This is a genomic window from Luteolibacter arcticus, assembly GCF_025950235.1.
Classification (GTDB): Bacteria; Verrucomicrobiota; Verrucomicrobiia; order Verrucomicrobiales; family Akkermansiaceae; genus Haloferula; species Haloferula arctica.
This window is the reverse complement of record NZ_JAPDDT010000006.1, coordinates 173,015-230,685: the sequence shown is the minus strand read 5'-3', so window position 1 is coordinate 230,685 and position 57,671 is coordinate 173,015. Positions and strand designations below refer to the sequence as shown.

The window sequence follows — 57,671 nt, the reverse complement described above, 5'->3', positions numbered from 1 at the left end:
GCTTCTCGACGTTCTTGAGCGACGAGCCCCAGGGATGGAATTCGATCGCGCTGAATTGAGCCAACGAGACCAACCCTTTGACGTCCTTCACGAAAAAGATGTCGTCGCCATCCGGCAGCTTCGCCTGATGGACACCCTCCGGCACGTGGGTTGTGAACGATTTCTGAAAGAACAACTCTCCTGTGATCCCTGACGGTGCTCGAAGCAAAGCCAGCGGTCGATTGGCAACGAACGGCAGCATTAGCTCCCCTACCCGCTCGTAATACTTGGCGACCTCAAGCTTCGCGACCCCGTCCCCAGGGAAGACCATGCGGTCGGGATTGCTGATCGTGATGCCCGCCACTTTCGCCCCCTTGCCGTCCGGGGTCGCGGTCTGGACTGCATCCAAGTGGACTTGATCGGGACTCTTATCCTCGCGCATGGCCACGAAGGAGGCCTGGCGCACGGACCCATCGCGTGTGATCTCGGCGAACTCCACCTCCGCGACAAGGGTCGGTTTCACCCATACGACTTCCTCATCGATTTCGAAAGCCGGTTTACTCGTCTTTAGCGGCCTGAACCTTGCCAGATACTCACGCCGGTCATCCTCACTAAACCCGGTTCCAACCTTGCCTCGCGGGATGAGCTTCCCGTTCTCATACGTGCCCAGAACCAATGATGAAAACGCCGGCAGCGAACTCTTCGGAGGGGTGTAGCCGCATACCACAAATTCCTGACGCGGGCGGCACTTGGATTTCGTCCAGTCCCGCCGGTCACCGGGCTTGTAGGTGCAGCTTAGTTTCTTGCTGATGATTCCCTCCAGCCCGAGCTGGCAGGCCTGCTTGTAGAGGTCGCCACCCATGTCCGAAGACCAGACCGTGGACCGCCTCACCACACCTTGTTCCTCGGTTACCAGCTTGGCCAACCGCTTGTGACGCTCGCCAAGCGGCAGGTCGCGCAGGTTCAGCCCATCGAAGTGGAGAAGGTCGAAAGCGACAAATGACACGTCCCCCGGACGGCCTTTCAGCGCTGCTTGGAGATCTCCGAAATTGCTGCGGCCCTTCTCGTCCCACACCACCGCTTCACCATCGAGGATGAAGTCCTTCTTGGAAATCGCCGTGAGGTGTTTGGCAAGGGGTGCGAACTTGTGCGTCCAGTCGTGGCCGTTGCGGGTGTAGACCGTCAGCTTGCCGCGGTGCTTCACGATGATCAGCCGGTAGCCGTCGAACTTCAGCTCGTGGATGATGTCGCGTCCCGCCGGCACGGTAGAGACCACCTGGGCCAACTGGGGAGCCACATACTGCGGTGTCTCCGGCTCCGCCTCGAAACTCGCCTGTGGATGAGTCGATGGCTCCAGCATCTTCAGCATCCAGTTGGGTTCCTCCTTCATGCGGGCCAGCAAATACGGGCCGTTCAGCCGGTCGCCCTTAAGGTAAAATTTCAGGGTGCCCTTCGCGAAATCCTTTCTCCATCCCGTTCCCATCGGCTCCCACGTGCCCTTGTCCCAAATGGCCACCGTGCCCGCACCATAGTTGCCCTCCGGGATCGTGCCCTCGAACTTGCCGTATTCCAACGGATGGTCCTCAACGTGAACCGCAAGACGCTTCGCCACCACATCTTCCGGGATGCCCTTCGGCACCGCCCAGCTTACAAGCACCCCATCGATCTCGAGCCGGAAGTCGAAATGGTGGCTTCGCGCGTGATGCTCCTGAATCACAAAGGAGCGCCCCGATCGATCTCCGACCTGAGGCCCCGGCTCCGGCGTCTTCTCGAAGTTCCGCTTCGCCTTATATTTTCCGAGAGGGGCGTCCGGCGCAGGCGATTCTGCGGCCTTCTTTTTCGTTGTCTTCACCGACGCTCGCTTCGAGGCCCGAGCGCGCTTCGTCGCACTCCCCAGTTCGATCCACGTCGGAGCATGGTCACTTGCCTTTTCCCAGCCACGCACTTCCACATCGACCTCTGCCTTCACCAGCCGGCCCGCTAGCGTGGGGCTCAGCAGCAGGTGATCCAGCCTCAGCCCCCCATTGCGGCCATAGGCGTTCCGGAGATAGTCCCAGAAGGTGTAGATTCGTTCGCTCGGGTGAAGATTACGGATCGAGTCGGTCCACCCTTGATCAACCAGCCTGCGGAAACACTCGCGCACCTCCGGCCGGAACAACGCGTCATCCACCCACTTCTCCGGCTTATAGACGTCCAGTTCGGTCGGCATGACGTTGTAGTCTCCCGCCAGCACCACCGGGATCTTCTGGCGGAGAAGCCCTTCGGCGTGATCCAGGAACCGCTCGAACCACCGGAGCTTGTATTCGAATTTCGGCCCCGGTGCCGGGTTACCATTTGGCAGGTAGAGGCAACCGACAAGGATACCCTCGACTGCCGCCTCCAAATAACGGCTGTGGGTGTCGTCCGGATCGTCTGGCAGACCGCGCCGTGTCTCAAGAGGATCCGCACCACGAGCGAGGATCGCCACCCCATTCCAACTCTTCTGGCCGTGCCAGACGGCCCCGTATCCCGCTTCCTGGAGGGCGGACAGAGGGAACTTGTCGTTGGACGCCTTCAGTTCCTGCAAGCACACCACGTCCGGCTTGGCTTCTCCCAGCCACCGCAACAGAACAGGCAGCCGTCCGTTGATCCCGTTGACGTTGTAGGTGGCGATCTTCATTGGGCTTACGGCTTCGCGCCCGGTGGCGTGACAAGGGTGACTGGCGGAGAATCTAGCAGACTTCGAACCGTCTTCCACGGGCTTGGCAGATCCCTGGCCAAACTGGAGCATCCGCCCGGTCACTTCCTGTGGCAGACCTGGCGAAGACCCGAGTCCCCTAGCGGCAGGAGTTTCGAACATTGGTACGCCGACCGCAGGGAATTCCGGATGACGGATCGCCCCGGGAATTCTGAACAAGGGATTGCCCTTGCAACGTCCCGCATCGTGACATGGCTGCGCGCGCTGCGACTGCCTTTCTATCCGATGTCCTGGCTGGGTTACACGACAGGGGCCGCACTGGTCGTTCCCTTATCGGACATCTGGAGACTGCCGGCCTACTGGTGGGGATTCGTGGTCGTTTTCCTGATTGAGGCTCTCACCGTGTTCGTGAACGACCTTTACGACTTCGAAAGCGATCGACGGAATCAGAACCATGGCAATTTCACGGGTGGTTCGCGGGTGTTGGTAGAGGGCCTTTTGACACCCGACGCCTTGAGATCGGCTTGCAAGGTAGTGGCAGTTGGAGCCGCGCTAGGAAGCTTCATTCTCCAGGCATATTCGCCGGCACCGCTTGCAGTGAACCTCGCATGCCTGGGAACCGCAGTGCTATTGGGCGTTGGCTACACGGCTCCACCGCTGAAGCTGAGCCATCGAGGTTGGGGCGAGGTGGTGGTGGCTTTTGCCCACAGCTTGCTGGTCGTACAATGCGGAGCCTTGGTGGTGGGCGGACAGTTCGGTGACCCTGCCGTCTTCAAAGTAGCTCTACCTCTGTTCTTCGCCATATTTCCCTCCATCAGTCTATCGGGCCTTCCTGACCATGATGCAGACATACACGCGGGTAAGCGCACCTTGGCGGTGAAGCTTGGACCACGTCCGGTTCTGGTGCTAGCGAGCGTCTCGGCGCTTGCGGCGTGCGTCCTCGTAATCTGGTGGTCCGCCCAGTGGCCTTCGTGGACCAGGGTCGGGGTCGTACTACACGCGCTGTTAGTTGTCGCCTCCGCGATGTCGCAATGGTCGAAATCCCAAAGCCGCCGCATCGATGGAGTGATGGTCAGCAGCCTCTCCTTTGTTCTGTGGTTCACGTTGGTTCCCCTTCTTGCTGGATTGGAATAGGACCGGGAGTGTCCGGGCTGCTGGTGGAGCGCTACGTCGCCAGGCCCCAGAAAAAAGTGGCTCGCCTTAAGGAAAAACAGAGGGTCACCAAACATTCTCGACCCGAGCGACCATTTCCCCGCGGATTTGTGCGATCACACCGGCCGCCATAACAGCGGCGGAGCGGTCAAGGTTAGCAGCCGACCGGCTTCCATCGTGCTAGTAGACTGCCGCCATGAATTCCCTAGAAAATCTCTCTGAAGTCCGGGTCGAGTTTTACGATCATTCCGAGCAGCCCTTGTTCGACGGCTACACTTCTCAAGGCATCGCGCCGATCCCGGCAGTAGGCGATACCTTTCAAGCGGGCACCCCGGATTCGGGGGACAAAGACCCGACTTACGTCGTCGAAAGGCGGCACTTTCACCTCACTCCGGGATCTCTCACTGCCCGCATCTACGGTCGAGATGTCCAGGTTACCGGGGGCCTATAGCCCTACGTTTTACGGAGCACCCCCGCGCAATCTGCAAGGCATGTCATGCCCCGTGCAATGGCTGTTGATTGATCAGCACCCTACTTTCCATGCGACGTGTGTTCGGGGAACCGGAAAACAGCAGCTGAAGCGGCTCAAGAGACGCGGGTCTCCGGTCTGCTAAGTCCACGGGATGGCGCGAACCCTCCCACCCGGAACCTCCTCCATCCTGAGACGACGCCGAATGATGCCCGCTCGTCGGACATGGGACCATTGGAGATACCCCGTGGCCTCTCCCTCCATGAACTCCGGCTAACGGTCAATGGCAGCAAGAAAGAACGGGAGGTGGAGTGTTGGACCAAGTTACTCGATCTCTTGCGTGAGCGTCTCCAACTCTTCGGGACGAAGAAGGGCTGCGATCATGGGCAGTGCGGAGCATGCACCGTGCTCGTGAATGGCGATCGGGTGAATTCCTGCCTGCTCCTCGCGGTGACGCTCAATGGATTAACGCTGCATCGCCCGGAACAGGTGCTTGCGGATGTCGCGCGCTGACCGGACGAGGCCCCCTAACATTCCCTCAGCCCCGCCGACGAGGTATACAGCCGGATGCCGTAGCGCCCTTCCATCTCACCCTTGCCATCCGGTGCGTAGATCATCTCTCTCTCTGAGGGACGACAGCGGGTAGCCACACTCCAGCGAGATCGCGCTGATCAGCATGTGGGAGAGCGAGTGGAGGATGATGTAGGTGGCGCCCGGAAAGTCGGCCTAGCTGCTGGGGCGGAGTTTCTTCCAGGCCCCCAGCGACTGTTCGAGTTCAGCGGCTCGCCGAATGACCGCATCATCCGGGCGGCCTGCACTTTCCGGCGCGGGCGAAACGCGTGGTGCATCTCTGCATGGCCGGGGGACCATCACACCTTGAGTCCTTCGATCCGAAGCCGCAGCTTGATGCGCTCAATGGCAAGGAGTTCCCCGCATCCTTCACCGCGGGGCAGCAGCTAGCGCAGTTGCAGGGTGCCAAGCTGATTGCCCGTGGATCGTTCACGAAGTTCAAGCGATACGGGCAAAGTGGCATCGAGATCTCCGACCTGTTCCCGCACATCGGCTCGATCGCAGACGACATCTGCGTGGTCCGCTCGATGGTCACCGAGCAGATCAACCACGACCCGGCCCACGCGTTCATGAACAGCGGCTCGATCCTGAAAGGCCGCCCCAGCATGGGCTCGTGGCTACTCTACGGGCTCGGCGCGGAGTCGCAGAATCTACCCGGCTACGTCGTCATGATCTCGCGCGGCTCGGACCCGGACCAACCGGTCTCGGCTCGCCAATGGAGCGCCGGCTTCCTGCCGAGCAAGTTCCAAGGCGTGCAGTTCCAAAGCAAAGGCAGCGCGGTCCATTACGTGGGCAGTCCCGATGGCGTCTGCCAATCCACCCAGAGGCAGGTCATCGACGAGATCCGCCGGCTCAATGGCATGCTTGCCGAGGACCGTTTCGATCCCGAGATCGAAACGCGGATGAGCCAGTACGAAATGGCCTTCCGCATGCAGACCTCCGTGCCGGACCTGACCGACATGCGCGACGAGCCGAAGCACATCCTCGACATGTATGGCGTGAAGACGCCGGGCGATGGCTCCTTCGCCAGCAACTGCCTGCTCGCGCGGCGCATGCTCGAGCGCGGCGTCCGCTTCGTGCAGCTCTATCACCGCGGCTGGGACCATCACGGCGAGATCGTGGCGAAGATGACCGAGTCGGCCAAACGCACCGACCAGGCCTCCGCGGCACTGGTCAAGGACCTGAAACAGCGCGGCCTGCTCGAAGACACGCTCGTCATCTGGGGCGGTGAATTCGGCCGCACCCCGATGGGGCAGGGAAGTGGCCGCGATCACCACATCAAGGGCTTCAGCCTGTGGATGGCCGGTGCGGGAATCAAACCGGGCATCGTCCATGGGGCCACCGACGAACTCGGCTACGCCTCGGTCCAGGACATCGTCCACGTCCGCGATCTCCATGCCACGCTGCTCCAGCAGTTCGGCATCGATCATGCCCGCTTCACCCACAAGTTCCAAGGGCTCGATCTCAAGCTCACCGGCGTGGAGGAGGCGAAGGTGGTGAAGGCGATTTTGGCGTAAGATAACTTCTGATTCTTTCAATGGATCAGCAGATTTCCATTCCAGCAGCTGCGATGAAGCCGTCTTGACCGGTAAGATCGTCCATGTATTCCCCACGATCATCCATGGGCACGGCGGGTCGGATTTTGATTTGATCCCCAGATGGATTTGCCCCGTCTGACCGCCCCCGTGCTGGCCTTGAATGCCCTTGCCCTATTCACTCCTTTGGCCGTGGGGCAGGAGAGCGATCAATCCGGCGCTGCAGGAAACCACGCTACCGTCAACCCGCTGCCCGAACTTTCCGCGAAATTTGAAAGCGCTTATGCCAGGGTGGAGGAAAACCAACTGGTCGTGGGAACTGGGACTTTGGAACGACGCTGGAAATTCACGGAGCAAGGCCTCGCCACTGTCAGCCTCAAGAGCGGCGGCGAAAAAACGGGGCGCGAATGGGCCGATCGTGCTCCCTCGGCGGCTGCGGATTGGGCGCACCCGCTCCTGATGCCGGAAGGCAGCGCTGGGAAGCTCGTGGCTTTGACCGCCGTGGAAGACGATGACGAAGACTTCATGGCAAAGAACCTCAAGCTGACGGCTGAGATTTTCTATCCGACGACGAATCTGACCCTGCGCTACGAGGTCCGCGCCTTCCCGGGAGTTGCCGGCCTCATGACGCAGCTTTGGATCAAGGGCGCGCCCTTACCGGGGCAAAACGCCGAAACCCTAGCCGCAGGCGTGGCCGGGGCGCGGGTGGACTACCTCCCCGTCACGGCCAAGGATCTGAGCCGCACCGCGTGGGGATTTTACAACGATCCCAACCAGCGCTACCGCGCCGAAACGCACCTGCGCCGCGAGGAGGCCCTGCCGCCGACTGCATCGGCGAACTGGGCCAGCGGTGTCCACTTCAGCGACGGCAAGGGCGGCGTGGTGATGCTCAAGGAATCCAACGTCTCCACCAAACACGGCACAAAAGACGGAGTCGGCACCAACACCGGCAAGTTCATCCTGGACGAGAATGGCCTTCAAAACACCGGCTGGGCCTTGACCGAAAGGGATCTCAAACCGGACAAGTTCCAGTGGTGCTGGGCAAGCTGGACTCTCGCCTACGACGGCGGTGAGGACGAAATGGAACTGGCTCTCAAACGGTTCGATCGCGCCCGCTTCCCTAGCGATTTCGAGTACAGCACCTGGAGTTTCCTCTGCGGTTGGGGCCACCAGCGCACCGCTGCGGAAGGCCGCAGTTATGCCGAGCAGTGGCCGGTCCTGAAAATGATCGAGGAATGCAAGGCCACCGGCATCGACATGCTGCTGATCGACGACGGCTGGCAAGCCGATGGCCGGCACACCATGGACCCGCAGGATGGCAAGTGGGAGCCCAAGATTGCGGACTACCCCCAAGGCTGGGCACCGGTGGCGAAGGCGGCGAAAGAAGCCAAAGTCAAACTCGGCCTGTGGGGGTTGTCGGATTCCATCAAGGCGGAGGAGATGATCTGGAATACCCAACAGCTTGATCTCAACCAGTTCAAACTGGATTTCGCAACCTTGCACACCTACCCCCGCCTCCACGCCGCGCGGGAAAAGTCCCGGACCTTCCTCAAGGCCACCGAGCACAAGTCCCCGATCACCTGGGACATCACCGACAACCGCATCGCCTACGGCTATTACTGGAACCGGGAATACGCGTCCATGCACGTCTTCAACCGCTCGTACTGGGGCGAGATCCCGGGAAAAAACAACGTCTATATCCCGAGCACTTCCCTGCGTGATTACTGGCAACTGGCCAAATACCACAATCTCAACAAGTGGCAGCTCATGATGAACAATCCTGAGATCATCGCGACCGCCCAGTCCGACGCCAAGAAGCACAGCATGGGCTACTGCCTGGCAACCACCCTCATGGGTGTGCCGGAGATCTGGTCAATGCCGCACATGATGGCGGCCGACACCAAGAAGGAGTTCACCAAGACGCTGGCGATGTACAAGCCGCACCAGAAGAACATCTTCCAAGGTTACGTGTTCCCCATCGGGGATTGCCCGAACAACGCCTCTTGGACCGGCTTCCAATCCATCGACGACACCTCCGCCGAGAGCGGCTACCTGATGGTGTTCCGTGAGATCAACAATCCGGACAACACTCACACATTCAAATTGCGCATGACGAGCGCCTTCGCTGGCAAAACCCTGCAGGTTGAGGACCTGCGCCGGTCGAGCAAGTCGGTGGTCCCCGTCGGTGCCGATGGCACCGTGACGCTGAAGATCGAGGCTCCCGCCGACTACCTCTTCCTGCGTTATCAACCTACCTCCTGAGAATTCCCGTTGGCGCGGCGACCGCCGGTTGAATTCCCGCCCCTCCCCTTCACCTCTTCATTTGCAACAGGCATCCCGTGCCCGGCCGCCGATTTTCACATCGCGCCTACTGGCATGGACAGCAACCCAGGCACGCAGTCCAAGCCCTTCGCCAGCTTGGAATGAGCGCGGACGGCTGCCCGCGCTAGCAAAGGCTCCACCGTCTGGCTGCATAACGGCAGCTATGTGTTGGACAAGACTTTCGTGCTCACCCCGGAGGACTCCGGCACGGCCTACCGTGCCGCGAAGGGCGAGACCCCGAAACTCACCGGCGGCCGCCCGATCACGGGTTGAAAGAAACTCGATGAGGAACCCGCGGGCGTGACGGTGCAGGCCAAGGGCAAGCTCTGGGTCGCCGATGTGCCCAAGGGCTGGCGCTTCCATTACCTGTATGTTGACGGCCAACCCGTCACCCGCGCCCGGTTGCACGACACCCACTGGCGCAAGTGGTCGTGCGGCATCACCTTCACCAAGCCCTCCCACGATGGCCAGGCGGTGACCTTCCAAGGCATCAACAAGGCGCAACTCGCGAACGTGCCCTCCAACGGCGATCTCGAGATGACCCTCGTCATGGCCCAGTACGGGGTCATGGGCAATGGCGTGTGTGGCTACGGCCCCGGCACGCTGGACGGGAACAAAAACAACACCATCACCCGCAACTGGATCCACGACATCGGCCTGGGCAAATACCAGTTCAAGCTGTGGGAAATGTTCCGCATCCGTTCCGAGGATTTCACTCAGGAAATGCGGGATGGCGTGCGCATGACGGGTGGCTTCAAGAAGGGCATGTTCCGCTTCAACCGCGAAAACATGAAACCCTATATGCACAGACGCAATAACCTGATTGAAAACAACATCGTCGTCGAGCCGGAGCAACTGCTCGACGAGGGCGGCGCGATCTACGCTTGGGCTACCGGGAAGGGCAACATCTGGAAGGACTACCTCATATTCAAGGCCTCCGGCATGCCCGGCTCCTCCATCCTCGCGCTGGATAACAACTCGGAATACTTCACCATCACCGGCAACGTGATCTGGATGGAAGGCCGGGCCGCCTGCGGCACCATTGGCGTGCGTCCTGACGAGCGTGGCAATGTCATCAAGGACAACATCCGGGCTGCTTCAAACCCGAATACGCGGACGGTGGCGCCGGCAACCGCAACGGCCTCAAGGACGGCTTCTACGCGACCGATGAGACCCGCGAGCCGGTGGACCGCATCCTCAAAACCATCACTGCCAAGGTCAGCGCGGCCGGCGGCTGGCTCGGCAATCCCAAGACCGGCATCCCCGGCCCGGGCGAACCCGTGAAGGTCAGCCCGCAGCGCGTGCTTCCGCCCGGGTCTCGCGTGACCATCCAGTGATCGGCGACACGGCGCATGGCATGACCCGAGTGGGGAAGCGCGGAGTTTACCCCTTGGCGTCGCCCCGGTAGGCGGACGGCGATACTCCCATGATCTTCACGAACAGGCGCGAGAAATAGAAGGGGTCTTCATGGCCGATCGCATAGGAAACCTCCTTCACACTCCAGTTGGTGGTGATCAGCAGCCGGCAGGCCGCCTGGATCCGAAGGGCGATATGGTGTTCGACCGGGGAGACTCCGGTCCGCGCCTTGAACAAGGCGGAGTAACGCGAAGGTGAAAGGCCCGCTTGCTGCGCCAGTTCCTGAAGACTCAACGAGCGGGAAATGTTGTCCCGCATGAACTGGATATTCCCGGTGAAATCGCGCATCGGCATCGCTGTCGCTTCCGCATGAAAGGACACGTTTTCGAACAGAAGCACCCCGAGCAAATGACGGAAAATGTGCGCGACCTGCAACAAGCCAGCCAAGGTGTGGCCGTCCCCCAGCGCGTGGAAGCACTCCTTGAAGAGGCGTTCGACTTGTTTGCCCGCCGTCGGCAAGACCGGAACCACGTATCCTTGGGGGATGAAGTGACTGGCGTAAACCGCCGCCGCCTGACCGGAAAAATGCGCCCAATAAATGGACCAAGGCTGTGCCTCATCGGCACCGTACCGGTGTGGCTTGCCGCTCGGCACGAGGAGGGCTTGTCCCGCTGAGACCTCCCGCCTTTGCCCGTCTATCTCAAACCACCCGCCCCCGGCGTGGCAGTAGATCAAGATATGCTCATCGGCTCCTTGAGGACGCTCGCGATAGTGACCGAGCGCCTTCGGAAACCAACCAATGTCCGGCACACACAAGCCGCCGCCCAGCGGGTGCCGGGCGATTTGCCTTCGCAAATCTGCCGGCCCAAAGTGCAGTACCTGCCCGCGGAATCCTTCTCCCCGGAGATTGGCTCTCGTTGCGATCCTTTTCATGATGCGGGCAGAAATGCACTCCGGACCTTGTTGCGCTCCCGTTGCGGACTGCGGCGCATTCATTATCCTAGTCACCCGGACTCACGGGGTCAAGCGACGAGCCCGGGAAAAAAGGAGAATAGTCCATGGATTCCAGGCTTCCGTCCACTGGTCAAAGGGAACGTGGCTCCTCCGCCGGCAAGACCATGGAGATGGAGAACTTGCACAAGAACACCAAGTCGGTGGCCCTCGATGCCCGGTGCCGCCCCCCTCGCACACCCGGCCACCGCGGATCTCGGTGCCCTTGCCCCAGAGCCGTTATTTCTTCGGCTCAATATACGACGGATTGGTCATCGCTTCCGGTGCGACATCCTTCAGGTTGGGCGGGACAGCGGCGTCCACGTCGCGAGTGGCCCAGCGGATCGCGCCGACGAGGATGTCTTGAAAAACCGGATTGGTCCAGACGTCGTTGCGGTGGCCCATGGCGGTGTAAAAGACCCGGCCTTTTCCTTCCTCCCGGGCCCAGGTGGTCGGGTATGCGGGACGCTGGTACATCGCCCCCTTCATGGCGGGAGCATCAATCACCGTGAGAACATGAATGTCCGGGTTGAAATCCTTGAGCGAATACCATTCCTCCTTGAACGCGAAGCTGTCCCCGGCTCCGGAAAAGCCAGGAAACCGTTTGTTGATGACCTTGTTGGTCGCGACCTGTTGATCCCCGTGGATGATGAACTCGCCGCCGAGAAAACAGACGTAGGGATCGGCTTCCTTACCGTGGTTGACGTAGCGATCCGGGCCCTTTTTTGATTCGTTCGCAGTGTGGAAGGTGTCACTGGCGGAGTGCAGGCCGATGAAGCCCTTACCGCTTTTCACGTAGTCGAAGAGCGCCTGCTTGCCGGCCGGGGTCATGGCCGGTTGATTGTCGGTGCCCATGCTAGTGAGGTCGCCGGTGGTGTAAAAGATGACCGCATCGAATCCGGCGAGGTACTCCGAGGAGAATTTCGAGCCGTCTTTGGAGAACTCGAATTGCCAGCCGTGCTTGGCACCGAGCGAGGTGAAGATCTTCTCCGCGAAACTGGGTCTGCCTTTCTTCCAGGAGATCACATCGTGCTCGAAACCGCTGGACTTGGTGAAGAATAACAACCGGCGGGTTGGCTCAGCGTGGAGCGATATGGAGCCGAGACCGAGAGTTAGAAACAGCAGCGTGGTGACTTTGGACATGACGCAAGCCTAGGAAGGCACGGCCGGATGACAATGCAGCAAATCGAGGGTAGAGGGACATCTAACAACCAATCAGGCTTCTGATACTCTCTCGACGATGTCGGCGGAAATCGAAGAGGAGCTGATGAGCAGCGCGGGTTCCGGTTCGGGCCGGAATGTCCTTGGATGAGGCTTAGGGGATCAAGTCGAGAATCTCTTATGGAAGGAGAATAGTCCATGGATTCGAGACTTCCGTCCATTGCTCAAAGCGATGCAGTTTGGATACGGTCGACGGCCTGAGCAACACAGCTCGGGAACACCCATGAATCCCACCGTGACTACGGAAATCGATCTCCCCCCAACGGTTGACCTGGAAGAGATGAAGGCTTCGTTTCGCCGCCACGGCTACGCGGTGGCGCGTGGCCTTTTCTCAGCAGAAGCCGTTGCCGAAATTGGACAGGCCTTCGAAAAGATCGCCGGAAGCGGGCCGATTCCCGGCTACTTCGAGCCCGTTTCCGCAGAGGAGGCGGAGGGGGATCCGCTCAAGACCCATCCACGCGTTCATCATCCGCACCGCTTCGATGCCGTCTCGCGCAAGCATCTGGTGCACGCGGGTGTGTTGAGATGCTTGCGCGAACTGATGGACGACGACGTTCTGGCCGCACAGAGCATGTTCTATTTCAAACCGCCGGGGGCGCGAGGCCAGGCGATGCACCAGGACAACTTCTACCTGATGGTAGAGCCGCAGACCTGTGTGGCCGCATGGACGGCGATCGATGATGCCGATCCGCAGAACGGCGGGATGTACCTCGTGGAGGACACCGCCGACGAACCCATCATGTGCCCCGGCTGGGCCGATCCAGAAAAATCATTCACGACTCACTTCGTCCCTGCACCGCCCGGAAAGAAGGCGGTGCCTTGCGTGATGAAAGCCGGAGATACCCTGTTCTTCAACGGAAACACGATCCACGGTTCAGGACCGAATCGCTCTAAGGAGCGCTTCCGTCGCTCGTTCATCTGTCACTATGTGCCGCGCTCGACCCGCCGCATCAGCAAGTTCTACCTCCCTCTTCTCACCCCGACCGGCGAGGACCTGATGATCGAGGCCTCCGAAGCCGGCGGACCTTGCGGCCAGGATCAAGCCAAGGGACTGCTGTGGGAAGGAGGGACGCATTGATCCCCGTGGTGGCTCCGGCCCGCCTCAAACACTTTGCCAGCCTCTGGACGCTGCTTCACTATCCGAACGGCAGCGAGTCGGAAGAATGGAGCCTCGACCGGAAGCTCGGCACAATCAAGGAGGCCGGTTTCGACGGCTTCCAATGGTTCGCGCAGCCTGAGTTCGCGGAAGCAAGCTCGCGTCACGGATTGGCTTTCCTGGGCGGCTGTGACGCCAACGCGGCAAACCATGTCCAACGGCTCGAGGACTTCGCCCCACTGAAACCTGAGCGAATCAACATCCAACTGGGCGATCATTCGATGGAACCGGCGGAAGCTGCGGCCCTGTGGATCCGGATGAACGACGTGGCAGATGACCTCGGCTTGATTCTCGATCTCGAAACCCACCGTGGCACCTGCACGGAGACCCCGGAGAAAACCTGGCGAATCGCGGAGATCTATGAGCAGAAGCGTTCCATGCCCATCCGGCTGACCTTCGACTTCTCGCATTTCGCGACGGTCAAACACTTGGTGCCGCCCTACGCCGAGCGCCTCTTGGAGAGGCCTGATCTGCTGCAGGCATCCCGGCAAATCCACCTCCGACCTTTCAACGGGCACCACTGCGAGATCCCCGCGACGAACCCCGATGGAGGCATGACGGAATGGGCGAAGCACTGGTTCGACCTCCTGGAGGCCGCCTTCCACTGCTGGCTCCAAGAGGAAGCGAACCAAGGCGTGACGCTCTGGGCCTGTCCCGAATTCGGAGCGATGAGTTCGGGCTATTGGCTGCCTTCATTTCCTGATCCATGGGAGGACGCGACCTTCGTGAAGCAGGAATCCGACCGCCTCTGGCAATCGATGATTTCCTGAATCTGCATTCCAACCCAAGATCCCGGAATGATACTCGCACCCGCAGACTCGTCGTCCGACACGGATAACTCTACCCCGTTCAACTACGGCTTCATTTGGCGTATTTCGCTCGTCGCCGCCATGGGGGGATTGCTCTTCGGCTATGACTGGGTGGTGATCGGCGGAGCGAAACCATTCTTCGAAAAATACTTTCAGCTCACGAATGCGGAGATGGTGGGCTGGGCCAATAGTTGTGCCCTACTCGGTTGTCTTCTGGGGTCTCTCATTTCCGGGGGGCTCAGCGACAAGTTCGGGCGCAAGAAGCTGTTGATCCTCGCGGCCGTGTTATTCGCCGTGTCCTCGGTCTTCACGGGATGGGCGTTCAGCTTCAATGCATTCGTTTTCTGGCGGATCATTGGGGGCGTGGCCATCGGCATGGCGTCGAACCTTTCGCCCATGTACATCGCCGAGGTCGCGCCGGCCAGAATGCGCGGCCAACTGGTGTCGATCAATCAATTGACCATCGTGATCGGAATCCTGATCGCTCAGGTGGCCAACCTGTTGATCGCGGAGCGGGTGGAAGACACGGCGACCGCGGAGGCCATTCGCCTCTCGTGGAACGGACAATTCGGCTGGCGATGGATGTTCACGGCAGTGACCCTTCCCTCCCTGGTCTTCCTCGTTGGCGCGATCTGCATTCCTGAAAGCCCGCGGTGGCTGATCAAGAATGGGATGGCGGACAAGGCTCGGGACATCCTCAAGCGCATTGGCGGTGAAGACTACGCGAACCGGGAAACGCAAAGCGTGATCTCGACCATCAGCGAGGAAGAGATTCAACACGTGCGTTTCCGGGATCTGCTGGAGCCAAAGATGCTAAGGATTCTCCTTATCGGCTGCACGCTTGCCGTCCTCCAGCAATGGAGCGGCATCAATGTAATCTTCAGCTACGCCGAGGAAATCTTCCGCGCCGCCGGCTATGGCGTCAGCTCCATTCTTGTCAACATCGTGATCACCGGTGTCGTGATGCTGGTGTTCACCTTAATCGCAATCAAGACGGTGGACCGCTTCGGCAGGCGGATCCTGATGACAGTCGGGTGCGCCGGCATCGCCATCTTCCATTTCCTCATCGGCTGCGCCTACCACTTCCATTTCACCGGGCTCAGCGTCGTCATTCCGGTCTTGGCCACCATCGCCTGCTACTCGTTCTCGCTCGCTCCTGTGACCTGGGTACTGATCTCCGAGATCTTCCCCAATCGCATCCGCGGGGCAGCGGTGTCGGTGGCGGTCTCTTCCCTGTGGATCGCCTGTTTCATCCTCACCTACACCTTCCCGGCGATGAATGAGGCGCTCGGCCCGGCGATGACTTTCTGGCTGTACTCCGCGATCTGCGCCGCCGGCTTCGTCTTCATCCTGCTCCGCGTTCCTGAAACGAAGGGTAAGACTCTGGAACAGATCGAAAAGGAATTGGTCGATTGAGAATCCTCCCGGAAAGCCATGCCCTACACCCTCGGCCTCGACTATGGCACCAACTCGGCCCGCGCCCTCGTCGTTGACTGTTCCGACGGCCGGGAAGTCGGCACCGCGGTGGTTGATTATCCCTCCGGCAACCAGGGCGTGATCCTCAATCCCGCGGATCACCACCTCGCCCGCCAGAATCCCGCTGACTATCTCCACGTCCTCGAAAGAGCAACCCAGCTCGCGCTGGACGTCGCGATGATCGCCGAGCCCTCCTTTTCCAAGGATCAGATCATCGGCATCGGCATGGATGGCACTGGCTCAAGTCCCCTGCCGGTGGACCGGCACAATCGCCCCCTCACCAGCGATCCGCGCTTCTCTAACAACCCAAACGCGCACTGTTGGCTCTGGAAGGACCATACGAGCATCCCCGAGGCAGCGGCCATCACCGCCACTGCACGGAGACTCCGCCCGCACTATCTCGCGAAGATCGGCGGCACCTACTCCTCCGAGTGGTTCTGGGCGAAGATCTGGCATTGTCTCAAGGTCGATCCCGACGTCTTCGAAGCCGCTTGGTCCTGGGTGGAACTCGCGGATTTCGTCCCCGCGGTGCTCGCCGGTGTCACCGACCCGCTGGTCATCCGCCGAGGCGTCTGTATGGCCGGTCACAAGGCGATGTATGCAGACGAGTGGGGCGGCCTGCCCGACCAGGAATTCTTGGCGGCCCTCGATCCTGCGCTGTCATGCCTTCGCGACCGGCTCTACACGAAAGCCCATGACGCCTCCGCCATTGCCGGCCATCTCTGCCCCGAATGGGCGGACAAGCTCGGCCTCGCTCCGGGCATCCCCATCGCCATTGGCGAAATGGATGTGCACTATGGAGCCATCGGCTGCGGCATTGACGAGGGAACGCTGGTGAAGGTCATCGGCACCTCCACCTGCGATTGCGCGGTGGTCTCCGCCGGCAAAACCGTCGCCGACATTCCCGGCATCTGTGGCATCGTCAAAGGATCGATCCTCCCCGGCTACTCTGGCATCGAGGCCGGCCAATCCGCCGTGGGAGATATTTTCAAATGGTTCGTCGAAGGGGTCTTGGAAGACGGCGACCTCCACGGACCCCTCACGGCGGATGCCTCCGCGCTGAAACCGGGCCAGGCCGGCCTGCTCGCGCTGGATTGGAACAATGGCAACCGCACCATCCTCGTGGACCAGCGTCTCACGGGATTGATCCTCGGCCAGACCCTCTACACCACGCGGGCGGAGATCTACCGCGCCCTGATCGAGGCCACGGCCTTTGGCGCACGGGTCATCATCGACCGCCTGCGCGACCATGACGTGCCCGTGGAGCGCATCGTATGCTCGGGCGGCATCGCGGAGAAGAATCCCCTGCTGATGCAGATCTACGCAGATGTCACCGGCTGCGAAATGAGTCTGTCTCGTTCTTCCCAGGCCTGCGCCCTCGGCTCCGCGATCGCTGCAGCCGTCGTCGCGGGAGCGCACCCGGACTTCGCCACCGCGCAGGCCGCCATGACCGGCCTTAAGGACACCACGTATCGCCCGATCCCCCGCAACCGGGACGTCTATCAGGAATTGTACGACCTTTACCGTAGTTTGCACGATGCCTTCGGCGGCGTCACGGAGTCCGCCAGCCTCGGCCACGTCATGAAGGACCTTCTTTCCATCAAGGCCCGGCAGTCCCTCTAAACCACCATGTCCTCCATCAATCGCTTCGACGCTTTGGAAATCTGGTTCGTCACCGGTTCCCAGCACCTTTACGGTCCCGAGGCGCTCGCCAAGGTCGACGACCACGCCAAGGTCGTCGTCGATGCCTTGAATGCCGCGGGAACCCTACCCCATCGGGTGGTTTTCAAGCCGGTTCTCACATCCTCTGCCGAGGTCACGGAGTTTGCGGTCCAGGCCAACTCCAGCACTCACTGCATTGGGATTGTCGCGTGGATGCACACGTTCTCTCCCGCGAAAATGTGGATCGAAGGTCTGCAACTCCTGCGCAAGCCGCTCGCGGACCTGCACACCCAGTTCAACCGCGACATTCCGTGGGAAACGATCGACATGGATTTCATGAACCTGAACCAGACCGCCCACGGCGGCCGCGAGTTCGGGCACATCGGCGCACGGCTGCGCCTGCCCCGCAAGGCGGTGGTGGGACACTGGCAGGATCCCGAAGTCCATGAACGCTTGGCCACCTGGTCCCGGGCCGCCCGCGGCTGGCACGCATCCCGGCAGCTCAAGCTCGCCCGCATCGGCGACAACATGCGCCACGTGGCGGTCACGGAGGGCGACAAGGTCTCGGCCCAAATGCGCTTCGGTTGGGAGGTCAACACCTTAGGGATCGGTGATCTCGTCGCGAGAATCGGCGCCGTGGCATCGGAGCGGGTGGACCAGCTCTGCGAGCTCTACGAAAGCCATTACCAGGTGACCGCCGAGTTGAAGAGTGGCGCATCACGCCACCAATCCCTGCGCGATTCCGCCGCCATCGAGATCGGATTACGCGACTTGTTAGAGGATGGAGGATTCACCGCCTTCACCACCACCTTCGAGGATCTCCACGGAATGAAGCAACTCCCGGGGCTGGCAGTGCAGCGCCTGATGGAGGACGGCTACGGTTTCGCCGGCGAGGGCGACTGGAAGACCGCCGCGCTGGTCCGCGTTATGAAAGCCATGGCCCACGGCCTCCCGGGCGGCACGTCCTTTATGGAGGACTACACCTATCACCTCGATCCAGGCAACCCGATGGTCCTCGGCTCCCACATGCTGGAGATCTGCCCGTCGATTTCCGCCGCGGTGCCGAAGATCGAGATCCACGCGCTCGGCATCGGAGGCAAGAATGACCCGTGCCGCATGGTGTTCGATTGCCCCGCCGGATCCGCGGTGAACGCGTCGGTCATCGATCTCGGAAATCGCTTCCGCTTCCTCGTCAATGAAGTGGACTGCGTGGCTCCAGCACACGAACTACCGAAGCTCCCCGTCGCCCGCGTGCTCTGGAAACCGCTGCCCGATCTCAAGATCGCCACCGCCGCATGGATCCATGCCGGCGGTGCCCACCACACCGCTCTCTCCTACGCTCTGACCAGCGAACACCTCGAGGACTTCGCGGAGATCGCGCGAATCGAGTTCAGCGTGATCGAAGCGGATACTCACCTCCGAGCCTACAAGACCGAACTCCGCCAGGCGGATCTCTACTATCATCTCGCCCAAGGGATTCATGGCTGACCCTCCCTTCCCATGACTTTCTCCGCACTCAAAGAGGAATGCCTCGCGGCGAACCTCGACCTGCCTACGACCGGCCTCGTTGACCTCACCTTCGGCAACGTTTCTGTAGCGGATCCGGAGCGCGGCGTGTTCGTCATCAAGCCCAGTGGCGTCAGCTATGGCGACCTCCGCGCCGATCACATCGTCGTGCTTGATTTCGAGGGGAATGTCATCGAGGGCTCATTGCGCCCCTCCTCCGATACCCCCACCCACCGCTATCTTTACCGGCACTTCTCCGGCGTCCGGTCGGTGGTGCACACTCACTCGCGCAATGCGGTGGCCTTCGCCCAAGCTGGAATGGATTTGCCGTGCTTGGGGACGACCCATTGCGACTATTTCAACGGGCCGGTGCCGGTGACCCGCGCCATGACGAGAGAGGAAACCGGCGGAGAATATGAATGGGAAACCGGCAAGGTCATCGTCGAGCGCTTCCGGGATATCGATCCGCTGGAGTTGCCCGCCGTCCTCGTCCGCAACCACGGCCCCTTCGCCTGGGGAGTCACCGCCGCCAAAGCCATCGAAACCGCAGTTGCGCTGGAAGCGATCGCCGACATGGCCCTCAAGACGCTTTTACTCAATCCTTCCGCCGAGGCGGCTCCCGCGTATCTGAGGACAAGGCACTTTTTCCGCAAGCACGGCTCCAGCGCTTACTACGGTCAAGTGAATCGTCCCTTACCGGATTGAGCAATTCTTGCAGCCGTCCTAATGAGGGCTGGTCTCCTTTTTTTTGCTAGCATCGTGGACATGCCCACATGCTTTTTGAAAAGCAGCGGTAGTTGATTGCGGCTGCACAGGCCCGCCAGATAAACGATCTGTTTCCACTGTCGTGGTGCGGGGTTCCCAGCCAGGACGAGGACGCGTCCCAATAAGATCGTCCATCCTTTTGCGCGGAAGTTCCATTCCCCACGACCTGCGCTTGTGATGGAATGTGGAACCTACCGAAGCGTGAATTCCCACTACGCCGTTAGACGCTCCCATCATCGTCAAACTCCATGAATTTGCCCCCTCCCTGCGTCTTCCCCGGGCTTCAGTCTTCTACCACGCAATCGCGGCGCCATTCGATCCGCAGGTGCCTGGGAATCCTCGCTGCAAGCTGTCCCATTTTGTTGGGCACGGCACAGGCCGCGCCGAAGACATGGACCGGCACGGATGGGAACATGAACACGTCCGGCAACTGGTCCGGCGGTACGCCCGTTGCGGGCGATCAGATCCTTTTTAACGGTTCGCCAGGATCAGTCACGAGCAACCTGACCGTCGGTGCAATCATTCCCGCCGCCAATGCCCTTGGCACGGCCAGCGTCACTGGAATTCAACTCAACGCGGCCCAAACAAGCAATGTGACGATCATCGGCTCCGGAACCGCGGGCAACCGTTTTCGCTTTGTCAACGCCACCGCAACCGCGATCCAGATGGAAAGCGGCGCGGGCAACCTCACCTTTGGTGACGGCACCGGTGGCGGAAGTGCCTTCAATTTGGCGACCAACGGCTCTGCCAATCTTACTTTCCGCAACAATTCGGCCACCAGCACGGGCACCTTCAAGTCGGATGTCACCTTTGTTCCCGGCGGCTCAGGCTCGAACGTCCAGTGGATTTTTGACGGTATCGGCAAATGGCAGGTGGATGGCGCGATCAATCAAGGCGCCGGTCCCACCGCCGTGACCGGCGTGACCAAGAATGGAGCGGGCACGCTGACGCTCAATGGGGCCAACACTTACACCTCGGCCACCACGATCAACGCCGGCACACTGAGCGCCGGCAATATTGTCGTCAGCGGGGGCAGCAGTAATCTGGGCAACGCCACCTCCGCAGTCATCCTCGGAGGCGCAGCCAGCCAAGGCACCCTTTCCTACACCGGCAACAGTGCCACCTACACCCGCGGCTTCACCATCGGGGCAGGCGGAGGTCGTCTGGACACCATTACGAGCGGGCAGGTGCTGACGGTTGCGACGAGCAACATCACCGGCACTTCCGGCACCTTCACCATCGGCGGCGCCGGCAATACTACCGTCGCCTCCGCGATTCAGACCGGAAGCGGTGGCCTGACCAAAGAGGATTCGGGGATGGCTACCCTCGGGGGCAACAACACCTACAGCGGTGCCACCCTGGTTTCCGCCGGCACGCTGCTGGTCTCCGGAGCGCTCGGCAACACGGCTGTCACCGTCGGATCGACCGGCACCATCGGTGGCGACGGCACCATCGCTGGGACCCTTCACTTCGACGCCGGGGCCAACTTCGTTTTCAATCCCACTCAAACGCTCACCGTCACCGGAAGCAGCGTGACCTTTGGTAGCTTCGGCGTCGCGGATCTCTTCGGCTTGGACAACTCCGTGGCCGTTGGGACCTACACACTGATTAACGGATCAGCCACAATCAGCATCTCCAACCTCAACAACCTCGGGATCGGCAATGCTTATAACCTCGGCGCAGGAAAGGCGGCCTACTTTGAAATCAGCAGCCTCAACCTCGTGGTCATGGCCATTCCGGAGCCCGGCCCCGCGTTCCTCGGCAGCCTAGGTCTTCTCATGTTGCTTCGCCGCCGCCGCGGATAATCCCTCCGGCTCCACGTCAGGATTACCCGTAACCGAATCTCAACGGCACCGGCACGCTGAAGCTCATTTTCCCACAGGCACCGGCCGCCCCCCGTTATCGCGGAACTCGCCTGATAACAATTTCCCGTCGAGGTTAAGAAGGGAAGAAATCACGCCGCGCGGAGCAATCCGCGCGGCGTTGATTTCGCATAAAGCAGATCGCTGCGTGAGCCTGCCACCTATTCTCAAAAAGCATGGTTCCGCCGGGGCTAGCTGCCACCACTGCCAAGGCGGCACCGGGAGCGAACCGGCGCAGACCTTCGAGAAGATCGTCCATCCTTTTGGGCGGAAGCTCCATTCTCCGCAGCCTTCGCTTGTGATTGGATGACAAGTCTGAAGCGCGGATTCCCGCCCCACGTGCTGCCTTTAAATTCGCCAAATCCCGAACCTCAAAAAAAACTCATGAACCTGTTCCTTCGCTCGGTCCTCCCAGGATCTCCGCCCTCCGATTCATCAGCGCGAATTGCGCCCGCGATCCCGTTGAAACTCGCCGCCGTTGTGTCCTCGCGCCGCCATTCTATTTGTTGGTGCCTGGGGGTCGCCGCCATAGCTGCTCCGATCGTGTCGGGCACGGCACAGGCGGCAGCGAAGCAGTGGACCGGAGCCACGGCCGACATGAACGATGCCGCCAACTGGACCCCCAACGGCGTGCCCACCACCGGCGATCAGATGCTCTTCGACGGTGGCAGCGCTTTCAACACCGTGACGTTCAGCACGGGATTCGGTACCGGCGGTCTTGGGACCGTCTCCCTGCCGGGAATACTGATGAACCAAGCTACCGACGTGCAGGTGAACCACACCGGGGCGTCAACGGTATTGCGAATCGCGGGAACTACGGCCTCGACCGTGGTTCAAATCGAATCCACTGCGGGAAACTTGACCCTGGGTGATGGTGCCGGTGCAAGCACCGCTTTCGTTCTGGCCGCCAACGCTCCTACCTCTGCGGTTAACTTTACCTTTTTAAATAACTCGCCCACAAGTGTCGGCACCCTTGAATCCGATGTCACGCTCGCCGGTGGGGGGAACAATCCCACGGCAAACTGGATCTTTGATGGTGTGGGCAACTGGAGCATCAAAGGAGTCATCGGCACCGGGACCACCTCCGATTCCATTTCCGTGATCAAGAACGGCGTCGGCACGCTGACACTTGCGGGGGCCAACACCTACAAATCGGCGACGTCGATCAATGCCGGCACATTGAAACTCTCCAACAGCCTCGCGCTGCAGAGCAGCATCTACTCGGGAGGTTTGGGCTCGCTGGTTTTCGACTCAACTGTGGCCACGCATGCCTTCACGTTCGGCAGTCTCAATGCGAGTACGAACTTGGTATTGGAGGACGACGCCATCAATGCAGTGGCTCTCACGGTCGGCAGCAACACCACGCCGGCAACCTACTCGGGCGCACTCAGCGGAACTGGCAGCCTGACCAAGGTCGGCTCCGGTACTCAGACACTCTCGGGCACCAACACCTACGCTGGCGTGACCACCATCAATTCCGGTGCGTTGGTGTTTGGCAGAACAGCCTCCCTGTATAACAACACCCCCACCAGTTGGACCCCGGCGAACATCAGCGTGGCTTCCGGCGCGACCTTGGGACTCGGCCTGGGTGACTCCGCCTCCGGGTACTTCGACGTCACGGCATTGGATACCCTGCTGGATGGCAGCCACTTGGGAGCAAGCACGACGACCACCGGTCTCAAGACGGGAGCGATCCTAGGCTTCGACACGACCAACGCCACGGGCGGCCTGTTCACCTATGGCAGCGTGATCGCGGATCACACCGGTGGCAGCGTCCTGAATTTGACCAAGCTCGGCGCCGGCACGCTCACCCTGGGCGGTGCAAACACCTACACCGGCACGACGACGGTTAGCGCAGGCACGTTGCAGATCGGCAGCTCGGAGCGGCTCGCGGATACGGGAATCGTAAACGTCACGGGCGGCACATTCGATCTGCAAGGCTTTAGCGAAACCATTGGACAGATCACGACCCTGACCAACGGCACAATCAGCGGAACTAGCGGCAACAAGCTCATTCTCACCGCGGCGGGCAACACCACCACCGCGACCGGAGCCAACACCATCAGCGCTGATCTGCAGTTGAACACAGGGACGGCCTTGACCCGCACTTTTTCGGTTACCAACTCGAATGAGACGCTGACCATCAGCGGGGCAGCCTCCCAAGGGGCAGCGGTCGGCAGCGTGACCAAAGCCGGCGTGGGAACCCTCGTCCTCAGCGGCACCAACACCTATACCGGCCCGACAACGATCACCGCTGGCACCCTGAGTGTCGGAGCAGCCTCCAATCTGGGAGGTGCCCCATCCGACCTGATTTTCAACGGCGGCAACCTCCAGATTACCGGAACCACGCTGAACAACTTCACCAGCCTCGGCCACTCCGCCTCGTTCACCGCCACCAAACTCGTGGGGCTGGACATCAACAACGCCGCCAACGTCTTCACTGTGGATCAGGTGCTCAACCAGACCACCGGCGGCTTCACCAAGCTGGGCGCGGGCACCGCAGTTCTAAACTTGGCCAACACCTACACCGGCGCGACCACGGTGGGTGCCGGCGCGTTGAACCTTCAATCTAACAGCGCGCTGGGCACCGGTGTCGGTGCCACCACCTCCGCCGTCAGCGTGACCAGCGGTGGAGCGCTGCAACTGCAAGGGGGGATCTCCACGACGACAGCCGTCGCACTAACCTTGAATGGTGGCGGCCTCGCGTCGAAGGGCGCTTTGGAAAACGTTGGCGGCGTGAACACTTACACCGGCTTGATCACCCTCGGCAGTGCCTCGTCGGTCGGCTCGACCACCGGCACCTTGAACCTGACCCACACCGGCACCATCACCGGCGCGACTGCAGGCTTGGGCCTTACCCTGACCGGTGCCGGCGATGGCAACCTCGCCAGCATCATCGGTACCGGGACTGGCGGGCTGAACAAAGGCGGCAGCGGCACTTGGATCCTCACGGGAGTCAATACCTACACCGGCAACACGACCCTCAGCGGGGGCGTGCTGCAGACGGCATTGACCGGCGGCGGCCTCCCTTCCACCAGTATCCTGCAACTTCGCGGGGGGGTAATCCAAAGCAACGGCACCTTCAGCCGCACTGTGGGAACCGCGGCGGGAAATGTGAATATCGGGAGTCTTGCTGTGAACCCGATCGGTGGCGGTTACGCCGCGAAGGGCGGAGTGTTGATCATCCAGTTGAACGGTGGCACCGCAAGCCAAGTTTGGGCAGCTTCAGGTTCCAGCTTTATGAATTCGGGCCAGTCGCTGATCTTCGGTTCTTCCACTGCGGACGATCTTGTGGATTTCCAGAACGCGATCAATCTGGGGTCATCGGGAACAAATACTCGAACCGTCACCGTCCTCGACAACCCCAGCTTGAGCACCGACCGGGCGAGAATCTCCGGAGCGCTGACTAACACTGCAGCCGGCCAAAGCCTTCTCAAGGACGGTGCTGGAATTCTGGAGCTGACCAACGCGAACACCTACACCGGTGCCACGACTGTCAATGCCGGCACCCTGCTGGCGAACAACGCCACCGGCTCTGCCGCCGGCACGGGTAGCGTCACCGTCAAGTCCACCGCCACCTTCGGCGGCACGGGCGCTGTAACTGGGGCCGTCGTCTTGGAATCCGGTGCCATCCTCGCTCCCGGCGCGTCCATCGAATCGCTCGCCACCGGTGAACTCACACTGCCCTCCGGCGCCACCCTCACCGCCGAGATCGATTCCTCGGGCAGTCCCTCCGCCGACGTAGTGACTGTCACGGGCAACGTCACCTTGGGAGGCGCTCTGACCGTCACCGACATCGCCGGAGTCCCGGCCGCCGTCGCGCTTGGCACCAAGCTGACCTTGATCGCCTACACCGGCTCGCTCACGGGCACTTTCAGCGGCAAGGCGGAGGGCAGTACCTTCGCGGTCGGCAGCAACACCTTCAAGATCCGCTACACCGACAGCGGGGCGGTGACCTTGGAAGCCGTCGCGGGAGTTGGAGGCTATAGTACCTGGGCCGATACCAACGCGCCTTCGCAGACCGCCAGCCAGGACTTCGATAACGACGGCGTCCCCAACGCCATCGAGTATGTCCTCGGCGGATTGGCCGCCACCAAGGACCTGGGCAAGCTTCCCACCTTGACCACTCCGGGTGGCAACCTCGTCTTCACCTTCCTGCGCGACCAGGTTTCCAAGACGGTGGATACCGGCGTCTTCATCGACGTGGGCACGACCCTCACCGCATGGCCGTCCACTTACACCGTCGGCAACAACACCGCCGGCTCCACCACCGGGGTGACTGTCACCGACAATCTCAACGGCACCGACACGGTGACGCTCACGATCCCGCGGGCACCGGATGACAAAAAGTTCGCCCGCCTCCGGGTGGAGATCTCGCCCTGAGCCCGGAAGCCCGGACAAGAATTTCCCGTCGAGGTCAAGAAGGGAAGGAACGGCGCCGCGCGGAGTAATCCGCGCGGCGTTTGTATTGTCGAAGGAGAGGGGCAGATCGTCGCATCGACGTGGGCGCTGGTGGATATTCTCGGAAAGCTTGCGATGGATCGCTTTCTCGTGGCAGCGATAGATCACGCAACGCCCCGGTGCCGGTTTCGCACCATGACGCGGGTGCAGGTTCGTCGAACGTTACCGTTCACTCCGGGCGAGTTTCCCCAGCGGCATGGCCCTGCGGAGGCGAATGGAAGAAAGGCTTCCCCCAATAAGATCATCCATCCTTTTGGGGTGAACGTCCATGGCCCAAACCTCGCGGCTGTGGTGTATTCAATGGAGTTACAAGCGCGCTCTCCCGCTCAAAAAACGCGGTATTCATGAAAAATCTTTCGTCACGCGAATCGCTCCGACCGAGTGGCCCGAGGGTCGCTGATTCCAACCCGGCCACTCACCCGCTGGGACCGGGCCTTACGAACTTGGCATCACGCCGTTCGGGATTCTCGCGAAAGAGGGGCTTCGCCATCATTGTGGTACTCATGCTGATGACTTTGCTCACCGTGATTGCCGTGGGACTATTGGGCCTTTCGTCAATCTCACTTCGTCAGAGCGCGTCCGGCTCCGCTATGGCCGAAGCCCGGGCCAATGCGCGGTTGGCCCTCATGTTGGCAATCGGAGATTTGCAGAAGTGCGCGGGATCGGACAAGGCGGTCACGGCGACCTCCGAACTTCACTCCGAAGAACCAAAGAAGGCGAATCTTACAGGGGTTTGGAGTTCTTGGGATGTTCTTGGCGAGATCAAGGATTTCTCCAACGCTTCCCCGGACTACGCAGGGGAAAAGTCGAAGCGATTTCAGCGTTGGCTGGTTTCCGATGCCGACCCTCAAGCGGCCACCAACCCCACCTACGGGGAGACGGATTACCAGGACCAAACGATCGAGTTGGTGGGAGAGGGCTCGCTGGGACAAGCCGGGCCGGACGCTCCGAAGATAAAAGCCGGGCGGGTTCTGGTGGCCCACAACGGAAAGCCGGCAGGAGCCTATGCATGGCATGTCTCAGATGAGGCCGTGAAAGCAAGAATCGGCACTTACCGGGATCCAGACCTAAACTCGTCCATGGCGGAGAAGCGGGCACTGCTGTCCGGAAACCGACCGGAGGTCTCAGTCATTGGTGACGCGGATGGAAAGATGCTGGACTTCCTTCCAAAGGACGACACGGCCAACTCGTTCGGCGAAGCGAAAACCGCGGCCGGCAAATTGGTGGACTTCAACCAGACGGAATTGTTCGCTAAAGATACGGGTATTCCTAAAAAATTCCGGAACGATATCACTCCCTATTCGCTTGGGCTGTTGACCGATGTGCGGAATGGCGGGATCAAAAAGGACCTCACCTCCATGTTCGAGGCCTCCGCCTTGCCTCCGGCATACGCCGGAAAAAAGCTCTTCGAATCCACCAGCGGAATTACCGCCCCGTCCGACCCTAACTGGTCGGCCCTCGCAAGCTACCACAAGACCTACAAAGATCTCATCAAACCGGATACAGCCCCCACCTTCCGGGTTGCCCCCAAAGAGAAGATCAACATAAACGATGCGAAATTTGCTCTTAAGGCACCCGTCGGTTTCGCCCCTGTTCCCGTCATCGCAAAAGTAGAGTTCCTCGTCAGCCTGGTGTTACGTGATGAACATTTGCTCACCCGAAAGCCGAGCATGCCCTATCTGATGCACTTGCTGAATACACCGCTGGTCACGCTTCACAACCCTTACAATGTGGTACTGGAGTTCGACCAGATGCAGGTGGTGATGCGAAACCTGCCACTCGGAATCAAATTCTATGTGAACAATGTCCCTATGAGCGCTGAGATGGCGAGGATCGGCGATTTGCGCATCACCCCTTCGAACCGCGGCGAGAAATCATTCGCCATGGACATCTCCAACTGGACGAGCCCGGATGCCAGCGGCACTCGCAAGCCTATTACCATGCAGCCGGGACAGACCTTGGTCTGTGGTCCCTATGTCGATCCAGGATTGAAGTTCATGCCGAATTCCACCAATCCGCTGTTTGACAATGGTAACAATGCCAGCGGGGTGAGTGGCACCGGCGCAGTCAACCCGGTAAAGGCCAAACCCGGCTTTGCTGGAAAAGGAGTGGGATACGACTGTGACTATATGGTCCCCGGTTACTCCACAGTTCCTACCAATCCCAATACCCAGTCAACCACCCCTGGCTCACTCGTGATCAAGCTGGCGGAACCCGCCGACACGATTCACTGCGAATTCGGCTTGATGCAGCCCGCCGCCCCGGCCGCACCCAACGACCGGCTCAAGGTTTATGCCACCATCCAAGGGACGCAGTATGGAGGAATCGTCGTCGTCTATAACGATCAACTGACCCTCGACAAGCGCTTCGGTGCCGTTAAGCGCTTCCCACAAAAGGGAGCAATGTCTGCCACCGAGTTTTACGAACCCAATACCAAACCGCTTGCTCATCAGGCCAAGGTCAAAACCATCGGCATGTTGTCGGCCTATGCCCGAACCTCCAATGGCGGGGTATATGAAACCGGCAGCCGGACACCGGGATCCGGGGTGAATTCGTTGCTGGACGGACGCTTGGCGGGCAAGCCGTTCCTGTTCGACAATTTCGCAAGCCCTGTCGAACAGCTGGAACTCAAGAACGATGTCGCAGGTAACTTCTCTCGCGAGCTAAACTTCCAGCCTCTGCCCGGAGAGATCGATGACGTGTTCGAAATCAATGGAACTCGCACCCCTGCGCTAACGGGCAACACCTCAATGAAGGGCATCAAATCCGGCGCTTCCTTCGAGTTGCCATCTGGACCGCTGCAGTCGATTGCCGATTTCCGCCGGTCCAATGCGCTGACTACTCCCTTTCAACCGGCCTTCGTCCAACCCGTGGCCAATTCGTCGGTCTCGCCGATGATGGCCACCACTTCGGTCAAGGCTAACGGTGTCAGCTACCCCCTGCTGGACCACTCGATCCTGGCGAACGACGCGCTATATGACGAATTCTATTTCTCCACTCTGGCTCCCGCCGCCGGTGTCGGCGCGGCCCAAGTATTCCGCGATTTCATGGCGGGTGCCCGCGCATTGCCGAATCAGAGCTTCCAGCATTGGTTGCCCGAGGGAGAGACCGCGGAATCGATGGCGAGCAAGTGCTACTCCGGATCCACTCCCTCCGCTGATGCCTACCAGCAGCTCGCCCTTTGCCAGATGGTGAAAGGGCCGTTCAACGTCAATTCCACCAGCGTTCAAGCATGGAAGGCGATGCTGTCGGCCATGAGCGGTAGCGAAGTGAACGTCCTGTGGGCGGCCAGCGGTCAGTTAAAGGATGAGAAACCGGCCGATGTGCCGATCATGGCAATGTCCCTCCCGGTTGCTGGTTCGACAAGCAAGCCATTCTCCGCCGCGGACATCGACAACGAGCGCACCCGGGACTTCAACGGATACCGCGAACTCTCTGCGGCCGAAGTGGAAAAGTTGGCCGGGTGCATCGTCGACCAAGTCCGCGCACGGGGGCCATTTCTCTCGCTCTCCGAATTCGTGAACCGAAGGATCGGCGCGGATTCCGAGATGACACGTGCCGGTGCCCTTCAGGTCGCGATCAAGAAATCCGGCATCAACCACGACGGGACATTCCTCAATCAGGTGCTGCTCAAATCGGAGGACTTCGATGCGAAGGACATCTCTGGCGCCCCGTTGTTCAACTACAAGACCCGCCCCCTTACCGGAGATAATCCGGCGGAAGGTGCGCCCGGCTGGATCAGCCAAGGTGATCTGATGCACCTTCTGGAACCTTCCGCGACCGTCCGTTCGGACACTTTCGTGATCCGCAGTTGCGGCGAGGCGACCGATGGGGACGGCGATGTCATCGCCCGTGCCTACGCCGAAGCAGTTGTCCAACGCGTCCCAGAATATGTGGATCCGGCCGATAGCGCGGCGACGAACATCTACCAATCGGATGTCTCCAGTAGTACGGTGAATCTCAAATTTGGCCGTCGCCTCAAGGTCATGTCTTTTCGCTGGCTCTCACCCTCTGAAATCTGAATCACCATGAAAACTTACTTACGATTCGTTTCAATTTTCGGCCTGCTCGGAATTTCTTTGGCGGCATCCGCCCAGACCCCTGGGGCTGCTAGAGTCGAAACCGATGCCGCCGCTGCCACCATCAGAACCGCGGAGATCAAGGTGAAAGTCTCCGCTACCGTCACCGCCGCCCGTACCATTGAGATTCGTGCCGTCCTCCAAGATCCAACGAATCCGGATGCAGTACTTCAGGTGCGAACGCCGTCCACCGGCCTCAACAAGCTGGATCTGATCGCAGAAGGATTGTCGGCACCCCGGCAGATCGAGGTGGTGAACAACACGATCTCGATCTACGGACCTTCGCCCGCAGATCCTAAGGTGAACCCACCTGTGCTCGCGACGGCAGTGATTCCCGCTGAGGTGCATCGCTGCATCTTGGTGGTCGCCCCCACGGCGGCAGGAGCCAAGGTGCCCTATCACCTTCTCGCGGTGGATGATTCGGCCGGAGCGTTTCCATTCGGCGAATCCAGGGTGATCAACCTCACCACCGCGCAGATGGGGATGCAGGCCGGGGCAACCAGACTCAGCCTCCCCGCGGGAAAGGTCACTTCGGTGCCCATGGTCAAGGACCTGAACGAGTACCACATGGGGCAGACCAATTTCTATGCCATGGCGGCCAAGGGAAAGGGAAAGGAATGGATGCCCTTCGTCGAGCGGCAGGTCCAGTATCTCAAGACCCTGCGTCGCATCTTCATCATTCACGTCACGCCCGGTGCGATCGCCCCCGCCGTGCGCACCGTGGTCGATCACGAGCCCTTCAAGCTCCCCACCCAAACCGCTAAGGACGAGCGTCCGCCACGTTAGTTTTTTTCGGATCTGAATTTCCTGCCTCCAAAACCCAATGAAAAAGACCCCTCGTTTCATCCACCTAAGCCTTCTTTTCGGTTCCACTTCGCTCCACTCGAACGCCGCGAGCGGCACTTGGACGAATCCCACGGCCGGCGGTCTTTGGAGCGCCACCGGCAACTGGTCGGCTGCCGCGATTGCCGATGGCTCTGGATCAACCGCTGACTTCAGCACGCTGGATCTAACGACGGACAATATCGTCCATCTGAACACTGCGCGCACCATCGGGAATCTGAACTTTGGAGACACCGACACCGCCACCGCCGCGGGTTGGCTTCTCGATAACAATGTTAGCGCCACCAACATCCTCACCCTGGTCGGTGGCACCCCGACCATCACCGTGGGCGACCTCGGCACGGGAAAGAGCGCCAACATCACTGCCGTCCTCGCAGGAACTTCCGGCTTGATCAAGAATGGCGCTGGAACGCTGACCCTGAGTGGAGCGAACACCTACGCGGGCGGTTCCACACTGAGTGGTGGCACCTTGGCCCTGAGCACCACCGGCACGCTCGGCGCAGTTGCCAACACCCTTTCAGTGAGCGCCAGCAACAGCGCGACGCTCGATCTGCTTGGAACGGCAAACCGCTCCCTCTCCACCGGCCTCGTCACCTTGAATGCGGGCAGCACGCTTGTAGTGAAACGCTCGGAATTCAACGTGGACACCCATGTGGGCTCGACCACCATTTCGGGCAACGTCTCCGGAACGGGAACCGTGGTTCTTGGCCCGAACGGGGGGGCGGTTGCCTTGACTCCTCATCGCCGCACGACCATCGGCACTGGCGGAGCGGGTTTCAACGCCTTCACCGGCAAGATCGTGGTGGAGAGCGGTTCGAATTTAGCCCTGTTCGCCGGCTCGCTGTTGGATCCCAACAACAATGATCTTGAAATCAAATCCGGTGGCGTTGTGTCTCTGCTCGCGGGTTCCAGCACCTTTGTCCGTGATTTGACGGGGCTCGGGAGCTTCACCAAGAATGCCGTCGCCAGTACGTCTATCCTGACCGTTGAAAGCGGCAGTTTTGGCGGGATCATTGCGGGAAATCTGTTTGGCGGCAACAGCACGACGGTCGACCTGACGAAAACCACTGCCGGCACACTTACCCTGAGCGGAGTCAATGCCTATTCGGGTGCCACCACGATCACCGGAGGAACACTTGAAATCAATGGTGCGGGCCAGTTACAAAACGGAGCCTATGCCGGGACGATCTCGAATGCAGGCACAATTCGTTTCAACAGTACGGCCAACCAGACCCTTTCCGGCGTCCTCAGCGGTGCCGGTGGGTTCATCAAGGACAACTCCGGGACCGTTGCTCTGTCCGCTGCCAATACCAACACCGGTGCCTTCACCGTCAACGGCGGCAATCTCGTGTTCGCGAAGCAGGTTTCACTCTACAACAACACGCCCGCCAACTGGACAGCCGCCAATCTCATCGTCAACAGCGGCGGGACTCTCGGGGTGAATGTGGGTGGCACCGGTGAGTTCACCGCCGCCGACCTCGATTCCTTGAAAGCACTTGGCACGGGCGCCGGAGGATTTCTCAGCGGTTCCTTGCTCGGCATCAATACCACCAATGCTGGAGGGAACTTCACCTACGCAAGCAACATCGGCGACTCGAATGGCGGTGCGAATGTCCTTGGCCTGCACAAGCTGGGCACCGGCGTGTTAACGCTAATTGGCACCAACACCTATACCGGTCCCACCCGGATCAGCGGTGGCGTCGCGCTCTTTCCGCAGAAGGTTTCGCTTTATAACAACACTCCGGCCAGTTGGAACGCCACCAATCTCATTGTCGGCAGCGGCGGCACCCTCGCCGTGAGCGTCGGGGGCGCAGGCGAGTTCACATCCGCCGACCTTGATGCGCTCAAGGCGCTTGGGAACGGCTCGGGTGGATTCCTGAACGATTCCGCGCTTGGCATCGATACCACCAACGCCGGCGGCACTTTCACCTACGCCAGCGACATCGCGAACACCAATGGTGAAGCGGATGCTTTGGGCCTCACCAAGCTGGGCACGGGCACGCTGGTCCTCACGGGTGCATTGACCTACACCGGCCCCACCAGCGTCCTGGGTGGATCGATCGAATACGCCAGCAACTCGGATCAACTGATTTCCGGCGTCGTCAGCGGTGCGAGCGCACTGACCAAATCCGGCAGCGGCAAGCTCACCCTCACCGGGGTGAACGCTTTCACCGGCAATATCGACATTCTCGGTGGCACGCTCGAAATCGGCGAAGCGGGCAGACTCGGCAATGGCACCTTCGCGGGGACCATTGCCAATGAGGGCGTCTTTCTTTACAACTCCTCCGCCAACCAGACGCTATCAGGCGTCATCAGCGGCTCCGGATCGTTGATAAAGGACAACTTCGGCACGCTGACCCTCAGCGGACTGAACACCTATTCCGGCACCACCCGTGTTAGAGACGGCATCCTGAGCATCAACTCGATCAAGTCCGTGAATGGCGGTCCCAGCGCCATCGGAGACGTGACCACCGGGTCAGCCGGCACCATCGACCTCGGCTCGGACGACTTCACCGCCACCCTCAGATACACCGGCCCCGGAGATACCTCCGACCGCGTCATCAATCTCGCCGGAACCACTGGCGGCGGCACCATCGATCAATCGGGTAGCGGCGTCCTCACCCTCACCGGTGCGCTTACCGCCACCGGCGCCGATAGCAAGACCCTCACTCTGACCGGCACGGGCACCGGTGTGCTCTCCGGTGGGATCCCTGACAATGCTCCAGGCACGAACCTGACGTCAGTTGTGAAGAACGGCACGGGCACTTGGATCCTCGGAGGTAGCAACACTTACGGCGGCACCACCACCATCGGCGCCGGCATCCTCCAGTTTCAACAGCTCGCGTCAGTGCCCGCCAACGACTACTCGAGAATCTCGATTGCCAATGGCGCGACCTTGGTGGTGAACGCCGGGGGTGCGGGTCAATTCGCCCAGAGCAACCTTGATGACTTGCTCCTCAACAACCCCGCCGCCTTCGATATCGGAGCCTTATTGGGAATCGATACCACCGGCGGCGACTTCTCCTTCGACCCGGTCAATCACTTCGGTGATCTCGGCTTGGCCAAGTTTGGTGCCAACAAGCTGACCCTGACCACCGTGGCTCCCCACACCGGTGCCACCCTCATCAATGGCGGCACGCTGGCCATCAGTGCCGACGATACCCTGCCAACGGCCGCCGTGGTCGCCCTGAACTCCACCGGCAGCGGCACCACTCCGGCCGCGCTCGATTTAGGCACCTTCAATCAGACGATTGGGGGGCTGACGGTGTCGAATTCTAACTCAACGAATGCCGATACCATCAGCATCGCGGGTGGCAAGATCCTCGCCGTCAATGGCCCCGTTACCATTGGCCGGAATGCCGACGCCAGCACCACGCTGGCGACGATCACCGGCGCAGGTGAGTTCACTGTCAGCAATCCCGGCGGCACGTTCCAGGTGGGTGGCGCCAGCGGGGGGGCCACCGTCGACAACGCCGCCAAGCTCGACATGAGCGGCCTGTCGGCATTCACCGCCAATCTGGGAACGGGGGGAACTTTCCGCGTGGGCGATGTGCTGGGTGCGTCCGAGGGCACCAGCGCGGGTGCATCCACGGTCATCCTTGCCAAAACCAGCACCGTCACTGCTGATACGCTCGATGTCGGCGGCACCACGAGTCACGCCTCGGTTCAGACACTCAAGCTCGGTGACACGACCAACACCATCAATGCCAACACCGTCACCATTGGCTCGGGTCCCACCAACGGCCAGCGGGCCAGCGGCGCGATCCAATTCAACACCGACAGCGGCACGCTCAAGATTCGCACGGCCGCCGATCCCATCGACGGACGCGCCACCATGAACGTGGTCAATACCCCCCAGGCAACGGGCGCGATCCTGTCGGGAACGGTGGACCTGACGGGCCATTCCTCCAACGTGCGGCTCGGAATTCTCACGATGGCTGTCAGGACAGGCAATTCCGGAGCCTCCGGCTGTGATGCCACATTCTCTTTTGACTCGGGCTCTCTGGATGTCAGCAGCATTGTCCTGGCGACGAAAACGGGCACCGGAACCGCCACCAGCACGGGCACCCTGAATATCGGCGGCGGCACCGCGAATATCGGCGGCATCGCGATGGCCAATGCAACCGGAACCCACATCGCCGACGCCGAGATCAACCTGACAGGCGGCACCGCTACCCTGGGCGGCAATATCACCAGGACCGGCACCACCGCCAACAGCTTCGCCACCATTAATCTCGATGGCGGCACACTCGACATGGGCGGGTTCGCGATCGGAGCCGCCAACCCCGTCACATTCAACGCGAAGGACGGAACACTCAGGAATCTGGGCCAGCTCAACAACGGGGGGATTTTCACTAAGTCCACCAGCGGCACGCTCATCCTCGCGAGTGCGAGCACCTATACCGGTGCGACATCCGTCACCGGCGGTGCCTTGCTGGCAAACAACCTCAGCGGCTCCGCCACCGGCACCAACACTATCACCGTAAAAGCCACCGCCACCCTCGGTGGCACCGGCGCTGTCAGCGGCGCGGTGGTCCTGGAATCCGGTGGCACCATCGCTCCGGGCACCAGCGGTATCGAGTCCCTCGCCACCGGTGCCCTCACGCTGCCTTCAGGTGCCGCCCTCGGTGCCCAAATCGATTCGTCCGGCACCCCCTCCGCCGATGTCGTCAACGTCACCGGCAACGTCACGCTGGGTGGAACCCTCGCCATCACCGACATCGCCGGGGTTCCCGCCACGATCGCCTCCGGCACCAAGCTCACGCTGATCACCTACACCGGCTCGCTTGGCGGTACCTTCAATGGGTTGGCGGAAGGAGCCACCTTCAATACCGGACTCAATACCTTCAAGATCCGCTATGCCGACAGCGGCGCGGTGACGCTCGAAGCCAATCCGGGCGGCGGAGGCTACAGCACCTGGGCCGGCACGAACGCGCCTTCGCAGGCCGCCAACCAGGACTTCGACAACGACGGCGTCCCCAACGCCATCGAGTATGTCCTCGGCGGACTGGCCACCACCAAGGATCTGGGCAAGCTTCCCAAATTGACCACTCCGGGAGGCAACCTCGTCTTCACCTTCCTGCGCGACCAGGATTCCAAGACGGTGGATACCAGCGTCTTCATCGACGTGGGCACCACGCTCGCCGCGTGGCCGTCCACTTACACCGTCGGCAACAACACCGCCGGTTCCACTGCCGGGGTGACCGTCACCGACAACCTCAACGGCACCGACACGGTGACGCTCACGATCCCGCGGGCACCGGACGCCAAAAAGTTCGCCCGCCTCCGGGTGGAGATCTCGCCCTAGGACGAGACGAGCATGAAGCACCCTCGGGACTGGCGCGAGAAGAGCCACGATAAGATCGTCCATTCTTTCGGGAGGAAAGTCCATTGTCCCCAGCCCGCGCCTGGGATGAGATTACAGGGGCATTCAGAGAACGCCTCCCTCGCCCGACTTGGTTCCCTGCAAGGCTCCTCGCTCTCTTTCGCCGTTGAAAATATCAACCCACGGGCTCCGCTCTATTTCCAAATTTCCTGATGCCAATCCGCCATGCATTGATACTCGCCTTGCTGCTGCTCGGCACGTCCCTACCCAGCCGCGCTGACGCCCCACCCGCCGGCGGGTTTCATGTTTCTCCGGCGGGAAATGATGCAAACCCGGGCACCGCAAGCGAGCCCTTTGCCTCTCTTGACCGCGCCCGCCAGATGGTCCGCACCGTCAATGCCGGGATGACAGGGGATCTGATCGTTCATCTCGCGCCGGGCGACTACCCGGTCACCGCTCCCATCGACTTCGCGGCCTCGGACTCCGGCACCAATGGCCATGAAGTCATCTATCGCGCCACCGGCCAGCCCGGTTCGGCGCGCCTGTTAGGTGGCGAGCGTGTGACTTCGTGGCAGCCGTGGCAGGGGCAAATCATGGTGGCGAACCTCGGCTTGCCGGCATTTCACACCCTCTTTGAGAATGGCCGTCGCGCCCGCAAGGCTCGCTTCCCCAACCTCGCGCCCGATCCCTTGTTACCGACCGCCAGCGCGACTTACCTCCGCGCCACCGGCACCCAAGGCTCCCTCCGTGAAATCCAGTATGCCGACGGCGCGCTCGATCCCACCGGCTGGGATCTAACTGATGCCCAGGTCCACCTTTGGCCCGGCGGTAAAATCGCCTGGTATACCGACACGGTCCCGATTGCCTCGATCGACCCCGCCGCCCGCAAGATCACCTTGGCGGAGGACACCCGCTATTCGATCTTCAATACCAACAACGGCACTCCCGGCACTGGCTCCCGCTTCTTTATCCAAGGAGTGCTCGCCCTGCTCGATGAACCGGGCGAGTTCCACTACGACGAAGCCGCGGGAAAACTCTACTACTGGCCAATGGACGGGCCGGTGGCTGACCAGGACATCATCGTCCCGCGGGTCCGCCGCATCCTCTCCCTCACCGGCGAAAGCGAAACGCAACGGGTCGAGCACCTTCGCTTCGAGGGGCTCGCTTTCGAATACACCGACTTCACCGGTTGGTTCCGCCACGCCTACCCGAGCGCAGGCGGCTCCGGAGAAACCCATCTCTATCCGCAGTACGACCGCCAGGCGTCGATGCCCCAGCACCGCGAGGGGGCCGTCTTCCTCGAAAATACCGCGCACCTGAGCTTCGATTCCTGCATCGTTAGCAATACCGGCTACTCGGCGTTCCACTCCTACGCGGCGAACCAAAACAATTCCTTCCAGCGCTGCCTGGTCAACCATACGGGCATCCACGGATTCTTCTTCGAAGGTCGCTATCCCGGCGAAGGCGATGTCCAATTCCTCAACACGGTGGACAACTGTCGGATCCACCACGTGGGCGAACTCGTCGGGCACGGTGCCGGCGTCCAATTGACCCAAGTCAACCGCCACGAGATCTCGTACACCGTGATCCACGACAGCCCGCGCTACGCCGTCGCGTTCGGGGCCTACGTCGATATTCCGCCCAACCACATTTACGTTTACGACAACCACCTCCACCACCTGAGGATCCGCGGCTGTTGCCAAGACTCCGGCGACACCGCCCCGGTCTACGGCTGGGGGGTCAGCGACGATCTGCCCTATCTTTCCAACACCATCGAGCAACTGATCATCGACGACACCCGGGCCCATTCTTCGATGACCGACTACGCCCCGAATGCCGTGTTCCTCGACAACGACACCCGCGGCCAGAAGCTCACCGACATCGACGTGCGCAATAGCCAGGGCAGCGCTTACCGCACCAATGACAGCACGGGCCACGTGCTCACGAACCTGAGTTGGGTAGCGGGTTTCGATCCGGCGCGGCTGCACTACGAAACGATCGGCGTAAAAGCCGATCACCCGTTCGCGGTGCCGCCGGTCAGGTTGGCAGCAACCAATCCCTCCGGCGCCGTTTCCCTAACATGGCTGCCGGTTGCCAACGCCGCCAGCTACACCGTGCACACCGCCGCCACCGCCGACGGCCCGTGGACGGTCTTAGCCGCCGGTCTCACTTCACCCAGGTATTCCGACAGCTCGGGTGAGTCCCGATACTTTCGCGTCGCCTCCATCGGGCCACTTGGCACGGAAAGCGAACCGACGGCGGTCGTGGGAGTATTCCCGCCCCCCGCCCCTGGCACCCTCAGCTTCGAGACGGATCAAGGCTACACCAACGGCAACATCGCCGCGACCAACGGTGGACAAGGGGCTCCCTTCAATGGCCAGCAGGGCTGGTCGCGCTCCACCTCCGACAACGCCGGCAACATTTTCACGACTTCCCCGAGCGGGGAATACCCCGGCGGACAAGCCCTGCGGTCGGGCGCCTCTGGTTCCTACATCGGCGGCAAGCGCGGAATCGTTCGGAAGAGCGCGATCAACACCCTCGTGTTCGATGCTTTCACCGGCCACTCCGTTAGCGTGGGATATCTCGGCGACCCCGACGCCGACGGACTGTTCGAGCACGCCGACTGCGGCATGCAGTTCGGCATCAATGGCGATACCAAGAGGTTCATCTATCGCGAAGCCGGCTTCGGCACGCAGTTCAACATCCCCGTCACCGCCAGCGCCGCTTGGCACCGCTTCAAGATCACCGTCGGCGAGAGCATGGGTGGCAACCGGACGATCAGTTTGTCGGCTTACAACTTGGCCTCTCGCCTTTGGATAGACCTCAATGGTGCGGCCCCCGGCAATGACTGGATCTTCACCGTCACCGACGCCCAGTTCGGCGTCGCTCCCGAGGACGCGGTGGGCGGATATGTCCGTCTCACGTCCAACGGCTATGTCGACAATCTCAGCCTTACTTCCCTCGGCACCGCCTACGAGGTGTGGCTGGAGGACTTTGCCGCCATCACGGGCGATGACCGCCGCGCCGATGCCGATCCGGATCACGACGGCATCGTGAATCAGCTCGAATTCGTCCTCGACGGAGATCCAACAACTTCCGATCCAGAGATTCTCCCCCAACTCTCAACCGCGAATGGGAACTTCGTCCTCACCCTCCATCGCCGCGATGACTCCGAAGCGTTTTCCAACCTCATCCTCCAACATGGAACCACGCTTGCCGATTGGACCGATGTTCCCATGGGTGCGGCAGCCGGGATCTCCGGCGTCGTGACGTGGACCGTGGACGAGAACGGACCGGACCCCGACCTCATAACAGTCAGCTTTCCCATGGGCACGGACCCGGCGAGATTCGTACGGTTCGCCGCCGCGGAGCCGCCCCAATAACCCGAACCTCCCGAGAGGACCTCAGCCTGGAGCCGACCGCGCCCAAAGCCTTTGAGGCGGGGGCCAAAGCCCAAAACGGTGACCGGCACCGATAAGATCGTCCATCCTTTTGGGCGGAAGTTCCATGGTCCGGACCTGGCGCTTGTGATTGGATTGCGGAGCTTGCCGAGGCGCCAATTTCCGCCTCGCCAGCGCTCGCTCCAACAACCCGTGGAATCGATGAGAATGTCCCTTCGTTCAAGCCGGTTCAGGCTCCAGCCCCGCAATCCGCTGGGGCAGATAGTCCCCGGCGGTCTCAATCGCTCCTGCGCCATGGATGCTCCACCCCTGCTCTTTCCTTCGCCCAGATAGTTGTGGAACTTGTTCGAATGACCCGATCAAGCATGGGTCGCTGACCTGTCCCCTTCCCTGCCCCCCGATCGACCCAGACACCGACACACCCCTTGCCATGAACATCCTGAATCCAACCGCGCTGCTGGCGCTCCCCCTGATCGCGGCGGCACCCGCTTCCGCCGCCCTTGTGATCGAACGTACGCTGGCCAGTCCCGGCGGCGCACTGGTCTTCACACTCGAACGCGACGATACTTCGCAGGCTTTGAGCCATAGCGTGACGTACTCCGGTCGCCCGGTGGTCACCCACGGCGCGCTCGGCATCCAAATCGACAAGGCCGACATCGTCGGCGATGAAGGAACCATCGAGAGGGTCGTCGAGAAGAGTTCCAGCACTGAGTGGACCAACCCCTTCGGCGAACGCTCCACGGTCCCCGACAATTATCGCGAGGAAACCCTCACCATCTCCCATGCCGGCCAAGGCTCGTTCGGCGTGAAGCTCCAGGTGCGCGCCTACGACGAGGGCGTTGCACTCCGCTACCTCATCGAAGGCAGTGGCACTGTGATGGCGGAAAAAACCAGCTTTCCATTGCCGGAGACGACCCAGGTCTGGGTCTCCGGCAGCACGCAAGCTCCCATCTCCAAGGCACCGATCGCCAAGATGAGCTCATCGGTCGGCCCCGTGCTGGCGGAACTTTCGCCGGATCTCTTTGCCGCCTTCGGCGAAGCGGCGCTGGCGGACGCGTCCGTGACGAAATTCACGCGGAGTGAAACCTCGACCATAAACGCCAGCATCGGGGGCCGGATGGAATTCCAGGGCTCATTCACCAGCGCCTGGCGCTATGTGCGGGTCGCCCAATCGCCTGGTGCCATGCTCGAGGGCAATCATTTCATGCTCAACTTATGCGAGCCCTCCCAAGTGGCCGACACCTCGTGGATCCGCCCAGGCAAGGTGCTCCGGGATATCACCCTGACCACTGAGGGCGGCAGGGCCTGCGTCGACTTCGCCGCCGCCCACAAGCTGGAGTATGTCTTGTTCGACGCCGGTTGGTATGGAAAGGAGACCAGTCGCGCTTCGGATGCCAGCAAGTCGGGACCCGATCCCGAGCGCTCGCCCGGGCCACTCGATGTCGAGTCCGTCATCGCCTACGGCAAGACCAAGGGCGTGGGCGTCATCCTCTACGTCAACCAGGTCGCCCTGACCCCGCAACTCGACAAGATCGCCCCTCTCTACCAGTCGTGGGGCGTGGCCGGCATCAAATTCGGCTACGTGACCGCCGGCTCCCAAGCCGCCACCCGCTGGCTAAACCAAGCGGTGAAAAAATGTGCCGACCACCACCTGCTGGTGGACATCCACGATGATTTCCGGCCGACCGGGATGTCGCGGACCTATCCAAACTTGATGACCCAGGAAGGCATCCGCGGTGACGAGGAATCGCCGAGTAATGCCACCGTCCTCAACAGCGTCTTCGTCCGCGGTCTCGCCGGTCCAGCTGACCAGACGAACTGCTACTTCGCGCCGCGCGTCACCAAGATGGGCTCGCATGCCTCGCAGCTCGCCAAGTCGGTGTGCATCTTCAGCCCTTGGCAGTTCCTCTTCTGGTATGACCGCCCGGCTGCTTCGCCGCCGCTTCCCGGGGCTAAGGGATTCAACCCCGCCAACTTGGAGGAGGTTCCCGAGCTGACCTTCTTCGAACGCTTGCCCACTACCTGGGATGAGACCCGTGTCCTCGACGGCTATCCCGGCAGCCACGCGACCATTGCGCGGCGCAAGGGGAAGGTGTGGTTCCTGGCCGGGCTGAACGGAGCCACCGCGCGGACCTTCGATGTCCCGCTCGAATTCCTCGATCCAGCCACGTCCTACAAGGCTGAGATCTTCGTCGATGATCCTGCCGTTACCACCACCACCAAGGTGCGCATCGACACGCAACCGGCCGACCACACGACCCAACTGAAACTGTCCGTGGCCCCTTCCAACGGCTTCGCGGTCATCTTGACGCCTTGAGCGTGCGCCTATCACTTGCCTCCATTAATGTCCCCGAGCTTAAGGGCCGTTCCCGATCCCTCGAAACCTTCTCGTGGAATGCCCGGCCTCTTCTACATCACTCACCTCCTTAGCGCGGGCTCTGTTCATTAACGCAGCGATAGACGGCTCGTCCGGCTCGCCGCCGACGGCGAGTGATATGCATTTCCCGTCGAGGTCAAGAGAGGGAACCAAGAGCGCCGCGCGGAGCAATCCGCACGGCGTTTGAGTTCCAATGTGCCGACGGGTCGGAACTCTTCAAATCGACCCACAGTCGCCGGTAAAACTACTCGTCGCGTTTGGCCTGCATCGCAGCGTTTTATCTGCGTGGCAGTAAGATTATCCATCGCTATCCCATCATCGTCCATTGCGAATGATGTGCGATATGTGATTGCATCAACGACTCCCCGGAAGCTCGGAGATCAGCTCAGGAAAACTCCTGCTCCATGCCTTCAAAGGGAAGGTGGCTCAAGGAGCCATGAGCGAGATCGGATTCGTCATCAAAACCCCATCCTCCGGTCACACGCGGGTCGGAAGACAGGGCGATCAAAACCCAATGTTCACATCATTCTCCATGAAAAATCCGGAATGCAGAACTCCTATCACCCGGCCACACGCCGACTCGCCGATCATCCAACCGGGAGCGGATTTTGGCAGCAGATCCAGCCTTGCCCGACAGCTTCCGGCGTTGGCCAAATCGATCTTCCACTGGGCGGGCTTGGTCGGCGTCCTGGCTTGTGGCGGAATGGCGGTGAACGCCGCGCCGATGCCGGATGACGTGAAACTTGTCGTGACGGTTGAGGGTCAGGCCCAGACTCTCCATCTCCACAGACGCTCTGTCCGTAGCTCCGATTTCAAACTTCTGACCTGGGATTCCGCCAACGGCTATGTGGAGATGACCACGGACCCTGAGGTCCGGTCCTTCCGCGGAACCATCGAGGGAAACTCGAACGCAATCGTGCTCGCTGGAATCGATTCGCACAACAACTTGTATGCCTATTGTTATGACTTGGAATATTCCCAGAATCTGAGGTGGACCGTGTCAGTCGATGTCAGCTCGCAACTGGTCACTCCGCTGAGTCCAGCGACAATGCCGTCCCAGACAATCGCCGCACCGCGCGCCGGTAGCACCGGGCCCCCGCTCTTGGGGCCGAAAGTTCCAACCGGCACCTCGCATCCCGTCGGAACTCCCGCGGTCGCGGTCAACTATGGCGATATCGTCGAGTATGATCTCGGGGCGGACCTGCTGGTTGTCGCCTACAATGGCGCGGGTCAGCATGTCGAAGACACCCTGCTTGCCTTCGAGCGCAATGCCATGATCTACGAGCAGATGCTGCTGCGAAGTTGCCTGACCCGTCTGAATGTTACCACGGTGGTGGTCCGCAAGGATAGCTTTCCGGGAGGTTCGACACTCTCCGCATGGAATCAGCAACCGTTGTTGACGCCCTCCCGCTGGGATTGCTTGTGGGTCTCGGAGGGGAACAGTTCCAACAGCGTAATGGGCCATGGCGTGGGGGTCGGGTATGGTGTCCTCTACCACGAAAACACCCACAATTGGAACGCCTCCCACTTGGGGTATCAGGGGGATACCCAAGGGGGCAACTGGCCCTCCATCGGCCCCATCACCTCCCAGAGGATGCTTGGCTCTCGGAAAAACTACATCGATGCGGGATGGTTTCCGAAGGCCCTGGATTATCTCGATCCGCTCCATCCCTACACTCATGTGGACGCCGCCCGTGTCACGATGGACACGCCGCAGGATATCGACGTGCTGGCCAATGACTGGGATTCGAATGGCGATACTCTGATCGTTTCCGATTGGACGCCTACCACCCGGCAGGGCGGCACCGTAACCCGGAACACGGATGGAAGCCTGCGCTATGTGCCTGCCAGCGGCTTTGTCGGAAAGGACATGATCGCCTACTCGGCGGAGGACAGCTCCACCATGCATCTGAAGACGAAGGAACTCGTCCACATCGAGGTGGTGAATAACGATCTGATGGCCGAGTATAAGTTCGACGAGGACCACGGCATCTTCGCCAAAAACAACGTTACCGGCGCCCATGCCACCACGGATGCCAGCATTCTCAACGGGAATTTCGCAAATGACTCAGTCCCGGCCCCGCTGGGGCGGGGCGTCTTTTCTCCGGGAACCGTGTCGACGGAATCCGGCAATGATGAGTCCGGCTATGGCGGTATCCGGGTGGGGACCGGCAAGGTGACGCCCACCGATCTGACGCTGGATACCGGCACTCCGTTCGAAAGTTCGATCAACAAGAACGGCTGCGGCTTCGACATCCTGGATGGGAACTACACCTTCGAGACTTGGTATCGCTGTGATGACTATGCTCTCGGGAACGCGACCATCGCTTCCAAATCCTGGGGTGGTGAGCAGAACTACGGCTGGAACATGTATGTCTATCCGTCAGGCGGTGGCTACCGTTTGAGGACTTATTGGCATCCTTTCAATGCGTCCGCTCCGAAGAAGAATCTCGATTCTTCGGTTCGGGACTTTATCCCCGGCCGCTGGTACCATGTCGCGAGCGTGTTTGACCGGACCTTGAATGAAGTCCGGATTTACCTCGACGGTGTCCGGGTCGCCACCCAGAGCAACGCCTTCTCACCCGGGGATGTCATCTTCGACGGCCGCCGCGCCCTCACATTGGGCGGAGGCCAGAAGGACCGGCACTGCTTGAGCAACACGCGGATTTATTCGCGGGCGCTGTCCGACTCTGATATCCAGGCACGCTACGTGATCCCCGGGAACCCGCCGAGATTCCTGGAGTCCTCGATCGCCTTCACGGTCCATACGGACCTCGGGATCAAAAGATCGCTGTGGTCCTCGATTTGGACCGGAACGGGAGGTGCTCCGGCATTTTCAAAGGTCAGCGGACCGGCCTGGTTGAGCGTCGATGCGAATGGCGAACTGACCGGCACTCCCGGGACGTCTGACCTCGGATCCACCATCGCGGTGATCCAGATGAGCAACAGCCACGGATCCTCCGACCTCATAGTGAATCTCACGGTGGTATCCTCCCAATTGCGAGCGCGCTGGCATTTCGACGAAGGCAGCGGCACGACGGCCGCGGATTCTTCCGGCAATGGCAAGACCGCCGCTCTCAGCGGAGCCACTTGGAAGGTGCCAAGCCGGGAAGGCGCTTCCTCCCTCGGCGTCGTGGGCGGCTCCGGCCAATATGTGCAGGCACCCTTCCTCAGCACTACCGGTGGCTTCACCATCGCGGCGTGGATCAACCCGGCCACGCGCTCGGGCAAGGACACGATCATTTCGCAGAAGGGCAGCTACGCGTTCAAGCTTGTCGGAAATACTCTGGAACTGGGGATCCCTTCGGCCGTCAACCAAAACTCGGGAAACTTGGGCATCAACTCCAACCAATGGAGGCATGTGGTCGTGACCTATCAGCCGAACGACCCCGAAGGCATCAAGTTCTACATCGATGGAGCACTGCGGGTGACACGGCCGGCGGGAACCTTCAATCAGAGCACTCATCCCACGCTGATTGGAAAATCGTCCGACTGGGTCAATGACGACTTCGACGGCGGACTCGATGACATCCGCGTGTATGGCTCGATCCTGAGCAAAGAGGAAATCCTGACAATGGCAGGTTCCTACCCGACTTACACCGCGCCGGTCATTCCCACCACGCTGACCCGTTCGCCCGCTGTGGCCGACGTGGCCTACCACGATACGCTCGCGGGCTCCGCCACCGATGTAGATCCCAGCACCACGTTCACCTTCACTAAGGTCAGTGGGCCGGCATGGCTCACGGTTGCCGCGGATGGGACCCTGAGTGGCACTCCCGCTTCATCGGATGTTGGCACGAATTCGTTCACGGTTCGCGTCAATGATCCTACGGGTTTGAGCGATGCCACCGTGCTTACTATCCCGGTCAATCAATACCTCGCGGCGCATTGGAAGGTAGATGAGGGAACCGGCACGACCTCGATCGATTCGTCGGGAACCGAGCATGATCTCACGCTGGAGAACACCGCCGCCTGGGGAGCTTCCCGTGTGGGTTCCTCCAGCCTTTTCCTGAGTGGATCAACCACTACCGTACCTTATGCGAGAGCTGCGGCGGTGAATACCAGTTTGGGTGTCACCCTGAGTCTGTGGATTTACCCCACCAGTCTCAGCGGCCAGCGCACCCTCATCACCCAGACGGGCAGCTACAGCTTCAGGACCAACGGCACCGGGCTTCTGTTCGGGATATCGGGGATCAACAGTGATACCGGGAGCGGGGTGCTGGTGGCCAACCAATGGCAGCACGTTGCCGTTTCCTTCAAGCCCAACACCGCGGGTGGTGTGAGATTCTACGTCAACGGCATTCTGAAGACCACAGGTAACACTACGCTGAGCATTCCCCAGAACAGTTCATCGACGTTGATTGGTGTCACTTCCGGGACCACGACCAGTTTGTGGGCTGGCCGCATGGATGATCTCCGGATCCACAGCGCGCCGATGACCGACGGCGAGGTACTGGCTCTCTACAATTCCTATCCGGGCTACACCGCGCCATCCTTCACCAATGACCCGGCCTCAGGCGTGACCTGGGGGGCGGACGGCCCCTATGTGGGCACCTTGGCGGGCAGCGCCACGGACCCGGATGCTGGCACGACTCTGAGTTACAGCAAGGTGAGCGGGCCCGCGTGGATGACGGTGGCTGCCGATGGCACGTTGGGCGGCACGCCGACCGGGGCCAACGTCGGGGTGAACTCCTTCACCGTGCAAGTAACCGACAACACCGGCCAGACCGACACGGCAGTGCTGAACATTTCGATCATCGGCAATGCAGCGCCCGTCTTCACCTCCAATCCGGTCAACGGGAACGGTGCCACCGAGGACAGCGGTTACTCAGCATCCCTCTCCAGCCATGCGACCGATGCGAATGGCGATGCACGCACCTTTTCCAAGGTCTCCGGTCCGGCGTGGCTGAACGTCGCCTCGAACGGCGCGCTTTCTGGAACTCCGTCCAATGAAGACGTTGGCGCGAACGCATTCGCCGTAAAGGTCACCGATGTGTGGGGGACCTTCGGAACGGCCACGCTCAATATCGCGGTGGCCAATGCCAACGACGCTCCCGTTTTCACGGCCGATCCGATCCTCAAGGCGGACGCCCTTTGCCTGGTTGCCTACAGTGACAGCCTCAATGGTGAGGCTACGGACATGGATGTAGGGGACACGCTGATGTATTCGAAGGTCAGCGGTCCGGCATGGTTGAGCGTCGCTTCCGACGGCACCCTGTCAGGAACCCCTGCGGACAGCGATTCCGGACTCAACAGCTTCGTGGTGCGGGTGACCGACAGCGATAGTGCGACAACGACGGCTGCGCTACAAATCAAGGTAACGGGTATCGCCTGGTCGAACAGGGCGGGCGGTTCGTGGCCCACCGCAGGTAACTGGAATGGCGAAATCGTCGCGAGCGGGGCGAACAAAATCGCGAATTTCGCGACGCTGGACCTGACTGCGGATACCACCGTTTCCCTCAACGGCGCCCGTACGATCGGCCATCTGACTTTCGGCGATACCACGCCATCCCACAACTGGATCGTCAACACCGGCAGCGGCGGTCCGCTCACGCTCGACGTTGCCAGCGGCAGGCCGCTGATCAAGGTCCTCAACCAAACAGCGACCCTCAGCGCGGCCATGGCAGGCAATGACGGCTTGACCAAAGCGGGACCAGGGACGCTGGTTCTCTCCAGCGCCAATACTTATACCGGCGGCACGACGATCTCCGAAGGCATTCTTGCGATTGGCAATGTCGGGGCGCTGGGGAACAGCGGCGTGACTCTCGGCAATGGGAGTACTCTGCGTGTGAACTACATCTCCGGGTCGCCGACGCTGGCCAACACCCTGACGGTGGCGGCGGACGACAGCGCCATTGTCGATGTCGTCGGCAGCGGCGTGCCGAACAACACACTGACGCTCGGCACCGGCGCGATCACGCTGGACGGCACGCTGCGCGTCACGCGCTCCGCCGGAAGCAATGGCGCGACCAATTTTTCCCGGGCACTGACAGGGTCCGGAACTCTTGAAGTGGGAAATACCCAAGCCGGTGCGGTTCCGATTTCCACTTCCGGTCTTCAAGGTCGCTGCACTTTTGCCAGCCCGACGGCGTATGCCGGATTCACCGGGAACATCCATGTTTTGAATGGCGGAAACCTGTTTCTCTCTCCTGGCACTCTCACCGGTCAGGACGTGAACATTGACTCCGGTGGTTACCTCAGCCTTGTGGATGGGCTCACTACTGTGATCGACAACTTGACCGGCAATGGCTCGATCACCAAGAACGCGGGCGGCACGGCAATTCTGGACGTTGCCAGCGGGAATTTCTCCGGCGTCATCGCGCAGAACCTGATTGGGGGTACCGGCGGCGTGTCGCTGGTCAAATCCGGCGTCGGCACGCTCACCCTGAGCGGCGCGAATACCTACACCACCACCACCACGGTCCGCGGCGGCATTTTGATCATCACCGGTTCACTGGCACCGACGGTCACCACCGTAGAAACCGGCACGCTCGCAGGAACCGGCACGCTCGGCGGCGCGGTGACGGTGCAGGGCGGTGGCACGATCGCCCCGGGCGTGGACGGCATCGGCACGCTCACGTTGGCCAGCAAGGCCCTCACCCTGTCCGGCACAACCGTGATGGAAGTCACCCAGAATGCCTCAGTCGTTTCGAACGACAAGATCGCGGGCATCACCAGCATGACCTATGGCGGGCACCTGACGGTGAGCCAACTGGATACGGAGGCGCTTTCCGCGGGCAGTTCGTTCGTCCTGTTCTCCGCCACCAGCTACTCCGGCAACTTCAGCACCTTCACCCTGCCGACGCTGGATGAGGGGCTCGTATGGGACACGACCGGCCTTCTGGCGAATGGCACGATTGCGGTCAATCGCGTGCCGGTTGCGGGAAACGACACCTTCGCAATTCTGGAAGACGAGTCCACATTGTTGAGCGTTCTTGATAACGATACCGATTTCGACTCGACTTTCCTTGAGATTGAATCGGTGACCCAAGGGGAGCATGGGGTGGTGACCATTGAGGAGCACCAGATCCGTTACACGCCCGAAACGAATTGGTTCGGGATGGACGAATTCACTTACACGCTCACCGACACGCGCGGCGGGACCGCAGTGGCGACGGTGACAGTCACCGTTGCTCCGGACAACGATGATCCCGTCTTCGGGCCACTGGCGGAGGACAGCGCTGCGGAAGACTCCGCGTTCAGCGGTTCGGTGGCTGGGGATGCCAGCGACATTGACTCGCCGGGTGTGCTGACCTTCAGCAAGGTCTCCGGTCCGGCCTGGCTGAGCGTTGCCTCGGATGGCACCCTCAGCGGCATCCCGCTGAATGGGGATGTGGGGGCGAACCACTTTGTGCTCCGCGTGCGGGACACGACGACCGGCGAAGCCGAAGCACCCCTGACCGTCAACGTGTCCAACACCAACGACGCGCCGACCTTCGCCGCCGATCCCTTCACGAAATTGGAAAGCATCTGCTACGTCGCCTATAGTGGCAGCATCGCGGGAGACGCCGGCGATGTGGATGAGGATGACACGTTCACCTTCTCCAGAGTCAGCGGACCGTCGTGGCTGAGTGTGGCCTCCAATGGCGCGCTCTCGGGCACGCCGATGGACAGCGATTGCGGACTCAACAGCTTTGTCATGCGGGTGACGGATGCTTCCAACGCCTCCACGACCGCTACCCTGCAGATCATGGTCACCGGCATCGCCTGGTCGAATCCGGCGGGTGGTTCTTGGACCACTACCGGCAACTGGAATGGGGGTGTCATTGCCAGCGGTGCCGACAAGATCGCGAACTTCGCCACGCTGGACTTGGCGGCTAACGCCACTGTAACGCTCGATGGCGCGCGCACGGTCGGCCATTTGACCTTCGGCGATACCACGGCGTCACACGATTGGATCCTCAACACCGGCAGTGCAGGCCCACTCACGCTCGACGTCACCACCGGCAGCCCATTGATCACCGTCCTAAACCAGACCGCCACCCTTGGTGCCGTCCTGGCGGGGAACGATGGTCTGATCAAGACGGGTCCGGGCACTTTGGTCCTCGGCGCGGCCAATACCTACACCGGCGGCACCACGATCACAGACGGCACCTTGGCCATCGCCCACATCGGCGCTTTGGGATCCGGCAATACGCTGGCCGTGCCCTCCGGCAGCACCGGCACACTCGACCTGATACTCAATGGCAACCTGACGCTCAACACGGGGACAATCAATGTGGGGGGCACCCTGCGAACCGTTCGCTCCAGTGGCTCGGCAGGGTCCACGGTCATCAACGGCGGGCTTAGCGGGGCAGGTATCCTGCAGATCGACACCAGTCCCGGGCCCGTTACCACCAGTCCCTTCCACCGCACCAGCTTCGGCACCAGCACCACTGCCTTCGACAACTTCACCGGCAGTATCGAAGTTCTCGGCGGTGGGAACCTCGGGCTGTTCAACGGCACGTTGACGAGTGCCAACAGCAACAATGTCACCATCGCCTCCGGGGGCTATGTCACCCTCCTGACAAACACCACCACCTACGTGGGTGCGCTGAATGGAAACGGGACGATCACCAAGAATGCGGCAGCCACCAATGCGACGCTTAGCATTGCCAGCGGAAACTTTTCCGGCGTCATCTCTCAAACCGCCCTGGCCGCGGCCGGCGCGGTAATCGTGACCAAAGCCGGCACGGGCACTCTGACCCTCAGCGGAGCGAACACCTATACCGGAGCCACCACCGTCAGCGGCGGCACCTTGGTCCTGACGGGCTCGCTCGCCAACACCACCACCACTGTGCAAAGCGGCGGCACGCTGGGCGGCACCGGCATACTTGGCGGAGCAGTCACGGTACAGAGCGGCGGCACCCTGGCCCCGGGAGTGGATGACACCGGCACCCTCACGCTGTCGAGCAAGTCACTCGCCTTGTCCGGCACTTCCTCGATGGAAATCGGCCGCACCGGCAGCACGCTCTCGAACGACAAGATCAGCGGCATCACCACCGTCACTTATGGCGGCACGCTGCAGGTCTCCAACGTCGGTGGGGACGCGCTGCAGGCGGGCGATTCGTTCCAACTCTTCAGCGCTACCACCCGCAGCGGCAGCTTCACCACGGTTTCCCTCCCGACTCTTGGCGAGGGCCTCCTCTGGAACACCAGCAACTTGGCGACCTCCGGCACCATCTCGGTGGCAGCCACGGGTGCGCTTGTTGTAGATCCCTACCTCGTATGGGCCGGTGCCCACGGCCTCGACGGTTCCAGCGACGATCCCGACCACGATGGCACGGGCAACTTGCTCGAGTTCTACCTCGACAGCAATCCAATGGCCGTGGACGGCTCTATTCTCCCGCTCACGACCGTAAATGCCACGCACGTGGTGCTCAGCTTCAAGCGCCGCGACGACGCCGAGGCCCACGCGGGCACCGAGTTGGTCCAGTGGGGGTCGGATCTCACCGGTTGGAGTGATGTCATTCTCGATGCTTCCAGCTCCGTGCCCGATGCCGACGGCATCGTCGTCGAGGTGACCGAAAATGGCGCTGCGCCGGATGAAATCACGGTGTCCATCCCGCGTGCCTTGGCGGCCGGTGGAAAGCTGTTCGCCCGACTCAAGGTTAACGAGTGATTTCCGGAATAACCAGCCTGCTGACCGGCGGCTTAAGTTTCCTCCGGTGCAGTGGCTGCACGCTTGTTGCCCCTCCCCCACTCCAGTGGAATCCATTTAGTCTTCAACTTCGCTTAAGAGAATTTCTTCGCTCCGTTGAACGAAGGTGCAATGGCGGACGCGACCCCTTCAGCCCATCGTAGATACTTGCCTCTCCGGCGAACCACGATCTTTAACAACAATCAGAAAACCTGCACATGCCCCGCTTTGGTTCGGGCGAGGATCTCTAACAGCCTCGACTTAGAAGCCTACGATTTTCCGCCAAGTCCTTCCTCGCCGCGGTCAGGTTCCTAGAGGGGCTGCATTGCAGCCTCTGCGACGATGCCGGGCACCAATGGGCTGGATCTCAAGATCCAACTCGCTTCCTGCCGCATCCGCTTTTTGCCGCTGATTCTCCTTACCGCCCATGACAACGCGGAGACCAGAAACCCCGCCAGGCCGACTCCACCGCCTCGTGTAGCCCTACCCTGTTCCACGTCATCTAGCAGGCGCTCCACTCACCCCCACAGCCTGACTCCCCTCTATCAACCCAACCATTATGGACACCACCATCATTTCAAGATCCGTGGCGATCGCCTTGGGAGCGGTCTTTTCTCCCGCGTCGGTTGCGCAGGAAATACTGCCCTTCCCGCCCACGCCCACGGCTTCCACCGCGGGTCTCTCCATGCAGGACTCGATCTATAAAAAGCGGATCGCCCCTGCCCGGCTACCCAAGGACGCTCCCAACATCCTCATCATCCTGATGGATGACGCAGGCCCAGGCCTGCCATCTACCTATGGCGGCGAGGTCCAGACCCCGACCCTTGATCGCGTGCACAAGGCGGGCATCTCCTTCAATCGCTTCCACTCCACCGCGATGTGCTCGCCGACGCGCGGTTCGCTGTTGACCGGACGCAATCACACGCGCATCGGGAACGGCCAGATCTGTGAACTCTCCAACGACTGGGATGGGTTCTCAGGCACCATTCCCAAGTCCTCGGCGACCGGCGCGGAAGTGCTGAAGGCCTACGGTTACAAGACCGGTGCCTGGGGCAAGTGGCACAATACCCCTGCGGAGCAAACCACCGCGGCTGGGCCATTCGATTACTGGCCTACGGGGTACGGCTTTGAATACTTTTATGGATTCCTCGCGGGTGAGGCATCGCAGTACGAGCCGAATCTGGTACGTAACACCACCATCGTTCATCCGACCAAGACCCCCGAGGATGGCTACCATCTCTCCGAGGACATCGCTGAAGATGCGATCAACTGGTTGCGCGAACAGCAGGCGTTTGCGCCGGACAAGCCGTTCTTCATGTATTGGGCACCCGGCGCCGCGCATGGCCCGCACCACATCATGAAGGAGTGGGTGGACAAGTACAAGGGCAAGTTTGACGACGGCTGGGACAAATATCGCGAGCGCACCTTCGCGCGGCAAAAGGCACTGGGCTGGATCCCGGAGAATACCGAACTCACCCCCCGTGCCCCAACGATGGCGGCTTGGGATGACATCCCGGAGAACGAGAAGCCCTTTCAACGCCGGCTCATGGAAGTCTTCGCAGGCTTCGCGGCGCATGCCGACTACAACGCTGGCCGCGTCATCGATGAGATCGAGAAGCAGGGCAAACTGGAGAACACTTTGATCTTCTACATCTGGGGTGACAACGGTTCCTCCGCCGAAGGCCAGAATGGCAGCCTCTCCGAGCTTCTCGCTCAGAATGGCATCCCAACCAAGATCGAGCAGCACATCAAGGCCATGGTTGATCTCGGGGGCCTCGACGTCCTGGGCTCACCGAAAGCCGATAACATGTACCATGCCGGCTGGGCCTGGGCGGGTAGCACACCCTATAGATCCACCAAACTCGTGGGTGCCCACTTCGGAGGCATCCGGCAGCCGATGGCAGTTTCCTGGCCAAAGCACATCAAGCACGACGACACGCCCCGCGCGCAGTTCCACCACGTCAACGACATCGTTCCGACGATCTATGACGTGCTCAAGATCACCCCGCCCCAGGTGGTGAACGGCGTCCCGCAAGGACCGATCGACGGAATCAGCATGACCTACACCTTCGCCGATCCGAAGGCAAAGGGTCACAAGCCCACCCAGTTCTTCGACATCATGGGGAGCCGCGGGATCTATCACGAAGGCTGGTTCGCCTGCACCTTCGGCCCTCGCACGCCCTGGCTGCCGGGACGTCCCGATATCAGCAAGTGGGACCCGGAGAAAGACACCTGGGAACTCTACAACTTGGACGAGGATTGGAGCCAAGCCAACGACCTCGCCGCCAGGATGCCGGACAAGCTGTCCGCCATGAAGTCGCTATTCCTCGCCGAATCCGCGAAGAACCTGAACCTGCCCATCGGCGGCGGTCTGTGGACAATGGTACATCCCGAGGACGGTCCCGCCACCCCCTACAGCGACTGGACCTTTACTGGTCCTGTCTCGCGGATGCCGGAATTCGCCGCACCGAAGATCGGCAAGTTCAACAACGTCGTGACCCTCGAAGTCGATGTCCCGGCGGACGCGAACGGCGTGCTCTACGCCCTCGGCGCATTCTCCGGAGGCCTCACCTGTTACGTGAAGGACGGGATCCTCAGCTACGAGTACAACCTCTTCGAAATCGAGCGCACCCAGATCAAGGCGAAGGAAAAGTTGGCCGCCGGCAAGGCCAAGATCGAAGTGGAAACGAAGCTTGCCTCCCCACATCCCGGTGCGGCGGCGGAAATCATCCTGAAGGTGAACGGCAAGGAAGTGGCGACCGGGAAAGTGCCGACGACCGCCCCGCTCGCCTTCACCGCGAACGACTGCCTCGACCTCGGTAGCGACCTCGGCTCGCCCGTCTCGCTCGACTACTTCGACAAGGCGCCCTTCCCCTTCAACGGCAAGCTCGGCAAGAGCACGATCCATTACGTGAAGTGACAAGGTGAGGATTCGCTCGCGGGTCGCCTCGTCCGAAGCGGCCCGCAGCCTCGGCAGCAAACGCAAATCCAGAGAAACGCATGAAAACCATCCGCAGCAGGTTTGCCTTGCTGGCGACTGCCATCGCCGGGCTTGCCGGGGCGCAAGCTCAGGATCCGCTACCCTCGTGGAACGATACCGCGCCCAAGCATGCCATCGTCGCTTTCGTCGGGAAAGTGACAAAGGAAGGTTCGGCCGATTTCGTCCCACCCGCCGAGCGCATCGCCACCTTTGATAACGATGGCACGCTTTGGTGTGAGAAGCCGCTGCCCGTTCAAATATTCTTCATCCTCGACCGGGTGAGAGCGCTCGCGCCGCAACATCCCGAATGGAAGGACAGGGAACCCTTCGCCTCGTTGCTCAAGGGCGATTTGCAGGGTTCGCTTTCGGGTGGCGAACCCGCTTTGCTCGAAATGCTTGCGGCCACCCATGCCGGCATGACCACGGAGGAGTTCGAGAAAATCGTGAAGGATTGGATCGCTACCGCCAAGCATCCCGCGACCAAGCGGCTTTTCACCGGGATGGTCTATCAGCCAATGCTCGAACTGCTCGCCTACCTGCGTGCGAACGGATTCAAGACCTTCATCGTTTCCGGCGGTGGCGTGGAGTTCATGCGCGCTTTTGCGGAAAAGACCTATGGCATTCCGCCTGAGCAGGTCGTCGGCAGCAGCGGCAAGCTTCAGTTCGAGATGAAGGATGGCAAGCCGGCGTTGATCAAGCTACCCGCGCTTAATTTCAACGACGACAAGGAAGGCAAGCCGATAGGCATCCAGACTTACATCGGCCGTCGCCCCATCGCCGCCTTTGGCAACTCCGACGGCGACCTGCAAATGCTCCAATGGACGGGGGCCGGTAGCGGTCCCCGCTTCGCTCTCTACGTCCACCACACCGACGCTGTGCGTGAATTTGCCTACGACCGCCACGACCCCGACCAGAAGCTCGACAAGGGCCTCGACGAAGCCGCCGCGAAAGGCTGGACCGTCGTGAACATGAAGGACGACTGGAAGAACATCTTCCCGGCAGCACCGTAACTCCCAAGCCTCGATCACGAGCACTATTCCAAGAAAAATTCCTTTTCATGAAGACCACCACTCTATTCCTCGCGCTCACCTTGGGACCATCGTCCGTGTGGGCACAGAAAACGCCGGGCTACAACCACAAGATCCCCGAGCAGATCATGACGCCCGATACCGTGGAAACGCGGATCGGAACGCTCAAGTTCTTCGATGGCCTTCCCAGCAAGGACACCACTCGTAGAGTCTATGACAACCTGGATTTCATGCGGGGCGTGGAGGCCTTCCTGAACTTCGTCCCGGCGGCTTCGATTGAGGGGATACGCCGGGGCATGGTGGAACAGGGTGCGACGAAGCCGAACCAGTGCTTGATGTTCGAGGAGCTGCTCGACTCGAGCCCGTTACTTCTCACCGGCAATACCGACACGGTATACGCGTCGGTGATCCTCGATCTGGAGAAAGACGGCCCGACGGTCGTCGAGATCCCGCCAGGATGCGGACCAGGCACGGTGAATGACGCCTACTTCCGCTTCGTGGTGGACATGGGCGCACCGGGCCCCGACCGGGGAAAAGGCGGCAAGTACCTGATCCTTCCTCCGGGATACAAGGGCGAAGTCCCAAGCGGCTACCACGAGGCCCGCTCGCCTTCCTACGTGAACTGGCTGATCCTGCGGGGCTTCCTGGTCGATGGCAAACCCGATGCTGCAGCCAGGAACTTCAGGGAGGGACTGAAGGTCTACCCACTTTCCCAGGCCGGCAGCCCGCCAGCCATGGAGTTCATCAACGGGTCACGAAAGGCTTTCAATACCGTCCACGCGAATAACTTCGAGTTTTATGAGGAGCTGGCTCATGTGATCGCCAGGGAGCCCATTGAATTCATCGACCCTGAGTTGCGGGGCCTGGCCAGCAGCATCGGCATCCGCAAGGACAAGCCCTTCAAGCCGGACGCCCGCATGAAGACAATCCTGACCGAAGCCGTGGCGGTGGGCAATGCGACGGCGCGGGCGCTCATTTTTGAAACCCGCGACCGGGAAGCCTACTACTATGAGAATAGTCGGTGGAAGGCGGCATTCGTCGGCGGCGACTATCAATGGTTGAGCGAAGGTGGAGTGGGCGGGCGGAATCTCGATGCTCGCACCCTGTTCTTCTATCAGGCCACCGTGAACACCCCGGCAATGGTACTGAAGATCCCGGGAGTCGGTTCGCAGTACGCCTACACCGAGCAGGACACGGAGGGAAGCTACCTGGACGGAAGCAAGCACTACCGGCTGAACATCCCTGCCAACGTGCCCGCGAAGGACTTCTGGTCCGTCGTTCTCTACGACCCACAGACGCGCTCGGAACTCCAGACGTCCCAGACCTTCCCGAGCAAGAACAACAAGCGGGACCAACTGGTCGCTAACGCCGATGGTTCCGTGGAGCTTAACTTCGGTCCCACAGCTCCGGCGGGGAAGGAATCGAACTGGATCCAGACCGTGCCGCACAAGGGCTGGTACACCATCCTTCGCCTCTACGGCCCTCTCGAACCTTGGTTCGAAAAGACCTGGCGCCCCGGCGAGATCGAACCGGTGAAATAGGCAGACACTCGAAGAAACGACCATGAAAACCAATCGCATCCGAAACCTCGTTGCCGGGCTCGTTACAACCGCGCTTGCGGCCCCTCTCCTTCCAGCGGAGACCGCGCCGAAACTAAAAATGACCACGGAGATCCCACCCGAGATCACCACGCCGGACAGCGTGGAGACCAGCATCGGGACTCTCCATCTTTCCGACGGCTTCCCGGACGACGCCACCACGCAAAAGGTCTACGACAACCTCGATTTCCAACGCGGTGTCCAGGCTTTCCTGAACGCCATGCCAGGCGCGGCGGTTACCGCGTTTCGTCCCGCGCTACGGGAGCACGGTGGCATGGACGGCGGCGTGATCATTTTCGAGGAGATGATGAACTCCAAGGCGCTATGGCTGACCGCGAATACCACGGTGGTCTACTACATGAGCTGGCTCGACACCAAGAATGGCCCCATCGTGATGGAGACCCCTCCGAATACCCTGGGTCTCGTGGACGACCACTGGTTCCGCTACGTCT

At 61.0% G+C, this 57,671-nt stretch carries 26 protein-coding genes and 2 pseudogenes (2 of these 28 running past the window's edge); 25 read left to right on the top strand and 3 right to left on the bottom strand.

Annotated elements, in window-relative coordinates:
• Positions 1–2,638 carry the 5' portion of a DNA ligase D gene (ligD, locus tag OKA05_RS15265; RefSeq protein WP_264488032.1) on the bottom strand. The gene continues 509 nt to the left of window position 1, outside the view, so 2,638 of the gene's 3,147 nt are visible here — the first part of the coding sequence; it begins with the start codon at positions 2,636–2,638; its stop codon lies beyond the left edge, outside the window.
• A gap of 207 nt (positions 2,639–2,845) precedes the next feature.
• On the opposite strand from ligD, the gene OKA05_RS15260 reads away from it, so the two are divergent.
• The 7 genes and pseudogenes from OKA05_RS15260 (at position 2,846) to OKA05_RS15230 (ending at position 9,988) form a co-directional block, all read left to right on the top strand.
• On the top strand, positions 2,846–3,790 hold the full coding sequence (locus OKA05_RS15260) for a prenyltransferase (RefSeq protein WP_264488031.1): 945 nt from the start codon (positions 2,846–2,848) through the stop codon (positions 3,788–3,790).
• Between the two features lie 214 nt (positions 3,791–4,004).
• A complete protein-coding gene (locus OKA05_RS15255; RefSeq protein ID WP_264488030.1) occupies positions 4,005–4,259 on the top strand; it encodes a hypothetical protein in 255 nt (84 codons plus the stop codon).
• Positions 4,260–4,502: 243 nt separating this feature from the next.
• A pseudogene (locus tag OKA05_RS15250) lies at positions 4,503–4,742 on the top strand ((2Fe-2S)-binding protein); the annotation flags it as partial.
• Positions 4,743–5,092: 350 nt separating this feature from the next.
• Positions 5,093–6,364 (top strand): annotated as a pseudogene (locus OKA05_RS15245) (DUF1501 domain-containing protein); the annotation flags it as partial.
• A 141-nt stretch (positions 6,365–6,505) separates the two neighbouring features.
• Positions 6,506–8,644, top strand: a complete 2,139-nt coding sequence (locus tag OKA05_RS15240) for an alpha-galactosidase (RefSeq protein WP_264488027.1) — start codon at positions 6,506–6,508, stop codon at positions 8,642–8,644.
• A 243-nt stretch (positions 8,645–8,887) separates the two neighbouring features.
• Complete coding sequence (locus OKA05_RS15235; protein ID WP_264488026.1) at positions 8,888–8,977, top strand: DUF3604 domain-containing protein; 90 nt, start codon at positions 8,888–8,890, stop codon at positions 8,975–8,977.
• Between the two features lie 27 nt (positions 8,978–9,004).
• Positions 9,005–9,988: a hypothetical protein gene (locus OKA05_RS15230; RefSeq protein WP_264488025.1), complete on the top strand. Its 984-nt coding sequence runs from the start codon at positions 9,005–9,007 to the stop codon at positions 9,986–9,988.
• A 99-nt stretch (positions 9,989–10,087) separates the two neighbouring features.
• Here the strand turns inward: OKA05_RS15230 and OKA05_RS15225 are convergent, their stop codons facing one another.
• Positions 10,088–11,056 carry an AraC family transcriptional regulator gene (locus OKA05_RS15225; RefSeq protein WP_264488024.1) on the bottom strand — a complete coding sequence of 323 codons (969 nt, stop codon included), beginning with the start codon at positions 11,054–11,056 and terminating at the stop codon, positions 10,088–10,090.
• 234 nt (positions 11,057–11,290) lie between these two features.
• A complete protein-coding gene (locus tag OKA05_RS15220; RefSeq protein WP_264488023.1) occupies positions 11,291–12,193 on the bottom strand; it encodes a ThuA domain-containing protein in 903 nt (300 codons plus the stop codon).
• 301 nt (positions 12,194–12,494) lie between these two features.
• Between OKA05_RS15220 and OKA05_RS15215 the strand changes: the two genes are divergently transcribed.
• The 18 genes from OKA05_RS15215 to OKA05_RS15130 all read left to right on the top strand — a co-directional run.
• Positions 12,495–13,349: a phytanoyl-CoA dioxygenase family protein gene (locus tag OKA05_RS15215; protein WP_264488022.1), complete on the top strand. Its 855-nt coding sequence runs from the start codon at positions 12,495–12,497 to the stop codon at positions 13,347–13,349.
• Between the two features lie 8 nt (positions 13,350–13,357).
• Positions 13,358–14,197, top strand: coding sequence for a sugar phosphate isomerase/epimerase family protein (locus OKA05_RS15210; protein WP_264488021.1), 840 nt, complete (start codon positions 13,358–13,360; stop codon positions 14,195–14,197).
• Between the two features lie 27 nt (positions 14,198–14,224).
• Positions 14,225–15,652, top strand: coding sequence for a sugar porter family MFS transporter (locus tag OKA05_RS15205; RefSeq protein WP_264488020.1), 1,428 nt, complete (start codon positions 14,225–14,227; stop codon positions 15,650–15,652).
• Between the two features lie 18 nt (positions 15,653–15,670).
• Complete coding sequence (locus tag OKA05_RS15200) at positions 15,671–17,335, top strand: ribulokinase (RefSeq protein ID WP_264488019.1); 1,665 nt, start codon at positions 15,671–15,673, stop codon at positions 17,333–17,335.
• Between the two features lie 6 nt (positions 17,336–17,341).
• Entirely contained in the window at positions 17,342–18,862 is a 1,521-nt protein-coding gene (gene araA / locus OKA05_RS15195) for an L-arabinose isomerase (protein ID WP_264488018.1), read from the top strand.
• Between the two features lie 12 nt (positions 18,863–18,874).
• Entirely contained in the window at positions 18,875–19,585 is a 711-nt protein-coding gene (gene araD, locus OKA05_RS15190; protein WP_264488017.1) for an L-ribulose-5-phosphate 4-epimerase AraD, read from the top strand.
• 419 nt (positions 19,586–20,004) lie between these two features.
• On the top strand, positions 20,005–21,450 hold the full coding sequence (locus OKA05_RS15185; RefSeq protein ID WP_264488016.1) for a beta strand repeat-containing protein: 1,446 nt from the start codon (positions 20,005–20,007) through the stop codon (positions 21,448–21,450).
• Between the two features lie 600 nt (positions 21,451–22,050).
• On the top strand, positions 22,051–25,890 hold the full coding sequence (locus OKA05_RS15180; RefSeq protein ID WP_264488015.1) for a beta strand repeat-containing protein: 3,840 nt from the start codon (positions 22,051–22,053) through the stop codon (positions 25,888–25,890).
• 587 nt (positions 25,891–26,477) lie between these two features.
• Complete coding sequence (locus OKA05_RS15175; RefSeq protein WP_264488014.1) at positions 26,478–29,990, top strand: hypothetical protein; 3,513 nt, start codon at positions 26,478–26,480, stop codon at positions 29,988–29,990.
• Between the two features lie 6 nt (positions 29,991–29,996).
• A complete protein-coding gene (locus OKA05_RS15170; RefSeq protein ID WP_264488013.1) occupies positions 29,997–30,833 on the top strand; it encodes a hypothetical protein in 837 nt (278 codons plus the stop codon).
• A gap of 37 nt (positions 30,834–30,870) precedes the next feature.
• Complete coding sequence (locus tag OKA05_RS15165) at positions 30,871–36,198, top strand: beta strand repeat-containing protein (protein ID WP_264488012.1); 5,328 nt, start codon at positions 30,871–30,873, stop codon at positions 36,196–36,198.
• 230 nt (positions 36,199–36,428) lie between these two features.
• A complete protein-coding gene (locus tag OKA05_RS15160) occupies positions 36,429–39,599 on the top strand; it encodes a right-handed parallel beta-helix repeat-containing protein (protein ID WP_264488011.1) in 3,171 nt (1,056 codons plus the stop codon).
• A 448-nt stretch (positions 39,600–40,047) separates the two neighbouring features.
• A complete protein-coding gene (locus OKA05_RS15155; protein ID WP_264488010.1) occupies positions 40,048–41,934 on the top strand; it encodes a glycoside hydrolase family 97 protein in 1,887 nt (628 codons plus the stop codon).
• A gap of 706 nt (positions 41,935–42,640) precedes the next feature.
• Positions 42,641–51,595: a tandem-95 repeat protein gene (locus OKA05_RS15150; protein ID WP_264488009.1), complete on the top strand. Its 8,955-nt coding sequence runs from the start codon at positions 42,641–42,643 to the stop codon at positions 51,593–51,595.
• A gap of 577 nt (positions 51,596–52,172) precedes the next feature.
• Positions 52,173–54,533: an arylsulfatase gene (locus OKA05_RS15145; RefSeq protein ID WP_264488008.1), complete on the top strand. Its 2,361-nt coding sequence runs from the start codon at positions 52,173–52,175 to the stop codon at positions 54,531–54,533.
• An 80-nt stretch (positions 54,534–54,613) separates the two neighbouring features.
• Positions 54,614–55,603: an HAD family hydrolase gene (locus OKA05_RS15140; protein ID WP_264488007.1), complete on the top strand. Its 990-nt coding sequence runs from the start codon at positions 54,614–54,616 to the stop codon at positions 55,601–55,603.
• Positions 55,604–55,650: 47 nt separating this feature from the next.
• The gene (locus OKA05_RS15135; RefSeq protein WP_264488006.1) at positions 55,651–57,162 is read left to right on the top strand and encodes a DUF1254 domain-containing protein; all 1,512 of its coding nucleotides are present in this window, start codon (positions 55,651–55,653) and stop codon (positions 57,160–57,162) included.
• A 22-nt stretch (positions 57,163–57,184) separates the two neighbouring features.
• On the top strand, positions 57,185–57,671 hold the 5' end (the start) of the coding sequence (locus tag OKA05_RS15130) for a DUF1254 domain-containing protein (protein ID WP_264488005.1). The gene runs 1,034 nt beyond the window's last position; the window shows 487 of its 1,521 coding nt (coding positions 1–487); the start codon lies at positions 57,185–57,187; its stop codon lies off the right edge, out of view.

Excerpts from the sequence above, each read along its gene's own strand:
- OKA05_RS15260 (WP_264488031.1), top strand. The coding sequence starts at position 2,846 with ATGACGGATCGCCCCGGGAATTCTGAACAAGGGATTGCCCTTGCAACG.
- OKA05_RS15255 (WP_264488030.1), top strand. The coding sequence starts at position 4,005 with ATGAATTCCCTAGAAAATCTCTCTGAAGTCCGGGTCGAGTTTTACGAT.
- OKA05_RS15240 (WP_264488027.1), top strand. The coding sequence starts at position 6,506 with ATGGATTTGCCCCGTCTGACCGCCCCCGTGCTGGCCTTGAATGCCCTT.
- OKA05_RS15225 (WP_264488024.1), bottom strand. The coding sequence starts at position 11,056 with ATGAATGCGCCGCAGTCCGCAACGGGAGCGCAACAAGGTCCGGAGTGC.
- OKA05_RS15220 (WP_264488023.1), bottom strand. The coding sequence starts at position 12,193 with ATGTCCAAAGTCACCACGCTGCTGTTTCTAACTCTCGGTCTCGGCTCC.
- OKA05_RS15215 (WP_264488022.1), top strand. The coding sequence starts at position 12,495 with ATGAATCCCACCGTGACTACGGAAATCGATCTCCCCCCAACGGTTGAC.
- OKA05_RS15205 (WP_264488020.1), top strand. The coding sequence starts at position 14,225 with ATGATACTCGCACCCGCAGACTCGTCGTCCGACACGGATAACTCTACC.
- OKA05_RS15200 (WP_264488019.1), top strand. The coding sequence starts at position 15,671 with ATGCCCTACACCCTCGGCCTCGACTATGGCACCAACTCGGCCCGCGCC.
- araA (WP_264488018.1), top strand. The coding sequence starts at position 17,342 with ATGTCCTCCATCAATCGCTTCGACGCTTTGGAAATCTGGTTCGTCACC.
- araD (WP_264488017.1), top strand. The coding sequence starts at position 18,875 with ATGACTTTCTCCGCACTCAAAGAGGAATGCCTCGCGGCGAACCTCGAC.
- OKA05_RS15175 (WP_264488014.1), top strand. The coding sequence starts at position 26,478 with ATGACTTTGCTCACCGTGATTGCCGTGGGACTATTGGGCCTTTCGTCA.
- OKA05_RS15170 (WP_264488013.1), top strand. The coding sequence starts at position 29,997 with ATGAAAACTTACTTACGATTCGTTTCAATTTTCGGCCTGCTCGGAATT.
- OKA05_RS15165 (WP_264488012.1), top strand. The coding sequence starts at position 30,871 with ATGAAAAAGACCCCTCGTTTCATCCACCTAAGCCTTCTTTTCGGTTCC.
- OKA05_RS15160 (WP_264488011.1), top strand. The coding sequence starts at position 36,429 with ATGCCAATCCGCCATGCATTGATACTCGCCTTGCTGCTGCTCGGCACG.
- OKA05_RS15155 (WP_264488010.1), top strand. The coding sequence starts at position 40,048 with ATGAACATCCTGAATCCAACCGCGCTGCTGGCGCTCCCCCTGATCGCG.
- OKA05_RS15145 (WP_264488008.1), top strand. The coding sequence starts at position 52,173 with ATGGACACCACCATCATTTCAAGATCCGTGGCGATCGCCTTGGGAGCG.
- OKA05_RS15140 (WP_264488007.1), top strand. The coding sequence starts at position 54,614 with ATGAAAACCATCCGCAGCAGGTTTGCCTTGCTGGCGACTGCCATCGCC.
- OKA05_RS15135 (WP_264488006.1), top strand. The coding sequence starts at position 55,651 with ATGAAGACCACCACTCTATTCCTCGCGCTCACCTTGGGACCATCGTCC.